Genomic DNA, 53609 nt, shown 5'->3' with positions numbered 1-53609 from the left:
TCGCCGGCGGCGAACCGCTCGTCGGTCGGCGGGCCGTCGGCGCCGTCGCCCTCGGCGGTCCAGTCGAAGGTGACGAGGGACCCGCCGGACCGGATCGTCCGGGCGAGCTCCGCGATCGCCGCGTCGCTCGCGAACTCGTGGTACGTCATCGTCGAGAAGGCGGCGTCGAGCTCGCCGTCCGCGAACGGGAGGTCCGCCACGTCGCTCGCGACGAGCTCGACGTTCTCCGGCACGCCCTTCTCGCGGTAGAGGTCGTGCATCTCCGTCTGGACGTCGACGCCGTAAACCGTCTCGGCGTGCGGCGCGACGTCGTCGGTGTAGAACCCGGTGCCGCTGCCGAGGTCGGCGACGACCTCGGCGTCGGCGGCCGCGAGGGGGCCGATCAGCTCCTCGGCGGACACCCAGCGGTAGCGGACCTCGGGCCGCTCAAGCTCCGCCGCCCGGTCGGCGTCGAACGTGTGGAAACCCATGGGCGATATTCGACGCGAACCGTCAAAACGCGTCCGGTCGACGAGGGTCGCGGCGGGGCGGGCGAAGCAGGCGAAGCGGGACGGAGCGGGCGAAGCGGGACGGGACGAGGCGGCGGCTCCCCTCACCACTCCGCGGCGAGCGCGTCGACCAGCCGGTCGACCTCGGACTCGGTCGAGACGGCGTGAATCGAGGCGCGGATCGCGTTGGGATACGGCAGCGCGCGGACGACGATGTCCCGCTCCGCGAGGCGCTCGACGGTCGCCTCGGGGTCGTCGACGTCGACCGTGACGAGCCCGCTCTCGAACTCGCGGGGGCTCAGGAGCCGTTCCTCGGGGACGCCCGCCTTGAACCGGTCGGTGAGCGTCTCGATCCGGGACTCGATCGCGTCGAGGCCGACCGCCTCGATCGCGTCGAGCGCCTCGACGAGGCCGACGTGGGCGGCCGCGGTCGTCGTCCCGACCTCCAGCCGCGGCGCGCCCTCCTTGTACTCGATCTCGGACGCGCTCGGGTCCTCCACGCCGCGGTAGCCGACGGCGCGGGGCGCCAGCTCGGCGGCGGCCTCGCGGTCGACGTAGAGGAAGCCGGCGCCCCAGGGGCCGAGGACCCACTTGTGACCCGCGGCGGCGACCGCGTCGGCGCCCCACGCCGACACGTCGAGCGGGACTTGGCCGGGCGACTGGACGGCGTCGACGAGGGTGAACGCACCGGCGTCGTTCGCGACCTCGACGAGGTCGGCGACCGGGAGCCGCGTCCCGTGGGTCCACGTGATCGCGCTGAAGCAGACGAGCCGCGCGTCGGCGACCGCCTCGGCGTACTCGTCGCGATCGACGCGGCCGTCCTCGGTCTCGAGGGCGCGGACCTCGATGCCCTCGCGTTCGAGCCGCTTCCACGGGAGGATCCCGGCCGGGTGCTCCAGGTCGGTCCGGACGACGACGTCGCCGGGCTCCCAGTCGATCGCGCCGGCGATCCGGGTGATCCCGTCGGTCGTGCTCTCGGTGAGGGCGATCTCGTCGGCGTCGGCGCCGACGAACGCGGCGATCCGCTCGCGGACCGACTCGTACGTCTCGAAGGCGTACCCGTAGGGGTCGGTCGTCGCCGAGCCGTACTCGTGGTCGGCGACGAACTCGCCGGCGGCCTCGACGACGTACTCGGGGCTCGGCCCGTGCGCGCCGAAGTTGAAGTACGCCGCCTCGCCGAGCGCCGGCACGTCCGCGCGCAGCTCTCGGGGCGTCATCGCGTCACCGGAGGTCGCCGCGTCTCGGAACGCCGCGGCGTCGCCGTCGCGGTCGGCCATTCAGGCGCCGTGCTCCGCGACGGCGTCCGTCAGGGCGTCCTCGCTCTGCGCGCCGACCCTTCGGTCGACGAGCTCGCCGCCGGCGAACACCAGCAGCGTCGGGATGCTCTGGACGCCGTACTCGGCCGCGAGCGACTGGTGGACGTCGACGTCGACCTTCACGACGGCGGCGTCGGTCTCCGCGGCGACCGCCTCCACGGCGGGCTCCATCATCTGACACGGGCCGCACCAGTCGGCGTGGAAGTCGACGAGGACCACGTCGTGGGCGGCGACGAGATCGTCGAAGTCGTCGGGGTCGGACAGCTGGATCGGTTCCGCGGGAACGGATTCGGGTGAACTCATACCGCTCTCTACGCCCCCTGCGCTGATAATAGTTTTGGGCAAATCACACAATACCGTGTGGGCGAGTGTCACTGGCGCGCCGGGGGCCTCCTCGGCGGTCGCGCTCGCACGGGAGGCCTGCCGCTCGGGGCCAGCGCGCCCGCCGACAGGCATTAGTCGCCGAGGCGTCCCCGTTGAAACCGATGACCGACGCGACGCCGACCGACGCGACGTCGACCGACGCGACGCCACCGGCCGCCCGCTACCGAGCTCGTTCGAGCCGGGCGCGGCTGCTCGCGACGCTGCGCGTCCAGTACCCGGACGCGCTCGCCGACCGCGGCTACCGCCTCCTCCACCCGGAGACGGGAGACCACTACACCGACGACCGCCGACACCTGGTCGCGACCTGCCGCTCGGTCGCCAACTTCGCGCTCGGCGCCCTCGCGGACGGCCCGGACTGGTGTCGCCCCGCCGCGGAACACGGACTGACGTTCCTCCGCGAGGCGCATCGGAGCGAGGACGGCGGCTACCGGCTCGTCGTCGCGGCCGACGGCACGCCGGTCGACCGCACCCGGTCGGCGTACGGTCACGCGTTCGTCCTGCTGGCGTACGCCCGCGCCGCGGACGCCGGGATCGACGGCGCCCGCGAGGACCTCGCGGCGACCCACGCGCTGATCGAGGACCGGCTCCGCGACGACGCCGGGCTGCTCCGGAGCGACTGCGACGCGGAGTGGACCGAGCTGGAGCCGTATCGCGGCCAGAACGCGAACATGCACGCCTGCGAGGCGTACCTCGCCGCCCACGAGGCGACGGGCGAGGGCCGCTATCTCGACCGGGCGCGCCACGTCGCCGAGGCGGTCGCGGTCGACCTCGCGGCCGAGACGGACGGCCTCCTCTGGGAGCATTACACGGCCGAGTGGGAGCACGACTTCGGGTACAACGCCGACGAGCCCCGCCATCAGTTCCGCCCGCCGGGGTACCAGCCGGGCCATCACGTCGAGTGGGCGAAGCTCCTCGCGCTCCTCGATCGGTACGACGCGGACGGGCCGGAGGGATCCTCCACCGGTTCCGAGGTCAGCTGGTACGAGCGCGCCGCCGAGCTGTTCGACGCCGCCGTCGACCGCGGCTGGGCGGAGAACGGGTTCGTCTACACCCACGCGGCCGACGGGACCCCGCTCGTCGAGGACCGCTACGGCTGGGCGCTCGCGGAGGGGCTCGGGGCGGCGGCGGCGCTCGCGGAGCGGGCGGCCGCGCGCGGCGACGCGGACGCCGCGGCGCGGTTCCGGCGGTGGCACCGCCGCTTTCTGGTCCGGACCGACCTGTTCCGCGGACCCGCCGGCGTCTGGTACGAGAAGCGGCTCCCGGCCGACGCCGACGGCGACCTCGTCGCGCCGGAGCCGCCGGGCGTCGAGCCCGACTACCACCCGGCCGGCGCGTACTTCGAGAGCCGCCGCTCGGCGCTCGCGGAGGTCGAGGAAGGGGCCGGGACCGAGGGCGGTGCGGACTGAGCTCGCCGAGCCGCTACTCGCAGGGACCCTCGTCGGCGTACCGGTCCGGCAGGTACGGGGTCAGCGCCGCCGGCACCAGTGGAATGACGAGGGCGGCGAGCTCCGCGAGGTGCCGGCGGAGGACCGTGTACACGGCGGCGACGAGCAGCGTCCCGAGCACAGCCAGCCTGAGGTGGCCGTCGAGCAGGTAGATGAGCGGGAGCGACAGCCCGACGGAGAGGGCGAGGTCCTCGGCCGCGCCGTCGTACCTGACGCCGGAGCGCGGCGCGATCCAGCGTCCCCGGTAGTGGTCGTACACCGCGCGGTCGGAGTTCCCCTCCCACGGTCGCAGCTCCAGCCCGCCGCCGTACATGTCCGAGACGCTGTGGAGCGCCGCCCCGAGGAGGAACAGGGTCGCGGCGACGGTGACCGCCGAGGGGGCCGCCAGGGCGACGACGAGGGCGACGGCGCCGGCCGCCGAGTAGTAGACGGGGTAGTGGAGCGTCTTCCGGTGGCCGACGTACATGTCGAGGTCGGGGAACAGGCCACCGAGGAAGCCCGCGGCGAACCCCACGGCCGCCAGCTCCGGCGCCAGGCGCACGAGCGGCGCGGCGAGCAGCATCCCGGCGAGCACGTGGGTCGGGAGCATCATCGTGGCGGAACGAAAGCGACAGAAATATTTGAACGTGTCGGGCGGGTAGGTAACTGTTACCATCGTTGTCGGCCGAATCACTCAGACGGATGCGTATCGCGCCTGAGTGGCCTCGATTCAGATGTCTCGACGCTCGAACAGCGCCTGCGAGAGGATGAGCAGGCCGACGAACGCGACGAGGAGGATGACCGAGTCGATCGGTTCGAACGACCCGTCTATCAGGATCGGCGTCGGCTCGTAGTACTGCGTCGGGCTCAGGTACTGTATCCAGTCGTACGCGTCGGCGCCCCCGACGACGGACTCGACGAGGTAGAGGACGAACACGGTGCCGACGGCGGCCCGCTCGGCGATCGCCGCGCGGTCGACGGCGACCGAGAACGCGAGGCCGACCCCCGCACAGACGAGGAGGTACGGGATCGAGAGCAGGTGGGCGAGAAACAGGTGATCGAGGGGGACCGTCTCTCCGACGGCGACGACGAACAGGTAGATGATCGGGCCGCCGAGGGCGTTGACGGCGACCATGGGGACGAGCAGGGCCGCGAACTTTTCGACGAGGAGCCGGGAGCGCGTGACGGGGAACGACAGGAGGAGGTCCATCCGTTCCGTCTCGACGTCGCCCGCGACGGTGCCGCCGGCGACGTACGCGAAGTACAGCCCCAGGCCGAGCAGCCAGACGAAATTGAACACCTGCGCGCCGAGGAACCCCTCGACGGTCGACAGGCTCTCGATGCCGAACGCCTCCAGCATCGCCGGCGGCAGGTCCTCGAAGACGTCCTCGTAGTCGACGCCTTCCAGCACGGTGAAATACCAGACGATGAACCCGGAGTACGCCCCGACGCCGGCCGTGAGAACCGCGGCGCCGCGGAGCCGTCGTCTCCCCTCGTACCGAGCCGTCTCAAGCATTCGTCGCCTCCGCGCCGTCGCTCCCGTCGGCCTCGTTCTCGTCGGCCTCGCTCCCGCCCGCCCCCTCCTCGGACCCGTAGTAGTGCGAGAACACGTCCTCGATCGGCGGTTCGCCGATCTCCACGTCGCGGACGTCGTGGCCCGCGAGCTCGCGGAGGAGCGCGTTGACGTCGCCGGCGTAGACGAACTGGACGCCTTCGGCGAACCGATCGGTGTCGAGGACGCCGTCGAGGTCGGTTATCGTCGCGACCGCCGCCTCGCTCGCGTGAACGCGCACGTGCTTTCCGCTCCGGTGGAGCAGGGCTTCGACGTCCTCGAGCTCGACGAGGGACCCGCCGCGGAGGATGCCGACGCGGTCGCAGACGCGTCGCACCTCGCTCAGCACGTGCGAGGAGAAGAACACGGTCGTGCCGCGGTCGCGCTCGCCCCGGACGAACTCGTTGAACGCCTCCTGTTTGAGCGGGTCGAGGCCGGCGGTGGGCTCGTCCATGATCACGAGGTCGGGGTCGTGCATGAACGCCTGCACCAGTCCGAGCATCCGCTTGTTCCCGGTCGAGTACTCCCGTATCGGTCGCTCGGTGGGCGGGGTGAAAAGCTCCAACAGCTCCTCGCGACGGGGCTCGCCTTTCATCGCGCCGTGGTAGTCGAGCACCGCCTCGCCGGTCGCCTCCTCGTCGAACCCGAGGTGCGCCGGGAGGTAGCCGATCCGGCGTTTGGCCTCGGTCAGCGCGGCCTCGTCGCGGACGTCGGCGCCGAGCACCCTCGCCGTGCCCGACGTGGGCTTCAACAGCCCCAGCAGCAGTCGTATCGTCGTCGACTTCCCCGCACCGTTGGGCCCGAGGAAGCCGAACACCTCCCCCTCGTTCACGGCGAACGACACGTTGTCGTTCGCGACCACGCTTCCGAACTCCTTCGTGAGCCCCTCGACGACGAGGGGGTGGTCGGCCCCGTCGGAGCGAGGCGCGTCACCGGACATAGAACCACCACGCGCCGGCGGCGACGAGGAGCAGGAGGATAATCAGCACGCCGACCTCGATGGGGACCTCGCCGCCGGACGACTCGACGACCGAGGCGGTGACCGTCGCGGTGTCGCCGGTGACGCGACTCCCCTCGGGGTCGGTGTAGCCGATCTCGACGTCCGCCGGGTACCGGCTCGTCGGCGCGTCGCCGTCGACCGCGAGGTCGAACGCGACCCGTCCCGTCTCCCCGGGCGCCAGCGACGGGATCACGGTCGTCCGAAACTCGCTCTCCAGCGGCGCGTCGACGGCGAGGCGCAGTTCGACGTCCCGGAGCTCCACGTCGCGTCGGTTCGTCACGTCGAGCCGCAACACGCCCTCCTCACCGGCCGCGAACCGCGGGTCGACCGCGGACACCGTCACCGCGTCCCGTCGCTCGGCGACGGGAACGCGCACCGCCTCCCGGACCGTCCGTTCGGTGTCGGCGGCGCTCCGGTAGCTCGTCGAGAGGACCAGCTGCTGGGGGACCGAGTCCGCGCCCGCCGGGACCGCGCCGCGGAATCGGAAGGCGGCGCTCTCGCCGGCGTCGAGGTCGCCGACGGCGTACCGCGGACTGCGGGGGACGAACGCCCCGTCGCCGACCGCGAGGACGACGCCTCGAACGTCGGCCGGCCCGTCGTTTCGGATCGTCCCGTCGACGGTCCCGTTCTCGCCGACCCGGAGCGTGGAGTCGTCGACCTCGACCGAGAAGGACTGCTCGGCGCGCGGTCGGAGCCCGACCGGGATCCCCTCGTGGGCGTCGCGGAGGCCGTCAACGCCGGTGTACCGCACGGTGCCGGTGAGGCCGAGCGACTCCGCGGCCGCGTCCGCGCGGACGCCCGCCGGGAACCTGACCGTCGCGTTCTCTCCGGGGGCGAGCCGATCGATCCGGGCGGCGTTCCGGTCCGTCTCGCCGAGCGCGAGATCGGGGCCGTTCGCGGCGAGATCGACCGAGAGGTCGCGCGCGGGCTCGCCGCCGACGTTGGTCACGTTCACCGCGAGCGTTCCGGAGCCGCCGACCTGGACGTCCGTGCCGACCGTCCGCATCGCGAACCGGGGCGCGTCGTCGACGGTCACCGATATCGACTCGGTCCGCGTCCGCGTCCGGTCCTGGACGACCCCGCTCCGCGGCGCCGAGAGGAACGTGTGCGAGTACCGGAGCCGCACGTCGAGCGAGTACCGCCCCGGCTCCGCGTCGGCCGGGACCCTGACCGAGACCGGCACCTCCCGGACCTCTCCCTCGCCTATCGATCCGACGGCGAAACGGCCCGTCTCGACGACGAGGGGCGAGCCGTCGTTCCGGACCTCGACCACGACGGCGCGCGCGGTCGTGACGGTGGCCCTCCGGGCGTCCGACCCGGCGTCGACCTCGCCGTCGTTCGCGATCTGCACCGTGAGATCCGTCGCCGTTCCCGGCGTCACCGTCGAGTCGGGGACGTACACGTCCAGCTCGGGCTCGCCGCGGACGAACGGCGGCTCCTCCTGCGCGACGGCGAGTCCGCCGAACGCCCCGACGAGGAGCGCGACGACGGCGACGACGGCGAGGGCCGGGAGGGCTCGTCGGGACACTCAGCTCACCGACCCGGCGGCTGCGGTGCGTCTCTCGGCCGAACGAACCCGGCCCGGTCGCGAGCGGAGGCCACGTGTCATACGTCCAACTCCGCCCGCCGGTCATATATGGTTACGCGTGGTGACGGACCGTCCCGATGGCGGCCGGTACGAGGCGCTTATTCCGCTGGAACCGAGTGTCGAGGTATGCTCATGACGCCGGGACCGACCGCGGTCCCCGACCCCGTCCGCGAGGCGATGAGCCGCGAGCTGATCAACCCCGACGTGGACCCCGAGTTTCGGCGGATCTACGACCGGCTCACCGACCGGCTGGCGACGGTGTACGGCGTCGGGTCGGGCGAGGGCGGCGAGGGCGGCGGCCCGGCCCGCGACGTCGTCGTCCCCGGCGGGGAGGGAATCTTAGGTCTGGAGGCCGCGATCGCCTCGCTCGTCGAGCCCGGGACGGAGGTGTTGTGTCTCTCGAACGGGCTCTACGGCGACGGGTTCGCCGACTTCGTCGAGTCGTACGGGGGCGAGGCGACGCTGGTCTCGGCCGACTACGACGAGGCGCTCCCGCTCGCGGCGCTGGAGTCGGAGCTCGCGGACGGGGACACCGAATTCGACGTCGCGACCATGGTCCACTGCGAGACGCCCACGGGAACCCTCAACGACCTCGGGCCCGCGCTGGACCTGTTGGCGGGGACCGACGGCGAGACCCTCACCGTCGTCGACGCGGTCTCCTCGCTCGGCGGGGTGCAGGTGCCGACCGAGCGGATCGACGTCTGTCTGGGCGCCTCCCAGAAGTGCTTCAGCGCGCCGCCGGGGCTCACCACGGCCGCGATCAGCGACCGCGCGTGGGCCGCGATGGAAGAGCGGGAGCCGCACTCGCTGTACACGAACTTCCTGCCGTGGCGCGACACCTCCGAGGGGTTCCCGTACACCCACCTCACGACCGAGGTCGTCGCGCTCGACGCGGCGCTCGGGCTGTGGCTGGAGGAGGGGCTCGACGCGGTCCGGGAGCGGCATACGGAGGCCGCGGCGCGGTGTCGCGAGCGCGGCGCGGAGTTGGGACTGGAGCCGTATCCGGAGCCCGAGCGCAGTTCGCCGACGGTGACGGCCTTCGAGGTCCCCGGACGGGCCGAGGAACTGCAGAGCCGGCTGCGCGAGGAACGAGACGTGCTCGTCGCGACCGGGCTCGGAGAGCTGGCGGACGACATCCTACGGATTGGCCACATGGGCCACAACGCGCGGGTCGAGCGCGTGGACGAGACGATGGACGCGCTGGGGGACGTTTTATAACTCGGAAGCGGAGTAGTCGGGAGATTTCCGAGGTTCTGGTGAGCCGATTTCGCCGAAATCGGTAGCGGGTGCAACACTCTGCTCCGGTCACCACAAAGGGTCGACGGAGCGATTAGGCCTCCGAAACGTCGATGATCAATTCGTATGTCTCGTCTCCGAGCGTGAGCGGATTCCCGGTCCGCTGTATCGAATAGCTTCCCGGAGGGGCGGCAAACTCATAGGTTTCAGACCGAGAGCCTCCGGGAGAGAGCGTGACGCTGATCCCGATGTCTTCCCCGCCGGTTATCCGGCGCCCCTCCGTCTCCACGTACTGACTCTCGACGTATCTGTCAGTCCACAAGATCGCGTTGGGCGAATCGGGGTCGTAGAGCGCTCCGAACGGTTCCGGAGCGCCGGTCACGTACTCGATATCACTCTTCGTTTCGTTTCTCGCCGTCAGTTTGACGACTGCCGGAGAACCCTCACTGATTTCGGAGTGGTGAACGTCGCAACCGAAGTCGATCGCTCCGTCGCCGGCCACGCGCGTGATAGACACCGCGATCGAACGCTCGTCACCCGACCCTGGCTCTCCGGCCGTTCCGTCCATACCGACGCTGTCTAAACATCCCGAAAGGGGAAGAGCAGACAGTCCGACCACGGCGAGGGCACGTCTCCGCTTCATGTCTCCGACTGGTGTCCAGTTATGAATAATTTTGTTGATAACACAAACGGTAGTATGAGACTCCGTTTGCAGGCCTCAGAGACCGACCGTTTCAGACGGGAAACCGTCTGCCGAACGGATTTCAACAGGGCCGGTGAGTCGTCTGTGAGTATCGACGACGACGCGGCGGTGAACGCCTCCAAAGGGGCAGGCGCGAGGCGGTCGCACGCTCGCTGTGGTCCTCGCTCAGTCGCTGGCGCTCCTTCGCTGCGGTCCTTGCTTCCCCTGCGACCGCCTCGCGCCTGCCCCTTTGAGTCCCGCCCCGCACAGCGACCGCACCTCACCCCTCCCCAGCCTCGCGGTTCGCGCTCTTCGAGCGCTCACCGCGTCCAGCGAGGGACCTTCGGTCCCTCTGGCAGCCGGCGCGAAGCGCCGGCGACCTCGCGCGTGCGACTCGCGCCCTCCGGGCGCTCGTCGGCACGCGCCACCGCAATCTGCTTATAAATATTTCCCGCCCGTCGTTCGGTTGCTTCTCGCGGTTCCGCCTCCGGAACGCCCTTGCCGCCGCCCCGATCAGGTGGGAGTGAACATGAACCACCGGGAACTCGGCGACGTCGGCGCGGTCAGCGAGGTCGGCTACGGTTCGTGGCAGATCGGGAGCGACTGGGGCGACGTGAGCGAGGCCGAAGCCGTGGAGGCCGTCGAGGCCGCCCGCGACGCCGGGATCGACTTCTTCGACACCGCCGACGTGTACGGCGACGGGCGCTCGGAGCAGATCCTCGGCGACGTGCTCGAAGACGACATCGCGCGCGGCGACGTGACGGTCGCGACGAAGGCCGGCCGCCGGCTCGACCCCCACGTCGCCGACGGCTACGCCGAGGCGAACCTCCGGCGGTTCGTGGACCGGTCGCGCGAGAACCTCGACGTGGAGACGCTGGATCTGGTCCAGCTCCACTGCCCGCCGACGGACGTCTACTACCGACCGGAGACGTTCGACGCGCTCGCGACGCTCGCCGACGAGGGGCGGATCGCGGACTACGGCGTCAGCGTCGAGCGCGTCGAGGAGGGGCTCAAGGCGGTCGAGTACCCCGGCGTCGAGTCGGTCCAGATCATCTTCAACCCGTTCCGCCAGCGCCCGGCCGAACTGTTTCTCGACCGGGCCGCCGAGCGCGACGTGGGCGTGATCTGCCGAGTGCCACTCGCCTCCGGCCTGCTGACCGGCGCGCTCTCGCGGGACGCCGAGTTCCCGGCGGACGACCACCGCAACTACAACCGCGACGGCGACGCCTTCGACGTGGGCGAGACGTTCGCGGGGATCCCCTACGAGACCGGTCTCGACGCGGCCGACGCCCTCGCGGACCGCGTCGACGCGGTCGCCGCCGACCCGACCGACGCGAGCGGCGACGGCCTCTCGCTCGCGCAGCTCTCGCTCCGGTGGATCCTCGATCACGACGCCGTCTCGACGGTCATCCCGGGGTCGACGACGCCCGCGCATATCCGCGCGAACGCGGCCGTCAGCGATATTCTCCCGCTCGACGAGGCCGCCCACGAGACGGTCCGCGAGGTGTACGACGAGCTCGTCCGCGAACACGTCCACCACCGCTGGTAGCGGGCGGGTCGGCGACGGAACGAGTCGCTTTTCTCCCGAGCCGAATCAGGTCAGATAGATCGATCCGTGGTCGACGGAGCCGGCCCCGACGCCGACGACAGCCCTCCGGGCGAGCCCGCGAGCGACGGCGATACCGATTCCATCCCCGACGACGAGCGCGAGGCGCTCGTGACGATCGCTCACGGCGCGGTGGTCACCTCCGGCGGCGTCTCCGGGCAGCGGGCGCTGACGGCGGCGACCGAGTTCGTCCTCGCGCGGGGGCTCGGCCCGACGGCGTACGGCGTCTACGCGCTGGCGTGGCGGATCGCCCAGCTCCTGTCGCGGCTCGTCACCTTCGGGAGCGTGCCGGCGCTCCAGCGGTACCTCCCCGAGTACGCCGACGACCCGCCGCGGCGGGGCGTCGTCGCCGGGCTCGCGTACGCGACGACGCTGGGCTTCGGCGCCGCCATCGCCGCCGGGGTCTGGGTGGCCGCCCCGCGGATCAACGAGCTCACCGTCGGAGAAGCGGCCTTCCCGGGCGCGATGCGGGCGTTCGGGCTGCTCGTCGGGCTTCTCGGCGTCGTGATGGTCGCGTCGGCGATCTTCAGGGCGGTCGGCTCCGCCCGGGGCGAGATCGCCTTCAACAAGCTGCTCCGACCGGGAGTTCGCCTCGTCGCCGCGGTCGCGGCGCTCGCCGCGGGCTACTCGATCGGCGGTGTCGCCGTCGGCATCGTCGCCGCGACCGCGCTGCTCGCCGCGGTCGCCGTCCCGCTCGCCGCGCGGGTGACCGGGGTCGTCCCGTCGCTGCGCGGCGCCCGGCGGGAGGCGCGGCGCTTCTACGACCACGCGGCGCCGGTCGCGATGAGCAGCCTCGGCAAGGTGTTCCAGAACCGGGTCGACGTGCTGCTCGTCGGCGCGCTCCTGACCGCGACGGCGGCCGGGGTGTACAACGTCGTGCTCGTGCTGATCGCGATCGCGTGGATTCCGCTCATGTCCTTCAACCAGCTCCTCCCGCCGGTCGCCTCGGAGCTGTACGGGAACGACCGGACGGCGACGCTGAACGCGGTGTACGGCTCCGTGACCCGGCAGATCGTCACGGCGGTCGTCCCGATCCTCGCCGTCCTCGCGGTGTACGGCCGGGAGCTGCTCGGGCTGTTCGGCGACCCGTACGTCGCGGGCTACCTCCCCCTCGTCGTCTACCTCGGCGGGGTGTTCGTCGGCAGCGCCGTCGGCGCGACCGGCTGGCTCCTGATGATGACCGACCACCAGTACGCCCGGATGGCGCTCGACTGGCTCCTCGCGGTCCTCAACGTCGGGTTGACGTACGCGTTCGTCGTCCGCTTCGGGCTCGTCGGCGCCGCGCTCGGCACGTCGCTCGCGATCGCCGCCCAGAACGCGATCCAGGTGCTGCTGCTCCGGCGGTTCGAGGGGTTGTGGCCGTTCGACCGCACCTTCCTCACTCCGCTGGCGGCCGGGGGCGTGGCCCTCCTCGCGATGCGGGGGATCCGCGCGCTCGTCCCGGGTCGAGCCGCGGTCGTCTTCGGCGCCGCGGTCGGGCTCGCGGCGTACGCGGCGACGCTCCGTTACCTCGGCGTCGACCCGCGGGATCGTCTCGTCGCCCGGCGGCTTGCGGGACGGTACCGAGGAGCGATCGCGCGGCGGTTCCGCCGGTAAGCCGCCGTCGACCGGCCGAAGTCGCGCGTCCGAAGGTCGACCCTTTATATTCCGACCGACGCGTACGATGTCCCATGGAAACGTTCGAGCGCGGGTCGGCCGGCTCCGCCCGCGTCGCGATCGTCGGCGGGATCCACGGCGACGAGCCCGCCGGCGAGCGGATAGTCAGACGGCTCGCCGACGAGCTCGACGAGACGGGCGCGGGGAGCGGCTGCGTCCGACTGATCGTCGCCAACGAGCCGGCGCTGGCGGCCGGGACGCGGTACACGGACGCCGACCTGAACCGGGTCTTCCCGGGCGACCCCGACAGCGACGAGTACGAGCGGGCGCTCGCGCCGCGGCTCGCGGCCGAGCTGGAGGGGATGGACGCGGTGCTCGCGCTCCACACCTCCCACAGCGCGCCGCCGCCGTTCGCGATCTACAGCGACCCGACCGAGTCGGTGCGCCGGAGCGTGACCGGGATGCCCGTGGAGTTCGTCGTCGACTCCGGCGGCCTGCGGTCGACGACGCTCGATTCCGTCGTCCCCCACACCGTCTCGATAGAGGTCGGGCGACAGGGGAGCGAGGAGGCGGTCGCGTTCGGCTACGAGGCGTGTCTGGCGTTCCTCCGGGCGCACGGCGCGCTCGACGACGAGCCGCCGACGTTTACCGAGACGACGGTCGTCGCGGGCGACGAGGAGGTGCCGAAGGGCGGCGGAGAGCCGCGCGTCCACTTCGCGAACTTCGAGGCGATCCCGCCGGGGGCGGTGTTCGCCGAGGACGACGTGTACACCCACCGCGTCGAGAAGGAGGGGGTCGTCCCGATCCTCGCGAGCGAACACGGGTACGAGGAGATATTCGGGATCTACGGCCGCGTGACGGGGACCATGGAGCCGCCGGCGTCGGCCGCGGACGAACCGGACGCGGGAGGCGACTCGGCGGAAGAGACGGCGGAGTAGCCGGTACTCACTTCGCGGTCGGCGTGACGTCGCCGACGGCGTCCATCACCTGCATCGCGGCGCTGGCGGCCAGCCCGCGGGCGACTTCGTCGGTGTCGGCGTCGGCGATCCCGGCCTCCAGCTCGTCGGGGTCCGGCGTGAAGCCGGCCGAGACGGGGTGGCCGGCGGGCGGGTTGACCGCGACGGTCGCCTGCGGTCCGTTCGCGCCGACCGACAGCTCGGAGCCGACGGCGTAGCTGTTCGGCAGATACGATTCGGTTCGCGAGACGATCCCGGCGACCGCGCGCCGGAGGCGCCGTTCCTGGTCGGGGGAGAGGTCGACGGCCGCGGGCTCGCCCGCGTTCGTCACGCCCGGTGCCCCGGCGTACGGGTTGTTGCCGTTCATCGAAGACACACTCGGTACGCGGAGCCGGGTCAAAAAGGCGTCGGCGGGGGCGATCCGAGCGGCGGGCGGTCGACGGGGGCGATCCGAGCGGCGGGCGGTCGACGGGGGCGATCCGAGCGGCGGGCGGGCGGCGGTCCGCGGGGCGCCCCTCGCCGCGCCGCTCGCTCAGCCGTGAATCCGCTCGGTCGCGATCGCGGCGCCCTCGTCGAGGGCCGCCAGCTTCGCCCACGCGATCTCGGAGTCGACCATGCCGATCCCGGCCTGCGTGCCGAAGCCGCAGTCGGGCGCGGCGACCAGCGGCGTCCCGTCGGGGACCGCGTCGGCGACGCGCTCCAGCCGGTCCGCGATCGTCTCGGGGTGGTCGATGATGTTCGTCTTCACGTCGACGACGCCCGGGATCAGCGTCCAACCGTCGGGGACCGGGTGCTCGGCGAACGCGCGGTACTCGTGCTGGTGGCGGGGGTTCGCCTGCTCGACGCTGAGCCCGGAGATGTCGGCCTCGTAGATCTCCGGGAGCATGTCCGACAGGTCCGTGTCGAGGTGGTGCGGCCCCTCGTAGCTCCCCCAGCAGGTGTGGAGCCGGACCCGTTCCTCGGGGATCCCGGAGAGCGCCTCGTTGATCGCCTGCACGTGGAGCCGCGTGGCACCCTTCACTTCCTCGAGGGGCTCGTCGGCGTACGCCGCCGTGTGGCCGACGGTGAGAAGCTCCGGCGCGTCGATCTGGAGGGTGAAGCCGGCGTCGGCGACGGTCTCGTACTCCTCGGCCATCGCGTCGGCGACGGCGAAGAGGTACTCCTCGTAGTCGCCGTAGTGGTCGTCGACGTGGGTCGCGGTGACGACGCTCGGCGACGCCGCCGTGACGAACGTCTCCTCGAAGTCGGCGTCGGCGGCGTCGAGCGCGTCGCGGAACTCGGCCAGCTCCGCCTCCGCCTCTTCGCGACCGGTGTACTCGACGGGACCGGTCACGACGGGGTGTTTCGAGAGGTCGATGACGTCCGTCTTGAACGTCTCCTCGGCGTAGCTCGGGAACGCCTGGAGGTCGGCCCACAGCTCCTGCTCGCGCGTTCCTTCGATGCCGCTGAGGCGGTCCGCGACGTACCAGTTGAACGAGACGCGCGACTGCTCGCCGTTGTTGGCGACGTCGATCCCCGCCTCGGCCTGTCGCTCGACCACGTCGCGCGTGGCCGCGGCGACGGTCTCGTCCCACTCCTCGTCGTCGACGGGTTCGCCCTCCTGGCGGCGCGTGAGGAGGTCGAGGAGCTCGGGCGGTCGCGGGAGGCTGCCGATGTGCGTGGTCCGGATCCGGTCGTCGTTCGCCGTCATGTGTACCCGTTGATCCCGGTTCGCGCCGCCTAAAGTCCGCGGAACCCGCAATCCCGTTCGGCGTCGCTCCCTACGCGTCCGACGGCGACAGGATCGGCTCCGACTCGCCGTACGCCGCGATGACGACCGCGGTCGTGTACCGCCCGGGCGCCGAGGCCGCCGTCTCCACGCGCACCTCCCGGTCCGGGAGCGCCCAGTCGCGCAGTTCACCGCCGGCGTCCAACCCGGCCTCGATGCGCTCGCGGACGTCTTCGGGGTCCTCGCCGGTCACCTCGTAGAAGAGGCCGGGGCCGGGGCCGGTCGCCCAGCCGAGCCCGGCGGCCACGTCCGGGCGGCGGCGGGGGGCGCGCTTCGACTCGGCGTCCTCCGCGCCGGCGCGGCCGCCCTCGCGGAAGTCCACCTCGTCGTCCGGGCCGACCGTCCGGCGAGCTTCGACCACGGTGAGCCGGTTGCCGGCGGGGCCGAGGTCGGGCGCCGCCTCGACCGCCTCGACGGTCGCCTCCGCGGGGACCACGGAGGAGACCGCCACGAGGTTGTAGTTGTGGAGGTTCGCGTCCGCGAGCGCGGCGTCGTAGGAGGCCATCGCCGTGTCGGCGACGCCGACGCCGCCGGCGACGTGGATGGTGTTCATCGGCGGGAAATCGACAGCGCGGGAGGTAAGAGGTTACGAAGCGGTCGCGACGTCAACAACGGAGTGTAAACGACTTCTCGCCCGAAAGCGACCGCCTCAGTACTGGTAGTTGATGACCTGCTCTTCGGTCTGTTCCGCGTCTTGGAGCTTCTCGCGGGCCGCCTCGAAGTCGGCCTGCGTCACCTCGGTCCGGCCGTCGCGGATCGCGAACATGCCGGCCTCGGTCGCCAGCGAGGCGATGTCGGCCCCGCTGTACCCCTCCAGGTCCGCGGCGACCTCGGAGACGTCCGTCCCCTCGGCGACGTTCATGTCCTGCGTGTGGATCTCGAGGATGCGGGCGCGGCCCTCGGCGTCGGGCTCGGGCACCTCGATGAGGCGGTCGAACCGGCCCGGGCGCAGAATGGCCTCGTCGAGCATGTCGAAGCGGTTCGTCGCGGCCATGATCCGCACCTCGCCGCGATCGTCGAAGCCGTCCATCTCGGAGAGCAGCTGCATCATCGTGCGCTGGACCTCGGCGTCGCCCGAGGTCTTCGAGTCCGTCCGCTTCGAGGCGACGGCGTCGATCTCGTCGATGAAGATGACGGCGGGCTCGCGCTCGGCGGCCAGCTCGAACAGGTCGCGGACGAGCCGCGATCCCTCGCCGATGAACTTCCGGACGAGCTCGGAGCCGGCCATCTTGATGAACGTCGCGTCCGACTCGTTGGCGACGGCCTTCGCGAGCATCGTCTTCCCCGTGCCCGGCGGGCCGTGGAGCAGGACGCCGCTGGGCGGCTCGACGCCGACGGCCTCGAACTGCCCGGGGTTCTCCAAGGGGTCCTCGACGGCCTCGCGGACCTCCCGGATCTGCTCGTCGATGCCGCCGATGTCGTCGTACTCGACGTCCGGCGACTCGGTGACCTCCATCGCCTGCGCGCGGGAGTCGGTCTCGTCGTCGAGCACCTGCTGGACCGCGAACGAGTCGTTGATCGCGACGCGGTCGCCGGGGCGGAGGTCCTCGTCGAGTCGGGTGGCCGCCTGCGTCAGCACCTCCTGGTTGTTGCCGTGCTGTTTGATGACGACGCCGTCGTCGGTGATCTCCTCGACCGACGCGATGTACAGCGAAGAGGTCTTCAGCACCTCGTTCTCGCGTTTCAGCTCGTCGACGTCGGCCTTCAGCTCGCCGCGGCGGCCCTGCGCGTCGTCCAGCCGCTGCTCAAGCTCTTCGTTCACCTGCAGGATCCGCCGGTAGTGCTGGCGGATCGCTTCGAGCCGCTCCGTCTCGCTCATCTCCGGATCGAGCTCGAGACGGGGGCGGTCGGGCAGTGAGGGGCTATGAGACATTCGTTGGATGCCGATACGGAGCGCGCGTAAATGTGCCTTTGGGTCACGGTGGTTCCCCGTCCGACCGCGGGGATCAAACCCCCTCACGCTCGGGGCGGGTCGACGACGCCCGAATGGGGACGCTCGCTCGCTGAAGTATCAGCGGCGATAACCACGGGTCAACGCTTTAACATGCTGCGCGCGTAGCTCACTGCATGAGCGACGAGACGACGGCGACGGTCCTCGCGGTCGACGACGAGCCCGACCTCGCCGAGCTGTACCGGGTGTACCTCGACTCGGCGTACGACGTCCGGATCGCGACCGGCGGCGAGGCGGCGATGGCGGAGATGGACGACTCGGTCGACGTCGTCCTCCTCGACCGGCGGATGCCCGACATGTCCGGCCACGAGGTGCTCTCGGCCATGCGCGAGGCGGGCTACGACGCCCGGGTCGCGATGCTGACCGCGGTCGAGCCCGACGTCGACATCGTCGACATGCCGTTCGACGACTACAAGACGAAGCCGGTGACGAAGGAGGACCTGCTGACGCTCGTGGAGGTGCTGCTCCACCGCGCGGAGTACGACGAGCACAGCCAGGAGTTCTTCGCGCTGGCCTCGAAGAAGGCCGCGCTGGAGGCCGCCGGCACGACGGGCACCGACGAGTACGAGGAGCTCGTCGAGCGGATGGAGTCGGTCCGCGACCGCGTCGACGACACGCTCGATCACCTCTCCGCGCGCGACGCGTTCGTCGAGGTCCCGGGCAACGTCCCGTAGACCGGGGCCGCCTCGGCCGTTTACTCGATCGCCAACCCGCTACTCGATCTCCAACTCCCCGCCGGAGCCGCCGGTCTCGCCGTCCTCGTCCCACTCCAGCTCGAACTCGACGCTCAGCTCGCCGGGGCCGTCGGCCGGCCCCTCGCGCTCCACCTTCACCTCGAACGTCGGCCGGGCCGGTGGGTCCATCGTCACCGACTCCTCGCCGCGCGTGAACGTGATCCCGCTGCCGGACTCCAGCGACTCGACCACGGTCCGGAGGTACGCGGCGATCTCCTCGCGGCTCCGGCGGCTCTCCGACTCGAAGAGGACTTCTTCAGGCATGGCCGAACGTACGTCACACCGAGGTATAAACCCGCACGCCGAAGCGGGGCTCCCTGCAAGTCCCGGTTGACCGTCGGTCCTCTCAGAACCCGTCCTCGAACACGAACGTCCCAGTCGCACCTTTTTCCCGGCCTCGCTCCGCTCGGCCGGCAAAAATCTGCACCAAAAAAACCGCTTCTCCGAGGACGGTCGTCGACTCGTCTTGCGGCCGATCTCTGAGCGCCCTCAGAACCCGTCCTCGAACACGAACGTCCCGTCGCGCTGGACGACCTCGCCATCGACCTCGATGACGGAGTCCTCGCTCATGTCGACGATCATGTCGACGTGCTCGGCCGACTCGTTGACCTCGTTCTCCTCGCCGACGGTCTCCGGGTACGCGGATCCGACCGCCATGTGGACCGTGTCGCCCATCTTCTCGTCGAACAGCATGTTGTAGGTGAACCGGTCGATCTGGCGGTTCATCCCGATGCCCAGCTCGCCGAGTCGTCGGGAGCCCTCGTCGGTGTCGAGGATCCCCGTCAACAGGTCCTCGTTGCGCTCGGCCGAGTGCGAGACGACCTCCCCGTCCTCGAACCGGAGGCGGACCCCGTCGATCTCGCGGCCGTAGCGGTACAGCGGGAGGTCGAAGTGGACCTCGCCGTCGACGCCGTCGCGGACGGGCGCCGTGAACACCTCGCCGCCGGGGAGGTTCGCCTCGCCGTAGTCGTTGAGCGTCTCGCTGCCGGAGACGTCCAGCGTGAGGTCAGTCTCCTCGCCCGAGCGGATCCGGACCTCCTCGGCGTCGTCGAGGATCGCGACCATCTCCTCCTGGAACGCGCGCTGTTCGTCCCAGTCGAGGGAGACGGCGTCCCAGACGAAGTCCTCGTACGCCTCGGTGCTCATCCCGGCGAGCTGGGCGTGGCTCGCGGTCGGGTACTGCGTGAGACACCACGTCTTCGAGAGGCGCGTGCGCTTGACGTCCTCCATCGCGCGGTTGTAGGCGGCGTTCGCCTCGGGGTCGACGTCGGCGTCCTCGGTGGCGTTCGAGCCGCCGCGCGCGATGACGAAGACGTCGGCCTCCCGATACAGCGCGAGCCGGTGGTCCGGTTCCGTGAACTCGCCCGAGTTGCGCTTGAACGCTCGCTGGGCGCGCTTCGAGTAGTTGAGGTAGACGGGGTTGGCGCCGCGGTCCCCGCAGATCTCGTGGAGAGCCACCGCGAGGTCCTCGGCCTCGGCGGGGAGCTGGATGACGACGTCGTCCCCGGACTCGATGCCGGTCGAGTGGTCGGCGATGATCTCGGCGTGCTCGCGGATGCGTGCGTCCATACGACACCCTCTCGCCGCGGGGAATTACGGGTTTTGGAAGCGGTCGTCGGCGCGGGAGCGCTACTCGCCCGCGGCGCTACTCTCCCGCGCTTCCGCGGGGAGCGAGCGCGTCGGCCAGCGCCTCGGTGTCGGGAACGGTGAGGTCCGGCTCGTGGATCCACCCCCCGTACGGGTTCTCGTGCCTGTTGAGGAACGCGCCGCGCATGCCCACCGCCTTCGCGCCGACGAGGTCGAACGTGTGCGCGGTCACGAAGACGACCTCGTGGGGGGCGACGTCGAGCGCCTCGCAGGTCAGGTCGTACGACGCCCGGTGGGGCTTGTACGCACCCGCCTCGGCGACCGACACGACGCCGTCCAGTTCGGTCTCGAAGTTGGGACGGACCGCGTCGAGCATGTCGGGGTCGCCGTTCGAGAGGCCGACCAGCTTGTAGTCCTCGCTCAGTCGGTCCAGCGCCGCGTCGACGTCCGGGTACGGCTGGAGGGTCTTCCACTGGCGGATGACGTCGCGGACCGCCTCGTCGGGGACGTCGAGGCCGATCTGTTCGAGCCGGTACGCGAGCGCGCGACGGCTGATCTCCTTGAACGGCGTGTGAGGCCCCGGAATCAGCGAGTCGATCATCGAGTCCCGGAAGTGCATCGCCAGGTACCGCCGGAGCAGGATCTCGGGGTCGTAGTCGCTCCCGTGGTCGTCGAGCAGCGCGCTCAGCGCGGGGACCAGCGTCGACTCGCGGTCGAGCAGCGTGTCCCAGAGGTCGAACGCGAGCACTTCGGTCTCCTCGCGGAGCGTCTCCGTTGCAATTTTGGACATTTATCAACTAATACGCCGATGCGTAGGGTAATTAAATTACTGTATGCGGAATTATTCTGTAATATTCTACAATGCCGGACGGTAATCGGTTTGCCGTCGTTTCGTTCGCCGACGCCGAATGCGCGCGGTCGTCGATTTGCCCTCGGAGCCACCGCTCGCGCGGCGTCGGTGCCGGGAAGCGCGCTCGCGGGGGGCGTTCCCCATCGGTGAACGCGTCGGTGCGCCTCGGTGCGCGTCAGTCACGTCGCGTCCGCCGCCGTCGAACAGAGGCCGCGGATCAGAGGTATTTGAGGTTGAGCGCGACGTCCTCGACCGCGCCGATCAGTTCGTCGCGATACCGCTCCCGGATCTCGCCGTTCGACGAGATCCGGTGTGCCGGTCCGGAGACGCTGATGGAACCGATCACTCGCCCGTCGGCCGAGCGGATCGGTGCGCCGACCGCGGTCAACCCGTCGACGGTCTCGCCATCGTTCGTCGCGACGCCCTCGTCCCTGATCGCGTCCAGTTCCGCGAAGAGGGTTTCCTCGTCCGTGATCGTCCGCGCCGTCTGTACCGGAAGCCCCCAGCGGTCGACGATCTCGGTCACTCGTTCCCGCGGCAGGTGCGCGAGGATCGCCTTGCCGGACGCGCACATGTGGAGGTACCGGGGCTTCCCGAGCGACGTGTCGTTCGGCGCGCCGCGTTCGCCCTCCGCCCGCTCGACGTATATCCCGCGCCCGTGCTCTTCGATCATGAACTGCGCGCTCTCGCCGGTTTCATCGGCTAGCCGCCTGACGTTGGCCCTGATCACGTCTAACCCTTCGATCCGGCTCTGGGCGTGTCTCGCGAACTGGAGGAAGCGGTTCGAAACGGCGTACTCCCCGTCGACCGTGACGAGGTAGCCGAGGTCGTGAAGGGTGGCGAGGTGCGCGTGAACCGTGCTCGGCGAGTAGTCGAGCGCCCGAGCGAGTTCGTTCACTCCTCCTTCGTCCTCGTTCACGATGCGTTCGAGTATGCGGACGGACCGCTCGACCGATCTGATACGCTTGCCGTCCCCGGAGCTCATACCTGCCCCACACCGCGGAGACGGATAAGTTGCCGAATCGAGCCGATCCGATCGAAAACCCGCGATCCGAAGGCCGTCGAGAGATCGGGTACTGATTCCTTATTTAACTGAACTTCGTCTTCGAGCGCGGTCTGTAACCGCGCTTGACCCGTCCGATCGGCGTCGGCGGTTACCCGGTCAGCGCCCACGCGCCGATCAGGAGCAGGATCCCGCCCGCGATCCGGTCCAGCCAGCGGCCGGTCCGCTCGGACCGGAGCACGTCCGCGGCCCCGTCGGCGGCGACGGCCACGACACCGAGGTAGAGTGCGGTGAGAACGGCGTAGGTGGCGCCGAGGACCGCGATCGACGTGCCGCCGTCGGCGCCCCCGCCGGCGCCGCCGGCGCCGCCCGCCGCGAACCCGGGGAGGAACGCGAGGAAGAACAGCGCGACCTGCGGGTTGAGCGCGTTGATGAGGAACCCCTCCCGCACGCCGCCGCCCGTCGGCGACGACCGGTCGCTCTCGGCCGACCGCAGCGTGTCGACGCCGAGGTAGAGGAGGAAGAGCCCGCCGAGGACCTGAACGGCTCGCTCGGCGCCTGGAACGGTCCGATAGAGCGCCGCGACGCCGACCGCGACGAGCGCGGTGTGGAACAGGATCCCCGTCGTGACGCCGAGCGCGGCGTGCAGGCCGGCCGTCCGGTCCTCTATCCCGCGGGAGAGCACGTACAGCGTGTCAGGCCCCGGTGTCACGACGAGCGTCGCCGCCGCCAGCACGAACAGGGCGTACGTGGGAGGGTCGACGGCGACGATGGTCATTACCTCGGAGAGCGGGTCCCGCGGAGAAAAATCGACCGGCCTGGCCGTGGGCGACGGACCCTCCGCTACGCTCGCGGTTGCGATGTCGACGAAAATGGGTTGGGGCGGATTTGAACCGCCGGCCTCCTCCATGTCAAGGAGGTGTCATAACCGGACTAGACTACCAACCCGAGGGGGCTTACTGACGCGTTTCGTCGTATCCGGGGGACGTAATTGAACCTTTCGTTTCGAACGGCGACGGCGTGGCGCGGTCCCCCGATCCGGCGCCGCTCGCGTGCGGCGGTCGGAGCCGCGGTGACGCGATCTCCGGGCCGCACCGACGCCATCCGCGACCGGCTTTCGACCGCTTTTACTGGATCGGCGAGAGTCGGTCGGTATGGTCGACCTCGCCGCCCGCACCGACAGGCTCGACGCGTACCTCGACGAGCGCGGGCTCGAAGCGGTCTGGTTCGCCAAGCCGAACGGGTTCGCGTGGCTCACCGGCGGCGACAACGTCGTCGACGCCGACGCCGACGTCGGAATCGCGGCCGCCGGCTACGACGGCGCGCTCCGCGTGATCACGGACAACATCGAGGCGGAGCGACTCGCCGACGAGGAGGTCCCCGACGCGGTCGCCGTCGAGTCGTTCCCGTGGCACGCCGACTCGCTGGCCGCGGCCGTCGCCGAGCGCTCGCCCGCCCCCGCCGCCGCTGACTTCGACGTGCCGGGATTCGAGCGGGTGGAGGGGAGCCGGCTGCACCAGCCGCTCACCGACGACGACGTCGAGCGATACCGGGAGCTGGGTCGCGAGGCCGCCGCGGCCGTCGAGACCGTCTGCCGCAACCTCGAGCCCGAGGACCCGGAGTACGAGGTCGCCGCCGGGATCGACATCTCGCTCGCCTCCCGCGACGTCGACACCCCCGTCGTGCTCGTCGGCGGCGCGGAGCGCGCGCAGGCGTACCGACACTACACCCCGAGCGACGCGGCGCTCGGCGACTACGCGCTCGTCTCCGTCACCGCCGAGCGGGCCGGGCTCTACGCCTCCCTGACCCGAACGGTCGCCTTCGACGCCCCCGACTGGCTGGAGGAGCGCCACCGCGCCGCGGCCCGAGTCGAGGCGACCGCGCTCGCGGCGACGGAGGCCGCGGCCGCGGGCGACCTCACGGACGGCGGCGACGGCGCGGACGCCGCGGACGCCGCAGACGACGCCCCCGACACCGCCGGCGACGTCTTCGACGCGATCCGCGAGGCGTACGACGCCGTCGGCTTCGCCGACGAGTGGCGGGAACACCACCAGGGCGGCGCCGCGGGGTTCGCCGGCCGCGAGTGGTTCGCCGCGCCCGGGAGCGACGAGCCGGTCCGACGGCCGATGGGCTACGCGTGGAATCCGACCGTGCAGGGAGCGAAAAGCGAGGACACCCACCTCGTCGCGCCCGACTTCACCGAGCGGCTGACGAAGACGGGTCAGTGGCCGACTCACGAGGTCGAACCGGTCGACGTCGACGGAATCTCGACGGAACCGCGGGAGCTGTCGGCCCCCGTCATTCGCTGAGGCGCCCTCCTTCGACGCGCGGTCCTCAGTAGACGTACTCGCTCTCGTCGATGCCGACGTAGTCCTTCCTGACGCGCCGCTTGTTCCACCGGTAGCCGAGCAGGAGCTTCACCGACTCCCAGCCCGAGCGGTACGGCTGCGCGAGCAGGCCGTCGCCCGCCTCGGCCGCTAACATGGCGTCGGCGGCCCCGATGATCCGGTTCCAGTCGTCCGGCTCGTAGTCGGCGACCATATCGGCCATCGTCACGTTGCGGACGATCTCGTCGCCGATCGCCTCCTTCCAGCGCCGGTTGTAGGGGGCCATGTCGCCCGCGGCGGCCAGCTCGCCGGCGATGGCGCCGGTCCGGACCGCGACGTGGTCGCCGCCCTCGTGGAAGGCGGAGGTCGTCCCCATCGCGCCGCCGACGACCGCGACCCCCGCGTCCGTCGGCGAGTCGATGGGACGCGTCGAGGAGATGGGGTACGTCTCCGTCCCGTTCCGCTTGCCCGCGTCCTCGACGAGCGGGAAGTCCTCCTCGACGTCGTACTCGTCGCCGTACTGCCACTCCAAGAGACGCCGGACGTACTCGCCGCCCTGCGGGATCGACTCGTCGTCGGGCTCCAACAGGGCGTAGGCGTCCCGGTCGAACTCGTCGACGTCGAGGCCGATCGGCATCGTCAGCCCGATCCGACAGACGCGGTCGGCGTTCGGGAAGATCCACGGGTACGCCGTCTCGCCGGGCATCACGCCCCACCAGAAGACGAGCGCGTCGTTCACCTCCTCGTACACCGCCTCGGGGACGCGCCGGTACTCCTGGTAGGCGATGTGGTTCGCCGTCCGGGAGGCGAGCCGCTCTGAGGCGGCCGCGTCCGCCGGGAGGTACTCGTCGAGCACGCGGTTGGTGACGGTGCGCTGAGGACCGTCGGCGAGCACGATGAAGTCGGCGCCGACCGACTCGCCCGAGGCGAGTTCGACGACGTGGCGGGGGTCGTCGTCGTCGCTCGGATCCACCGAGAGGTCGGTGTCGACGCCGCGCACCGACTCGCCGACCCGGTACTCCGCTCCGGCGTCCTCGGCGCGGTCGCGGAGCCAGTCGTCGAAGCGGGCGCGGTGGAAGGTGTAGCCGAACTTGTCGTACGACGAGTCGATACCGGTGGAGGTGAGCGTCGCCGCCTCGCTCGGCCCGCGGAACTCCGCGCGGGTCAGCTCCCGCTGGACGACGCCGTCGTCGAACTCGTCGGGGTGGATCCCCATGATGTCGACCCAGTAGTCCAAGATCCCCGCGGCGTCCGTCGAGTCGGGGCCGAGCCGGTCGCGGTCGGCCCGCGGCACCCCCTTCTCTAAGACGAGGACGTCGGCGCCGCCGGTCGCGGCCGCGTGCGCCGCGGACGCGCCGGCCGGACCGCCTCCCACGATAGCGACGTCTACGCGTTCCATACCCCGTGAGGTAACCCTCCGGCTATTAAATTCACGGTCCCCGACCGGACGAACCGAACGCCCCGGCCTCGGTGGCGGGTCGGACGAGGCCGACGGTCCGGCTGATTGCGACGCGATCGTTCACGGACGTTAATACGAGTATCAGCGCCGGAGAGACACGTTTTTAGCCCGCAACGGAATTCCTCCGATACCAATGGCACGAGAGACGTGGGCGACGCGGGCGGGCTTTATCCTCGCCGCGGTCGGCAGCGCCGTCGGGCTCGGGAACATCTGGCGGTTCCCGTTCATCACCGGCCAGTACGGCGGATCGTCGTTTCTGATCACGTATCTGGCGTTCGTCGCGCTGATTGGGTTCCCGGCGATCCTCGTCGAGTTCGTGATCGGCCGTCGGACCGACCGGAACCCAGTCGGTGCGCTCCGGGAACTCGGTAGCGGCGCGTGGTCGTACGCCGGCTGGCTGTTCGTCGTCACCGGCTTCATCATCCTGTCGTACTACAGCGTCGTCGCCGGCTGGTTCCTCCGGTACACTCTCATCGGACTCACCGACGGGTTCACCATCACCGACCCGGCCGAGGCGGAGGCGCTGTTCGGAACGGTCTCGACCGGCCTCGACACGCTCCTCTTTCACGCCGTGTTCATGGCGCTCGTCATCGGCATCATCGCCGCCGGCGTCAGGCGCGGCATCGAGCTGAGCGTGAAGGTCATGGTCCCCGCGATCCTGGTGTTGCTGCTGGGGCTGGCCGCCTACGGGTTCACTCTCGACGGCGCGAGCGCGGCGTACGGCTACTACCTCTCGCCGGACTTCGGAACGATCGCGGCGAACTGGACCGAGATCCTGCCCGCCGCCGCCGGACAGGCCTTCTTCACCCTCTCGCTCGGGATGGGCGTGATGATCACCTACGCCTCCTACCTCGGCGAGGACCGGAATCTGGCGGCAGATGCCGGCATTATCGCCGCTCTCGACACGCTCGTCGCCGTCCTCGTCGGGTTCGTCGTCTTCCCCGTCCTTTTCACGGTCGGGATCGAGCCAGGCACGGGCGGCCCCGGTGCGATCTTCGTGAGCCTCACCTCGGCGTTCGCCGGGATCCCCGGCGGCCGAGCCATCGGCGTCGTCTTCTTCGCGATGGTCGGGATCGCGGCGCTCTCCTCGGCGATCAGCATCCTCGAGGTGCTCGTCTCCTACCTGATCGACGAACTCGGCGTCGCTCGGCTCCCGGCGTCGGTCGCGCTCGGCGTCGCCGTCTTCCTGCTCGGCGTCCCGGTGACGGTCGACCTGATATTCCTCGACCTGTACGACCTGCTCGCCGACGGGATACTGCTCGTCCTCGGCTCGCTGCTGCTCGCGCTGTTCGTCGGCTGGGTCGTTCCGGACATCGCCCGCGAGGAACTTCGCAAGGGGATCGCTGACATCGGCGGCCTCGGCGACGCGTGGATCTGGGCGGTCCGGATCCCGATCGTGATCGTCGTGATCGTCTCGCTGTACCTGGGGATCGTCGACTACGTCGGGTTCCTCACTGGCGACTTCGCCGAGTGGCTGGCGGCGCGCTGAGCGGGCCCCGACGCACGGCCGCCCCGGTTTTTCTGCTCTCTCGTTGAGAGCGACCCCCTCAGTCGCGCAGCAGCGTCGAGTAGTCCGCGATTATCCCGTCGACGCCGGCCGCGGCGAGCCGGTCGGCCTGATACCACGTCTCGACGGTCCAGGCGTTCACCGCGCGGCCCTCGTCGTGTGCGGCCGTGAGGAGGTCCGGCGCTCCGTTCTCGGCGGATTCGCCGAACCGCTCGGCGTCGAAGAACGGCGTCCCCCGGATCGCGTCGATCGGCGGGTGAATCGCGGCCGCGTCGTGCTCGCGAGCGATCGCGAGCCCGTCCGCGATCGACTCGGACACCAGCGGAGCGACCGGCAGCGACGACGCCTCCCGGACCGCCGCGAGCGCGCCCTCGCAGAACGACGAGAACAGGAGGTCGTTCTCACGCTTCTCGGCGACGCCGAGCACGCACTCGACGAACGGCCGCCAGACCGCCGTCCGGTCCGCGAGCGCCTCGGCGTCGAGCTTCTCGTCGGGGCGGAGGTCCCACCGACCGGGGTTCTTGAGCTCGACGTTCACGCCGACTCCGGGGGGAACCGCGTCGAGGGCGTCGATGAGGAGGGGGACGGTCTCGCCGCTGTCGAGCACCTCGGCGCCGGTGACGGTCGCGGTGTCCGTCTCCCAGACGACACCGGTCGCGTCGGTGAGCCCCCGGTCGCCGTCGGCACCGGTCCCGTCGCCCTCGCCGCGGCCGGAGAGCTCCGCGTCGTGAACGACGACCACGTCGCCGTCGGCGGTGGGCATGACGTCGACCTCGATCCAGTCGGCCCGGCGGCCGGCGGGGGCGCCTGGCTCGCCGGGGCCGCCCGACCTCCCTCTCCCCGCGGCCCGCTCGACCGCCGCCACGGTGTTCTCGGGGTTCTCGCCGGCGAACCCGCGGTGAGCGATCAGTGTCGGGACCGAGCGTTCGGGGTCAGTCATATCGCGTCGAGCACGGCGTCGACGACGACGCCGACCGCCTCGCGCACGGAGGTTTTGACCCGCCCGAGCGTGCCGGTCGATCTCGCGTCGTCGCGGTCGTCGGTCGATTCGTCGCTGTCGCCGATAGACTCGTCGCCCGTCGGCCCGGCGCCATCTGCGCCGTCGCCCGTCTCGCCGCGGTCCGCCATCGTTGAACCGCCGTCAGACGTGCTCCTCGTACGGCTGGACGACGACGAACCCGCCGGGGTCGTCGAAGCGCATCTGGTACCGCTCGCCGGACTCCTGTCCGATCATGTCCGAGAGGCTGCGGTTGACCTCGACGCTCGGGGAGGTACCGCCCCAGGCGACGGTCGCGCTGGGGTCCGTCGCGACCGGCGTCTCCAGGACGATCGGGTCGCCGTGGGTGGTGAGCGCGACGTAGCCCGGTCCCTCGAGGTAGACGTTGCTGAAGCCGCCGGCGAGCGAGCCGGCGAGGCTGTCGATGGCGCTGATCTCGTAGGAGAGGTCCTCCTCGAAGGTGAGCACGTCCTCGCCGTTGACCGTGATCGACTCCTCGGCGTCGAGCTCGACGACCTGCACCTTCTTTCCGTCGTCGGCGAAGTAGACGTGCCCCTGGCCCTCGACGGCCATGATCGGCGTCCCCTCGCCGGTGGCCGCCTCTTTGAGGAAGCCGGTGATCCCGCCCTCGGCGGAGGCCTTCCCGGTGAACGAGACGTCGCCGGTGTACGCGATCATCGAGCCGGCCTTCGCCATCACGGTCCCGTCGACGTCGACGTCGAGGGTGTAGCTGTTCTCGCGCTGGAACGGTTCCGCGCTCTCGGTCGGCGCGTTCTCGGCCGTGAACTGGTCTAGATTCATGTGCGGGGACCGAACCGTCCGGTTCGGCACCCGTAGCGTACTCCGGCATCGGACATGAATGTCGGGGTCGGCCTCGGACCCGACCGACCACGGTAGACGACGTACCTCAGTAGACGACCGACCTCAGTGGACGACGGACCTCAGTAGACGACGAGCGCGAGGTACAGCTGGCCGATCCCGGCGGCGACCATCACGGCGCCGGCGACCCGCTTCAGGGCGCCCGCGTGGGCCATCACGCGGTTGGCGTTGCCGATCAGCCCCACGCCCGTCGCGACGGTCGTCGCGGCCATCAGGACGGCGACCGTGCCGGCGTACACGGAGAGGATCAGGGCGGCGGCGTCGCCGGGGAGCGCGATGGCCCGCGCGACCACGCCGAGGAACACGGGCGCGACGCAGCCCGCGCCGGCCAGCGCGTACCCCGCGCCGAACAGCCCGAACCCGAGGACGCTCGATCGTCGCTTCGGCAGCGGGAGCGACAGCGACGGCCCCCGGCCGGCGACGACGAGCAGCCCGAACGCGACGAGCAGCACGCCGACGAGCGTCTCGAAGACGGTGATGTTCGACAGCGTCGAGTACCCGACCCGCACCGTCGCGCCCGCGAGCAGCGCGAACGTCGCGAGGACGCCGAGCGCGGCCGCGATCCCGCGCGCTCCCGCCCCGGCGACGGAGGCGCTCTCGGTGTCGACGGAGTTCACGTAGAAGCCGACGTACCCCGGCAACAGCGGGTACGCGCACGGCGAGAAGAACGTCGCCACGCCCGCGGTCACCGCGAAGGGGACGTTGGTCGCGAGCGAGACATCGGTCATCCGTCGGCCCGCCCCGTCATCGGTCGAGCGCTCGCTCGATGCCGGCGACGAACTCCGCCGCGGTGTGGGTGCCGGAGGTCGACCAGCGCACGCGTCCCGAGGCGTCGACGGCGCGCGCGCTCGGATAGCCGCCGACGCCGAGCCGAGCCGCGAGCTCGGCGGTCACGTCCGCGGCGACGAGCCAGTCGCCGTCGTGCTCGCGCCACCAGTCGGCGACCGTCTCCTCGCTGACCGCGCCGCCGACGTCCTCCGTCGTCACCGAGACGAACGACACCTCGTCGCCGATCCGGTCGTGGGCCTCCGCGAGGGCCGGCATCTGCTCGGCGCACGGCGGACACCACGTTCCGAAGAAGTCGACGAACGTCGGGCGGTCGGGCGCCGGGAGCGTCACCTCGCCGTCGCGGCTGCCCGGGGCGTCGATCGTCGTCAGCGTCGTCGGCTCGACCGATTCGGGCGCGTCCCCGCTCCCGAGCACCGCGGGCGCGCTCCCGGACGCGACGACGCCGGCCCCGCCCAGCGCGCCAGCGCTGGCGAGCCCGGCGAGGAGGTGGCGGCGCCTCACGCGGTGACCACCCGCTCGAAGTCGCTCACGAGCCGCTCGATGTCCGTCTGCGGGCCCCGCGGGTACGCCCGCTCGACGATCCCCCGCTTATTGGCGAGGATGATCAGCCCGTAGTGGGGGAACTGGTACTCCAGGTTCTCGTACTGGTCGGCGTCCGCCTTCTCGATCACGAGCCCGAAGTTCTCGTCCATCAGCTCCTGCCCGCGCTCGTAGCTCTCCGGGCGGAGGAAGTGCCAGTTGCCCGCGTCGAGGTCGACGCCCTGCTGGCCGGCGTACTCGCGGAGCACCTCGGGGGTGTCGCGCTCGGGGTCGAACGTGAGCGCGAGGAAGGCGGACTCGTCGCCGTACCCCTCTTCCGCGGCGACCGCCTGCGCGCGCCGGAGCCGGAGGATGAGCGCCGGACAGACGCCGTCCGGGCAGTTCGTGTAGAAGGAGGTCCAGAGGACGGCGCGCTCGCCCTCGAAGTCGGCGACCGACACCTCCTCGCCCGTGAGCGGGTCCGGGACGGTGAACTCCGGCATCTCGTCGCCGTAGCTCGGGTGAGACGCCTCGCTCAGGTCGCGCTCCGGCGGGCCGAGAACCGTGCCCTCGGCTCCCGAGTCTCCGAGGACGCCGAGACAGCCGGCGGTCCCGACGGCCGTGCCGACGCCGGTCCCGGCCGCGAGCGACCGCAGATAGGTGCGACGATCCATGTGTATACCCGGGGCTACGGTCTCGCTCGTAAATGAACCCCGCGACTGGTCGCACCGCGCGGTGACGGTCGCGGAAGCGCCGAAACCGCCGTCTTTCGAGGGCTCATTCGGCGCGAACGCTGCCGACGAGCCTCGGGACGGTCGTGGTACCACGACCCTCGCAAGCGTTATCCCCCAAACGCCTGTACGTTTGGTTGCAATGGCAAACGGTAAGGTTGACTTCTTCAACGACACTGGCGGCTACGGTTTCATTTCGACTGACGACGGCGATCTCGACGACGACGAGGACGTGTTCTTCCACATGGAAGACGTCGGCGGCCCGGACCTCGAGGAGGGCCAGGAGGTCGAGTTCGACATCGAGTCCTCGCCCAAGGGACCCCGCGCGACGAACCTGACGCGCAACTAACGACTCTACCGCGGACGCCGCGTCCGCACGCACTACCGGACCCCGTCGCCGGTCACCGCGACCGGCGACCGTCCCGCTTTTCGCGCTTATTTCGCCCCGACGAGCGGGACGCTCGGCTACTCGTCTACGCTCGCTGGCGCCGCGATCGACCGTTTAAATACGAGCGCGAGCAACGCGTCTCGTAGTGAGCGATCCGATCCCGACCGGCTGTCGACCGGTCGACGACCTGTTGGGCGGCGGCTTCGAGCGCGGGGTCGTCACGCAGCTGTACGGCCCGCCCGCGGCCGGAAAGACGAACCTCGCGCTGGCCGCGGCGGTCGAGGTCGCCGCCGCCGGCGACCGCGCGCTCTACATCGACACCGAGGGGCTCTCCATCGACCGCTTCGAGCAGCTGGCTGCGGGCCGCGCCGACGACCCCGACGTCGACGACACGGTCGAGGAGATCGCGTCGCGGCTGGTGATCTCGGAGGCGTACGACTTCGACGACCAGCGGGAGGCGGTCCGCGACGCCGAGGAGCTCGCCGAGGAGATCGAGCTCATCGTGTTGGACTCCGCGACGGGGTTCTACCGGCTGGAGCGCGCCGGCGACACGGAGGGCGGCGAGTCCCTCCGCAAGGTCGCCAAGCAGGTGACGCACCTCCTCTCGCTGGCCCGCCGCCACGACGTCGCCGTCGTGATCACCAACCAGGTGTTCACCGACCCGGACTCCGACCGCGACCGCGCGCTCGGCGGCAACACCCTCAACCACTGGACCGGCGCGATCCTCCGCGTCGACCGCTTCCGCGGCGGGAACCGCCGGGCCACGCTAGAGAAACACCGCTCGAAGCCCGCCGGCGACTCGGTCACCTTCCGGATCGTCGCCGACGGGCTCGCCGAGGGCGCGGACGCCTGACCGTCGCGCCGAGCGTGGGAATTAAGCCCTTCCTACCGACCTAATACGTAATGGATAACCGGGCGGATCGACTCGGACGAGCGACCGTCCTGCTCGTCGTCGCGTGCGTCCTCGTCGCCGCCCTCGCGCCCGCGGCGGTGGCCGGCGGCCTCGGCGCAGCGGCCGTCGACCGCCCGGCGGTCGGCGGCGACGCGTCCTCCGCATCTCCCGCTCCGTCGACGTCGACAGTGCCCGCGACGCCTACTTCGTCCGGGGTGTCGGCGTCGTCCGGAGCGGCGTCGTCCGACGCCGTGGGCCCCGGACTGCGGTCGGCGAACGGTACCGTCGAGGTCGTCGTGCGCTTCGAGGGCGACGCCGGGCCCGGAGCGAGCCGCGCCGGCGACGGCGGCCGGATCGGGACCGACGAGCTCAAGACGAGAGCCGCGAACGCGCAGGGCGACTTCGAGCGGTTCGCAGAGCAGAAGCCCGGCGTCACGGTCGAGCGGAGTTCCTGGCTCGCGAACGCGATGCTCGTCACGGTCGACACCGAGAGCGTCGCGGTCGAGCGCCTCCTCGACGTGCGCGGCGTCGAGCGCGTTCACGAGAACTTCGAGATGGAACTCGACTCGGCTTCGGCCGCAGGTGGCGGAGCAGCGACCGGCGGCCCCGGATCCGTCGAGGGCCCTACTTCGGGGTCCGTCTCCGCAAGCTCGACCTCGACGAACGCGACGTACGGCGTCGACATGGTGCGCGCCCCCGAGGTGTGGGAGGCGTTCGACGCGAGGGGAGCGGGCGCGACCGTTGCCGTGATCGACACGGGAATCGACCCGAACCATCCGGATCTCACGGTGAGCGGATGGGCGGAGTACGACACGGACGGGAGTCTCGTGAGCGACGACCTCAGCGACGCGTCGGACGGGAACGGTCACGGTACCCACGTCGCCGGGACGGTCGCCGGCGGAAACGAGAGCGGGACGGCGATCGGTGTGGCCCCCGAGGCGACGCTCCACGGTATCAAAGTGTTCGACGACGACGGCGGAAACGCGACGTTCATGCGGGTCGTCGCCGGCATGGAACACGCGTCGCAGGACCCCGAAGTCGACGTGTTGCAAATGAGTTTGGGTGCGGACGGGTACGCCACCGAGCTGATCGAACCGGTCCGGAACGCGCGGGACGCCGGGAAAGTCGTCGTCGCATCGTCCGGAAATCGAGACTTTGAGCCATCGAGCTCGCCGGGTAATATATACGACTCCCTCGGCGTCGGGGCCGTCGACTCCAATCGCGAGGTTCCCTCCTTTTCAGGCGGTGAAAACGTGTCCACCGACGAGGCGTGGGGTAACGACGCGCCGGCCGACTGGCCGGCCGAGTACGTGGTTCCGGACGTGTCGGCTCCGGGCGTGTCGGTGAACTCGACAGCAGCGGGCGGTGGATACCAAAATCTCACGGGTACCTCCATGGCCGCACCTCACGTCTCGGGCGTCGCGGCGCTGATGATCTCGGCGACGTCGCGGAACGTCACGGACGAGGAGCTGTACGACACGCTTCGAGACACCGCGAATCACCCGGACGGCGCGACGGATCCCGACACGAGATACGGCGCGGGAATCGTCGACGGGTACGCGGCCGTCTCGTCGGTCACGAGCCCCGAATTCTCCGTCACCGAGTTCGACGCCCCGACCGAAACCGTCCCCGGCTCGACAGTCGACGTCTCCGCGACGGTCACCAACACCGGCGGCGCGCCGGGTACCGGTAGCGTCGAGTATCGATTCAACGGAACCGTCGGTAACGACACGACAGTTACTCTCGATCCCGGCGAGGCGACGACCGTCTCGTTCGGTTACACCGTGCCCGACGGGACCGATCCGGGCGAGTACGCACACGGCATTCACACCGCGGATTCGAATCGAACCTCGACGGTCACCGTTCTCGAACCGCCCGCATACGCGATCGCGAACCTCGCTGCTCCCGGGATCGTCGAACGCGGCGGCCCGCTCGACACCACGGTGAACGTGACGAACCGCGGCGAGGCGGCCGGCGACGACCGCACCGTCGAACTCCGCCTGACCGATCCGGCGAACGAGAGCGACGCGCGGGTGCTCAACGCGACGAACGTCTCGGTCGGCGCCGGAAACACCGCAACCGTTTCACTCGACGGTACCGTCCCGAGCGACTTCGGGACCGGCGAAGCGACGGTCGAAGTCGCGTCGGCCGAGGACAACGCCACCGCGGCGACCCGGGTCGCAGACGCGGTCGGCACGGTGAACGGCACCGTGACGGACGCGGAGACGAACGCGACGCTGCCCGCGGTCGACGTGGTCGTCCGAAACGACGCCGAGACGGTCGCCGAGACGACGACCGACGAGAACGGGAGCTACCGCGTCGACGTGCCGGCGACCGGTCTCACTGTCACCGCGAGCAACGCGACGTACGCGCCCGCGAACGAGACTGTCGAACTGAACGGCTCCGGCGACGCCGCCACCGCGAACCTCTCGCTCGCGCTCCGAAACGGGACGCTCGCCGGGGTCGTGAACGCGAGCGACGACCTCGATCGTCCGTCGAACCCGACGGTGACGGTCAGGAACGAGACGAACGCGACCGTCGCCGCCGTCGACGCGGCGGACGACGGGTCGTACGCGGTGGATCTTCGGCCCGGGTCGTACGACGTCACCGCGGTGGCGCCGGACTTCCGCCCGGACGCGCGAACCGACCTGACGATCGATCCGAACGCGACCGCGGATCCGAGGCTCGCGCTCGATCCGAGAGCGGCGACGCTCTCCGGAACGGTGACGGACGAACGCAGCGGCGACCCGGTCGCCGGCGCGACCGTGGCCACCGGGTCGGCGTCCACCGACACCGGAACCGCCGGGAACTACTCGCTCGCGGTCGACCGCGGGGAGCGGACGGTGACGGTCTCGGCCGCCGGGTACGCCGAGTCGTCGCGGACGCTCGCGCTCGCGGCGAACGAGTCGCGCGAGGAGAGCGTCTCGCTGAGCCCGACGGCGGTGTTCGAGGTCACCTCGATCTCCGGGCCGGACGAGATCGAACGGGGGTCGAGCGGCGAGTTCTCGATCGACGTCCGAAACGCGGGCCGAGCGGCCGGGAACGTCACCGTGAGCGCGTCCGCCTCGCCGAGCGGGACGGCCGACCCGGCGTCGCGGTCGTTCTCGGATGTCGAGATCGACGCGACGCGATCGACGACGACCGCGGTCTCGATCGACGAGGGCGCGTCGACCGGTCGGTACGACGTCACCGCATCGACGGGGAACGACACCCGAACGAAGTCGTTCGACGTGGTCAGCGGCGAGGGCGACGACGGCGAGAGCACAGATAGCGGTGATGGAGGCGGCGGGGGCGGCGGGGGTGGCGGCGGAGTCAGCGGGGGTGGCGGCGGGGGCGGCGGAGGCGGTGGATCCACTGCACCCGCTGACGAGGAGGAGACGAGTGAGACCGACAAAATCGCGAACGAGACGGCGGAATCGACGAACGAGACGGCGGAACCGACGAACGAAACGAACCGTCTGACCAACAAATCCGACGTCCCTCCGAACGAGACGACCGAACCGACCGACGAACGGGAGCCCGTCGACGACGGGCCGTCGGACGACGGCGACGGGGGAGACGGGACGGCCGCGGGCGGCGGCACGGACGAGTCCGACGGCGACGACGGAGCGGGGGCCGACGAAGCCGGCGCGTCGGGCGACACCTCCGACGACGAAGCGCCCGGTTTCGGGCCTGTCACCGGGATCGCTGCGCTGCTCGCGGCGACGCTGTTCGGGAGACTTCGCGCCGGGAACGGCTGAGGATCGGCCTCGGGAATCCGTCGTCGAGGCGGAAAACGAGAAGACGCGCGAAAAAAGCGCCGGAACCGCCGAGCGCCGCCGGCCGCCCTACCGGCTCACAGCTCGCCGAGCTTGCGGAGCAGCTGGCCGCGGTACTCCTCGTCGGCGTTGACGCCCTTGATCTCCAAGACGTTGCGCTCCAGCTTGTCGAGCGCGACGTGGAAGGCGTGTTCGGCGCCGTACCCCTCGCCGGAGCCGCCGACCTGGCCCTCGTTGGTCCGGAGGCGGATCTGACACTGGATGAGGGGCGTGCCGCGGAGCTTCTCCTTGTGCGCGTGGAGGCGGACGTGCGCGTGGATGACGTGCATCGCGGCGTACTTGTCGGCGACCTGCTCGATCGACTCGACGATGTGCTCGCGGGTGGTCGTGTCCAGCAGGTCCACGTTGGTGATCTGGACGTCCATCGAGTCCTGCTCGGTGAACGTGAGCGCGCGGAGCACGTCGGTCTTCGTCACCATCCCGGCGACGGTGTCGGCGCCGTCCGGAGTCACGACGAGTCCGGAGACCTCGTTGTCGAACATGCGCTCGACGACGGCCTGCGCGGTCTCGTCGGCGGTCGCGGTGACGACGGGGCTCGACATGATGTCGTAGACGGGGATGTCGAGCATCCGGTCGATGTCGCCGGCGCGGTCGCCGCTGCCCTGTCGCTCCTGGTCGCGGACGACGAACTCGACGATGTCGTTGGTGGTGACGACGCCGACAAGTCGGCCGTCCTCGTCGAGGGCCGGGAGCCGAGAGATCCCGTTCTCGCGGAGGCGGTTGATCGCGCGGCCGACGCTGTCCTTCTCGTTTATCCCGATGACGTCCTCCGTCGCGACCTGCGCGACGGTGATCGCGTCGAGGCTGTCGAGGACGGCCTCGAGGATCTGGTCGACCGTGACGATCCCGTAGAGCTTCTCGCCCTCGTAGACGGGCGCGATCTTCACGTCGCCCTCGACGAGGAGGCGGGCCGTCTCCCGCACGTCCTCGTGGCGGTCGACGGAGGGCGCGGGCTTCATCACGGCCGACACCTTCGTGTCGTCCTCCATGCGCGAGCGCATGAGCTGCTTCTCCCCGACCACGCCGACGTACTCGCCGTCCTCGGTGACGACGATCCCCTTCGGGTTCTCGCGCTCGAAGATGGACCGGACCTTGGCGAGTCGCGTGTCGACGTCGATCTCGACGTATTCCGGCACCGCGATATCAACGATATTCATATCCAAGTCGAGGGTTGGTCGCGCCGGGTATTGAAAGTGCGGGAGGCGTGCTCGCCGGTGAGAGCGCCGCCCCCTTCGGTGGTGTCAATCCCGATTCATTTCCGCCCGGACAGCGAAGGAAAATATCGGCGATCCGCGGCGACCGGAACCGGTGAAAGCTTTTTGCCGGTTACTCACGGAAGGAGGGTCGTGTACGACGCCGTCGTCCTCGACAAGGACGGGGTGCTCGTCGGACGGACCTCGTTCGACACGCTCCGGGAGGCCGCCTGGGACGCGTTCGTGAGCCTCGGCGTCGAGGACCCCGACCTGGCCCACGTCGACGACGTCGCCGTCGGCGTCGACCCCGCGACGCTGACCGACATCTGCGAGCGGTACGGGATGGAGCCGGCGAAGTTCTGGCGCGTCCGCGACGAGACGGCCTCGGCCGCCCAGATCGACGCCGCCCGGAAGGGGCGGAAGACGCCGTACGAGGACGTCGACGCGCTCCGCTTCCTCGACGTCCCGCTCGGCGTGGTCTCCTCGAACCAGCAGGCGACCGTCGACGCCGTCCTCGACCACTTCGGCCTCGCCGGGCGGTTCGAGGTCGCCTACGGGCGCGAGCCGTCGATCGCCAGCCTCTCGCGCAAGAAGCCCTCGCCGTACTACCTGGAACGCGCCCTGGAGGACCTCGGCGCCGAGACGGCGCTGTTCGTCGGCGACAACGAGTCGGACGTGCGCGCCGCCGACAACGCCGGCATCGACTCCGCGTTCGTCCGGCGTCCGCACCGCCGCTCCGCGGAGCTCTCCTGCCAGCCGACGTACGAGATCGACGACCTCCACGATCTCGTGAGCATCTGCGGGCGGGCGCCCGTGCGCTCCGACGCGGAGACCGACGAATCGGCCTGAATCCCGTCCGCCGCGCGAAGCCGGACGCCTTTTGTCTCGGTCGGACCCAGCGTGGTACATGGACCTCCCGCCCGTCGGCCTCGGCACGATGGGGATAGACGACCCCGACCCGGTCGCGACCGCGCTCTCGGTCGGCTACCGCCACCTCGACACCGCACGGATCTACGGCAACGAGGGCGTCGTCGGCGAGGGGCTCGCCGCGGGGCTGGCCGACGGCGACCTCGACCGCGAGGACGTGACCGTCGCGACGAAGCTGTGGATCGATGACCTCGCCGCCGACGAGGTCGGCCCGGCCGCCCGCGAGAGCGCCGACCGGCTCGGCGTCGAGGCGCTCGACCTGCTGTACGTCCACCGGCCGCGGGGCGACTACGACCCGGAAGCGACGCTCCCGGCGCTCGACCGCCTGGTCGACGAGGGGCTCGTCCGGAACGTCGGCGTCTCGAACTTCGAGCCCGATCAGCTGGACCGCGCTCTCGACGTCCTCGACGCGCCGCTCGCGGCCCACCAGACAGAGCTGCACCCGCTGTTCTACAGGCCCGAGTTGCTGGAGCACGCCCGCGAGCACGGCTACGACGTGGTCGCCTACTCGCCGTTGGCCGGCGGCCGGGTGCGCGAGGTCGACGCCGTCCGATCGGTCGCGGCGGCGCACGACGCGACGCCCGAGGCGGTCGCGATCGCGTGGGCGACCGCCAAGGAGCCGGTCGCCGCGATCCCGAAGGCGTCGAGCGAGCGCCACCTCCACGCGAACCTCGCGGCCGCCGACCTCGACCTCGCCCCGGACGAGGTCGCCGCGATCGACGCGGTCGAGCGCGAGGAGGAGCTGTTCCCGGAGTAGCTCGCGGCACCGCGTATTGCAGATTCATGTATAGGATCGTCTCTCGAGACGCTGAGATCGACACGATCCCGCGTCACTTTTGTATCGCCTCGCTCTCGGTTCCGGTATGACCGAGAACACGGACGGCGACGCGGTCGACGGCGACGAGGCCGCCGGCGACGCGGACGCGACGACGATCATCGACGGCGAGGCCGTCGCGGCCGACGTGCGCGCGGACGTGACCGCGCACGTCGAGACGCTGGAAGACGCCGGCGTGACGCCCGGGCTCGCCACCGTCCTGATGAGCGACGACCCCGCGAGCGAGACGTACGTCTCGATGAAGCAGCGCGACTGCGAGGAGGTCGGCATCGAGAGCGTCCACGTCGAGATCGACGCCGACGCGCCCGCCGAGGAGCTGTACGACACGATCGACGACCTCAACGAGCGCGACGACGTCCACGGCATCCTGGTCCAGCTACCCGTTCCCGACCACGTCGACAAACGGAGCGTCCTCCGGCGGATCGCCCCCGAGAAGGACGTGGACGGCTTCCACCCGGAGAACGTCGGGCGGCTCGTCGCCGGCGACGCCCGGTTCAAGCCCTGCACCCCCCACGGCGTGCAGAAGCTGCTGGCGGCGTACGACGTGGAGACCGAGGGCGCCGACGCGGTCGTCGTCGGCCGGTCCGACATCGTCGGGAAGCCGATGGCGAACCTCCTGATCCAGAAGTCGCCGACCGGCAACGCGACCACGACGGTGTGTCACTCCCGGACCGAGGACTTGGAGGGGAAGCTCGCGGACGCCGACATCGTGATCGCCGCCGCCGGCATCCCGGAGTTCGTCGACGGCTCGATGCTCAAGCCGGGCGCGACCGTGATCGACGTGGGGATCAACCGGATCGACGCCGAGACGGAGAAGGGGTACGAGCTCGTCGGCGACGTCGACTACGAGTCGGCGAGGGAGGTGGCGGGCGCGATCACCCCGGTCCCCGGCGGCGTCGGGCCGATGACGCGCGCGATGTTGCTTTACAACACGGTGAAGGCGGCCGGACTGCAGCACGACGTCGCGATCGACCTGGACTGACCGGCACGGGGCCGGGTCACGGTCCGCGCTCCGACTTCTGCCCGCTCAGTCGTCGTCGCCGGCGGCGCGGTTCCGGATCTCGATCCGCCCTTCTATCTCGGGGTCGATCCCGTGCTCGCGGGCGTAGGCGGCGAGCACCTCGTACTGGATGTCGGCCTCGTCGATCCGGTGCCGCTGCCCGAGCGTCGGGTACTCGTGCTCGGAGTGGAGGAGGTACTCCGAGACCGCGACGGTGTAGCGCGCCTCCGGGTCGATCGGCTCGCCGCCGACGGCCGCCTCCATAATCAGCTCCGCGTCGGCGTCCCAGACGACGCGGGCGTTCGAGACGTGTCCGTGCCACCAGTCGTCCTCGCCGAAGTCGACGTCGGGGGCGGCCATCTCGCGGAGTATCTCGAGGAGCTCCGCGCCCGTGACCGACGCGAGCGTCACGGGCTCCTCGAACGGGATCAGGCTGATCAGGTCGGCCTTCGTCACCTCGCCCGCCCACGGGTCGCCCTGTCGGAGCCCGCCGGCGTTCGAGAGCCCCACGTCGGCGTCGTGGGCCCACCGGAACGCGTCCGCGACGAAGTTGCCGACGCGGCACTCGCCGCCGTGGACCACGTCGCCCGTGCGCTCGATGGGGTTTTCGACGACGTCGACGGTCTCGTCGAGGTCGGCCGCGGCCATCCGCTCCGCGAGGGCGGCTTCGAGCCCGGGCGCGGGGTCGGCGCCGTCGGGCTCGTGGAGGGTCGCGTCCGGGACGGACGGCCCCAGGTCGACCTCGGCGACCGCCTCGCCGTTGACGCCGGGGCGGACGATCCGGGTGCCCGCGACGACCTCGTTGCGTCGGCTGTGGACGTGGCCGCCGAGGATCGCGTCGACGTCGAGCTCCCGGGCGAGCTCGTCGTCGCCGGCGCCGAGATGGGAGAGGACCACGGCGTGATCGAGCGCGGCCGCGCCCTCCCCGCTCCCGCGCTCGGCGACCGCGGTCCGCATCTCGGCGAGCGCGTCGCGCGCGGCGGCGACCGGGTCGTCGAACGAGAGCTCGGCGGCCATCGGATTCAGCGAGTCGGTGGCGGGGTCGGTGACGCCGACGAACCCGACCGCGGCCCCGTCGACCTCGCGGGTCGCCCACGGGACGACGCCCGCCTCGCGGCCGAAAGGCTCGCCCGCCTCGTCGCGGACGTTCGCGGAGACGAACGTCGCCGGGGCGTCGGCGACGAGCCCGCGGAGCGCGTCGGGCCCGTAGTCGAACTCGTGGTTGCCGAACGTGTCGAGGACGGTGTCGGTGGCCGCGTAGAAGTCGACGACCTGCCGCCCGCTCGCGACCAGCGAGAGGACGCCCGGCGCGGTCGTGTCGCCGGTGGCGACGACCGCGGCGTCGGGGCCCGAGAGCGCCCGGATCCGGCCGGCGAGGCGGGCCGCCCGCTCGGGGGCGTCGAAGACGTTCTCGATGTCGGAGTAGTGAACGAGACGGACCATTAGACGTCCGACCGGAGGAGCGAGCGACGCTTAAGAAACGCGGAGTCCGACGGGACCGGCGCTCCGGGGTCGCCGAGGGCGCTCCTTCGGGCCCGAGGAGCTGCTTTCCGACCCGTGACTCCCGCTCGCACACGCGAGGGACATTGAAAGCGCTTTTATGGACGTCCGGACTACGTCGGGTCACAGCCTCTGTGGGGTTGATGATGTGCCGTTCCGTTAGGGACCGGCCACGGGACGGACACGCGAGCCCGCACGGAGGACAGGTGAACAACATATGCCCGTTTACGTAGACTACGAAACCCCAGCCGACCTCGCCGAGCGATCGCTCGAGGCGCTCGAGGTCGCTCGAGACACAGGTACCGTGAAGAAAGGAACCAACGAGACCACCAAGGCCGTCGAGCGCGGCAACGCCGACCTCGTCATCGTCGCGGAGGACGTCTCCCCCGAGGAGATCGTCATGCACCTCCCCGAGCTCGCCGACGAGAAGGGGATCCCGGTCGTCTTCGTCGACACGCAGGACGAAGTCGGTCACGCCGCGGGCCTCGAGGTCGGCTCGGCCGCCGCCGCCGTCGTGGACGCCGGCGACGCCGAGGACGACGTCGAGGACATCGGCGAGAAGGTCGCGGAGCTCCGATAACTACCCATGAGCGCAGAAGAGGGCACCGGCGACTCGACCACCGCCGAGGTGATCGAGGTCGTCGGCAAGACCGGGATGCACGGCGAGGCCATGCAGGTCAAATGCCGCATCCAGGAGGGATCGAACCAGGGCCGGATCATCACCCGGAACGTCCTGGGCCCCGTCCGCATGGGCGACGTGCTCCAGCTCCGGGAGACCCAGCGCGACGCCGACTCGATCGGAGGGCGATAACCGATGGTTGAGACACGCACCTGCGACTACACCGGCGAGGAGATCGAGCCCGGCACGGGCACGATGTACGTCAAGAAGGACGGACAGATCCTCCACTTCGTCGACTCGAAGGCGGAGAAGAACTACTTCCTCGGCCGCGAGGCGCGCGACCTCGAGTGGACCGAGGAAGGGCGCGACCACGGTGGCGAGTAGATGAGCCACCACGACGAGCGCACCTTCGTGATGGTGAAGCCCGACGGCGTCCAGCGCGGCCTCATCGGCGAGATCGTCTCCCGCTTCGAGGAGCGCGGCCTGAAGCTCGTCGGCGGCAAGTTCATGCGGATCGACGAGGAGCTCGCCCACGACCACTACGGTGAACACGAGGGCAAGCCGTTCTTCGACGGCCTCGTCGAGTTCATCACCTCCGGCCCCGTCTTCGCGATGGTGTGGGAGGGCGCCGACGCGACCCGGCAGGTCCGCGCGATGGTCGGCGAGACCGACCCCGCCGAGTCCGCCCCGGGCACGATCCGCGGCGACTTCGGCTTAGACCTCGGCCACAACGTGATCCACGCGTCGGACCACGAGGACGAGGGCGCCAACGAGCGCGAGATCGACCTCTTCTTCGACGAGGACGAGCTCGTCGACTACGGCCTCGACACCGCCGCGTGGGTGTACGAGGACGAGCAGCACTGAGGACGCGCCTCCCGCGTTCCCGCTTTTTCACGCCCGCGAGAGCCGGGAGCGGCGGCTCCGTCGACACACCGCGTTTCCGATGAACGACCGTCAACGTTCCCGCGGAGTCGTGCGGTTCTCCTGTCAGCGAAGTATATAAACTGTCGCGGCGACCGGATGGCAGTCGAACCGACGATCGGGCGTCGAGCGCCGGCTCAGTCGTCGAACGCAACGATGCGGCCGTCCTCGGTGACGACGAGCACCTCGTCGGTCCCGTCGCCGGTCACGTCGGCGAACAGCGGCCCCGCGTACACCACCGCGGCGCCGACGTTCCCCTGGGCGATCACCTCGCCGTTGGCGTTCATCGCGAGCACCTCGCCCCCGCGGTTCATCGCGACCGGGCCGGGCTCGCCGGTCCCGGCGACGTCGGCGACGCCCGGGGCGTTCACGCGAGTGTCCCCGCCGTACTGCTGTTTCCAGGCGATGTCGCCGTCGCGGAGGTCGACCGCCCAGACGCTTCCCGCCCCGCCGACGTGGATCCGGCCGGGGGAGGCGTCGCCGACGGCGATCGGGAGGTCCTGGAGCCCGACCTCGAACCGGCCGGAGCCGTCGGCGAGCGCTATCGTCTGGAGGTTGCCGTTCGTGCCGCCGAGCGCGAGCACCGGTCCGTCGGGCGTGTCCGCCGCGGTCCACGTCAGCGGCGTGACGGCCGGCGTCGCGGTCCACCGCGGGTCGCCGTTCGCGTCGAGCAGGCGGACGGTCGCTCCTTCGTCTCCGACGGTCGCGATCGCCACGCCTCGGGCCGCCTCGCCTCCGTCCTCTGCCTCGAAGTCGGCGATCAGCGGCCGCCGGTCGACCGACGCGTCGAGGGTCGTCTCGAACACGGTGTCCCCCGCTCCGTCGACGGCGACGACGCGACCGTCGGCCGTGGCCGCGGCGACTTCGGCCCGCCCGTCGCCGGTGAGATCGCCGATCGCCGGGCGCAGCCCGCCCGGGTCGCCGAGGTCGACGGTGAACCGTGTCGCGCCGTCCGCCGCGTCGAGGACGACGAGCGACCCGGACTCCGTCGTGAACGCGACGACGGGGTCGCCGTCGAGCGTCCCAGAGGCGAGATCGCTCACGTCGGGCGGGTCGCCGTCGGACGCACCGCCGTCGGCCGCGTCCCCGCCGGTCGCGCCGGGAGGCCCGACGGCGGAGAGGGGCGTTCGCCACTCGACGTCTCCGCCGACGGCGGTCGCGCGGACGGCCCGCTCGCCGTCCTCGACCGTCGACTGGAGGACCAGCGAGTCGCCGTCCATGGTGGCGACGACCGCGCCGCTCCCGTCGTCGCCGGCGACGGGCTCCGTCTCCCACACGACCTCCGACTCCACCGCGGCGTCGTCGATGCCGACGAACGCGAACAGGGCGACCCCGACGCCGGTCGCGCCGCCGGCGAGGAGGATCAGGCTCGCGAACAGAACGCGACGGTCCATTGCCACTGAGTTCGGTCGTCCCGGTGATACGACTGTCGGATGCGGCGGGCGGGAGCGGGTGGCGAACAAGGGGGCGGGAGGAGGACTACAGCAGGGTGACGACGTTGTCCGCGTGGCCCGGGCCGACGAGCCCTCGGAGGGCGTCCGGGTCGCGCTCGCCGTTTGCGTTGACGAGGTAGGTAGCGCCGTCGCGGTCGCCGTACGCCCCGTGGAAGTCGTACACGAAGCCGTACACGTCGGCGTCGGCGGCGGTCTCGGTCCCGCGGGCGACCGCGACCTGCTCGTGGACGTTGTACTCGACGAGGCGGTTGCGGAGGCTCCCGCCGCCGTCGTTCGCGGCCGCGTTCCCGTCGTCGTTCGCGGCCGCGTTCCCGTCGCCGACCGCCGCGAGCCCCGACTCCACGATCGGCGCGAGCTCCGCCACGTCCGCCCGGACGCCCGGCTCCTCGGGGACGGCGGCGTCGCGGACCGCGGCGAGGGCGGCGCCGACCGCGCCGCACCCGGTGTGGCCGACGACGGCGAGCACGCCCGTGTCCGCGTGAGCGAGCGGGTAGGCGACGCTCCCCGAGAGCACGCGCTCGCCGTCGACGACGTCGCTCACGCGGTTCCCGATGTTGCCCGCGGTGAAGAGGAACCCCGGCCGGTCGACCGACCACATCCCCTCCTGTGACACGCGAGAGTCCGAACAGCAGACGGAGACGACGGGCGGTCGCTGCCCGTCGCGCCGGGCGGCGAGCTCGCCGGCGGCGGCGGAACCGACGTGATCGTCGTTCCCGTCGAGGAGCTCGGCGAGGAGTTCGCGGGTCATACGCCGAAACTCCGCGCGTGCGTTCAAAAAGGGGCCGGACCGGAGGGGGACCGACTGGACAGGGTCGGACCGAGATGAGCCGGTCGGCTCAGATCACGAGCCCGACGATCTGAACCAGGAATCCGAGGACGAACACCGCGAGCAGCGCGATCGTCGCGACCACGACGGCCGGGGCGAGGGCCTCCTCGTTCTGGTCGAGGACGACGCTTTCCATGTCTCTCATACGAACCGCGTCGTCGCCGCGGGGTTTGAACGCTTCGCTCGCGTCCCGAGACGGAGGGCTCCGCCGCCGCCCGGGCCGCTGTCGGATCGGCATCGGATCGGCATCGGATCGGCATCGGATCGACGCCACGGCGGACCTCCCCTCGCCGAAGAGAACTTTCTTTTACCTCTCGCCGGACCGTCCGAGTGGATGAACACGGAGGGCGACGACTCGCCGGACGGAGCGGAGGTGTCGATGTCGAACCGTGACGCGGTCGACGGCGCGGATACCGCCGGCGCGTTCGCGGGCCGGGACGGCGACCGGTCGGTGGACGCCGAGGCCGGCGCCATCGCGGTCGTCTGCGGGCTGCCCGGCGTCGGCAAGACGACGGTCGCCCGGCGGGTCGCCGCCCACGTCGACGGCGAGGTCCTCCGGACGGACGTGATCCGCAAGGAGCTGTTCGGGGACCCGGAGTACACCGACGCGGAGACCGAGGCGGTGTACGCGGAGCTGATCGACCGGGCCCGCGAGCGCGCCGCCGCCGGCGACGCCGTCGTCCTCGACGCCACGTTCGCCGACGCCCGCTTCCGCGCCGACGCCCGGGAGGCGGGCGAGCGGGCGGCCGGATCGTTCGACCTCGTGGAGGTCGAGTGCGACGAGACGGTCGTCGAGCGCCGGATCGAGCGCCGCGACGGGATCAGCGACGCCGACTTCGACGTCTACCTCCACTTCAGGGACGCCTTCGATCGGATCGAGGCGGACCACGTGACCGTCGACAATTCGGGCGACGAGGCGGAGACGTTCGCACAGGTCGACGCGGCGTTCGGCGGCCCGCCCGGTCGCGACTGATGAGCGACGGAGGCGCCGATCGACCCCCGGCTCGCGACGCCCGCCACCTCGACTCGTGCTACCGATTCGCACGGCGAACGCGCACACGCGTCTCCCATCACTTATACCGGCGAGTGCACTACGGACTGTATGAGCGAAGAATCCGGGCGTCGGAACCTCCGAATGCCCTCGGACGACGAAGTGTTCGCCGTAGTGACCGAGCACCTCGGCGGGAACCACGTCCGCCTGCGCTGCGTCGACGGCGAGACGCGACTGGGTCGGATCCCCGGCCGCATGAAGTACCGGACGTGGATCAGCGAGGGCGACGTCGTGCTCGCGGAGCCGTGGTCGTGGCAGGACGAGAAGGCGAACGTCGAGTGGCGGTACAGCGACGAGGACGCGGACCAGCTGCGGCGCGAAGGCCACATCCAGTAGTCGTTTTCGACGCGGTGTGCGGTGCCGTTCTCCGAACTCTCCGACCCGTAGCGGCCCGCACGGACCGATCTGACGTCTCAGCGGCGCCGTCGCGTTGCGGAGAGCGAAACCCTATGTAGCTCCCCCGTGGCGTTCGACCATGTTCGCCGGCGCGTCGACCGGGACGCTCGTGGTGTTCGGGCTGATAGCCGCCGCGCTGGTGCTGTTCGTCACGGAGGCGATACCCAACGACGTCACCGCGATCGGGATCGTCGTCGCGCTGGCGGCGCTGGAGCCGTGGACGGGGGTGAGCTCTCGGGGCGCGATCTCCGGGTTCGCCAACACCGCGACGGTCACGATCGTCGCGATGTACATGCTGAGCGCCGGGATCAACGCCACGGGGCTGGTAGAGCGGCTCGGGGTTCGACTGGCGGCGGCGACCCGCGGCAGCGAGACGCGCGCGCTCGCCGCGACCGTGCTGACCACGGGGCCGATCGCGGGGTTCGTCAACAACACGCCGGTCGTCGCCGTCTTCATCCCGATGATCACCGACCTCGCCGACGAGAGCGGGGTGTCGCCGTCGAAGCTGCTCATGCCGCTGTCGTACGCCGCGATCCTCGGCGGGACGCTCACCCTCATCGGCACGTCGACCAACCTCTTGGCGAGCGAGTTCGCGGCCACCCTGCTCCCCCGCGGCCCGATCGGGATGTTCGAGTTCTCCGCGCTCGGGGTCGTCGTCCTCGCCGTCGGAACGGCTTACCTGCTGACGGTCGGCCGGCGGCTCACCCCGGCGCGCATCCCCGCGGACGCCGACCTCGTCGAGGAGTTCGACCTCGACGAGTTCCTGACACACGTCCGCGTCCCGCCCGGGAGCGACTCGCTCGGGACCCCCGTGTCCGACCTCGCCGAGCGGACCGCGGCCGGCGCGACCGTCCTCCAGCTCCGGCGGGACGGGACGGGCTCGCTCGCGGTCGGCTCCGACCGTCGACTCCGCTCCGGCGACGTGCTCGTCGTACACGGGACGCCCGAGTCGGTCGAGTCCCTCCGTGCGGAGCGCGACCTCCGAACGCTCGGCGACCGAGAGGTGACGGACGAGACGCTCGCGAACGCGACGACCGACGGCGTCCTCGACAAGGCGCTCGTCCCCGAGACCTCGACGTTCGTCGGCGAGACGCTCGCGGAGACCCGTCTCCGAGAGGTGTACGATACGAGGGTGCTCGCGATCCGGCGGGAGGGAGAGCTGCTCCGCACCGGGCTCGACGACGTCGAGCTCGCGGTCGGCGACCTCCTGCTCGTCCGGACGACTCCGGAGTCCGCGGCCCACTTCGCGGAGTCCGGCGACCTCGTCAGCGTCGACGCGGAGGGGCTGGACCGCCTGCTCGACGCGGACGTCGAGACGGTCGCGCCGCTGTCGCCGCGGACCCCCGTCGCGGTCGGGATCATGGTCGGCGTCGTGATGGCGGCCGCCCTCGGCGTCCTCCCGGTGGTCATCGCCGCGCTCGCCGGCGTGTTCCTGATGGTCGTCACCGGCTGTCTCACGCCGTCGGACGCCTACGGGGCGGTCTCGTGGAACGTGATCTTCCTGCTCGCCGGCGTGATCCCCCTCGGACTGGCGATGGAGCGGACCGGCGGGGCGGCCCTGATCGCGGAGGGGCTGGTGGCGACCGGCGCGGTCCTCCCGACCGTCGCGGTGTTGCTGCTGTTCTCGCTGGTGACGGGCGTCCTCGCGAACGTCATCACGCCGGTGGCGACGGTCGTGTTGATGATCCCGATCGCCGTGGACGCGGCCGCGAGACTCGGCACGAACGGGTTCGCGTTCCTGCTCGTCGTGACGTTCGCGTCGGCGACCTCCTTCTCGACGCCGGTGGGGTATCAGACGAACCTGATGGTGTACGGCCCCGGCGGCTACGAGTTCGCCGACTTCGTCCGGGTCGGGGGACCGCTGCAGCTCCTCCTGGCGGTCGTGACCACCGCCGGCGTGACGCTGCTGTGGGGCGTGTAGCCGCGGTCGCGACCGACCGAGTCGATCAGGCGAACAACAGGAGGATCACGGCGACGAACAGCAGCTCGCCGCCGACGAGGAGGACCGCGACGAGCCAGTAACGGTAGGTCCAGAGCCACTCGGCCGCCCGGTTCCACCGCCCCGAGAGTCGGTCCGTCTCGGCGGCGTCGCTCTCGGCCCCGCCGCGCTCACCGACGTACGCCTCGTCGAGGCGCCACCCCTCCTCCGGGTCGTACGTCGCGGGGACTCGCGTCCCGACCACCTCGTCGACGTCGAGCGGCGAGACGCCCGCGGCGCCGAGGAACGCGAGGAACGCCTCCGACTCCGAGAGCGACCCGTCCCGCGGCGCCGGGAAGCGCTCGACGTGGGTCGTTCCCCCGTGGGGCGGTCGGAGTTCGACGACGACGCGTCTCCCCGCCGACCGCACCGCGGTCACGACGAGGACGCTCTCCTCGTCGTTGAGATACGCCTCTCGGAGGCGGCGCTGCACCTCGTCGTCGACGGCGCCCGTCGGCGGACTCGGCGAGTCGTCGACCGTCGCGTCCGGCGCGTCGTCGAGCGGTTCCGTCACCTCGCCGTCCGGGTCGATCGCTCCGTCCGCGTCGACCGACGTCTCGGCGGCGCGCCCGTCCTCGGCGGGGTCGTCGGGCATTCGATCGGCGATTGGCGACGCGCGCTCATAAGCCCGCGGCAGCCGCGAGGGGAAGCGGCTTCGCGAGGCCCCGTCGCGATCCCGCGCGGCCGCGAAATCGTCCGGAAACCGTTTGAACGTCGGCGCCCACTCTGGGGTATGCGCGAAGTGACCCTCCGGATCCGCCACCGCGGCGGGCCGGAGTCCGAGGTGAGCGCTCGCCACCCGGAGGTGACGATGCGGTCCGTCTCGTCGATGACCGGTCGGGGGAGCGAGCGGAAGCGGATCGTGGAGCTCCGTGGGCCGACCGCGGAGATCGAGTCGTTCGTCGACGAGTTCCGCGCGGCCGACGACGTCGTCGAGGCGGAGCCGCTGTCGCCGGTCACCGGCGACCACGCGTACGTCGCGGTGGTGATCGACGGCGACGGGTGGGACGGGATCCGCGAGCGGTTCTCGGAGATGGGGATCCACTACCGGACCGGGACGACCATCGCCGGCGGAATCGAGCGGTGGACGGTGTACATCGAGGCCGACGACGACCTCGCGGCGGTGCTCCGCGAGCTGGAGCGCGGCGGCAACGACGTCGAGCTCGCGCGCAACGTCGAGCTAGCGTCGATCGAGCGCCCCCCGGGACTGCCGGCGTCGGGCATCCTCGACGGGCTCACGCCGAGACAGCGAGAGGTCCTCGCGACGGCGATCGCGGTCGGCTACTACGACCACGGGGGTGGCGTGGGGGTCGAGGACGTCGCCGACGAGCTCGGGCTCGGGTCGACGACGGTGTGGGAGCACCTCTCCCGGGCGGAGTCGACGGTGATGAACGCCCTCTTCGATCGGTTCGAAGGGCGGACCGATCAGACCCGTCGCGAGAGCGGCGCGACGGCGGAAGGCGAACGAAGCGCGGAAGGCGAGTGAAGCGGCGGAAGGCGAACGAAGCGCGGAAGACGAGAGAACCGAACGACGGCGCCCCCCGAGCAACGCTTTTGTAGCTACGGCGACCAGCGACGGATATGACCGAGGGTTCGGTGTCCGTTCCGACCGAGCAGTACGAGCGGCTCGCGGCGCTCGCGGCCGCCCGCGGCGTGACGCCCGAGACCCAGCTCTCCCGCCTCATCGACGACGCCTACGAGGGGCTCGACGGCGACGCGGAGCCGCCGGAGTCGCTCCCGCTCGGCGTCTCCGCGCCCGACGACGAGGAGTGAGGCCGCCTCGGCGGCTCGGGGCGCGCCCGCAGGGGGATCACTTCCACTCCTCGGCGTCCTCCGCGGCCTGGAGTTCGCCCTTCGCCCGCCTCGGGGCCCGGCGCAGCGTCAACGCCAGCACGGCGAGGTAGAACCCGCCGACGATCGCGAGCACGAACGCGCCCGGGACCGCGCCGATCGCCGCGGTCGCGACGACGCCGCTCCCGGACGGCGTGAACACCGTGAGCCGGACGACCCACGCGGCGATGAGGACGGTGAGGAGCGGGGCGTACACCCGGTAGAGGCGCCGGGACATCGCCTCGACGGTCGGGGTCTTGATCGTCGGCTCGCGGAGGTCCTCGCTCAGGAGCGTCCGCCAGTTCGACTGCTCGACGCCCTCCGGATCGAGCGCGTTCGCGAACACGTTCTCCTCCAACAGCCGGACGCGGGACCGCCAGACGTCGAACATGCGGTAGCGGCGGGTCTCGATCCCGAGGAAGACGCTGAGCATCACGAGTCCGATGAGCAGCACGTAGTGGGGGCGCGACTCGCTGGAGAAGGTCCACGTGAGCAGCGAGGCCGTCACCACGACCGCCCAGTTCGTCGTCCGGTCGATGCGGGTCCGCCACGAGCTCGTCCGCCCGAGCTCGCCGCGGTAGGTGTGGGCCATGAGCGAGAGGAGGTCGGAGCGGTCGCCGGCGGCCTCCGCGGCGACTTCGCGCTCCTCCCGCGACCCGGGATCGAAGTCCTCCGGTGGCTCGGACATACGTCCCCGTACCGGGTCCGAACGGGTAAACCCCGATGCGAGAGCGCGGTGCGAGATCCGGCGCGGCGACGCCTCAGGCGGGGCCCGCCTTCGTCGCCTCGACCTCGACGTCTTCGGGGTCGACGCCGATCCGGGCGAACTGCGTACGGACGTGCTCCTCGGCCGCGTCGAGCGCGGCCGACTTGGTGTCGAACCCGCGGGGCATCGGCTCCTCGAAGGCGACGCGGATCTCCTCGCCGTCGACGGTGAGCGCCGAGCCGCCGCTCTCGACCTGGTAGAAGGAGTCGCACACCCAGACGTAGGGGGCGTCCTCGTCGGGCGCGCCCTTGTACGTCGGCGGGTCCTCGCCGCGCTCGAACACCGTCCCGGTGAGTTCGGTGCCCCCGCCGCTGCCGCGAACCAGTATCATACCACCGGTAGGGCCCCGACGCGGAAAAGGGGCCCGCGACGGGCGCGAGCCGCCCGAGACGCCGGCGGCGCCCGACGCGACGCGGAGGGGGAAACGCTTTCGGCGTGGCGGTCGGTGATTCGTCCATGACGCTGGAGGATTTCACCGAGTTCACCGACGACGAGGGCGACGGCGGGGGAGACGCCACCGGCTCGCCCGAGGACGCCGGCTCGCCGGACGCCGCCGCCGGCGACACCGACGACGCGCCCGGAGCGGAGGGGACGGCCCCGGGAGGCGCGGCGACCGGTGACGGCGGTCGCGCGGTGGCCGCGGGGAGCGAGGGCGACGACGGGAGCGAGGGCGACGAGGCAGACGACGCCGGGTTCGCCGCGTACGACGTGGAGCCGGCGGGCGAGGACGTCGGCCTCGGTGTCGTCTCCGTCTCGCAGGGGCTCCGCGTCGCCGAGGAGGACGACGAGACGACGCTGAAGGCGTTCGTCACGACGGGGAACCGCGAGGCGGTCCGGCTCGGGAAGTACCTCCTCGTCCCGTACCCGGACGGCGAGCGGCTGTTCTGCCGGATCACGGGGCTGGAGTACGCCCAGGAGTTCCGCTCGGACGACGCCACCGAGATCCACGCGCGCCGGCAGATGCGCCGGGACGACTTCGCAGAGCGCGACTACAAGTTCATGGCCGAGCTGGAGCCGATGTCGGTCGTGTACGGCGAGGGCGACGAGATGAAACGGCGGATGACCGACCGGGTTCCGAAGCCGGGCGCGGTCGTCGAGGAGGCCTCCGACGACGCCGAGATCAAGACCGGGCTGAAGATCCCCGAGGACGGCGTCTTCCTCGGTCACCTCTCCGTCGGGGGCGAGAAGGTCCGGACGGCGGCCGAGCCGCCCACCGTCGATTACCGGGTGAAGGACGACTACGCCGACGGCGACCCGCTCGCGTTCCGGCACACCCTCGTCGCCGGCGGGACCGGGTCGGGGAAGACCCACGCCTCCAAGAACGTCCTCCGGCAGTACCTCGACTCGGACCGCACCTACCCGACCGGCGACGGCCGGGAGTCGCGGATGGCCGTCGTCCAGTTCGACCCGCAGGACGAGTACGCGCAGATGCACGACGACAACCCCGACCTCGACGCCGACTTCGCTCGACGGCTGGACCGAGAAGGGATCGCACACGGGGGCCACGACGACACCGTCGCGCTGGTGCCGCGGGTCGCGAACGCGACGTACCCCGGCGAGGGCCACCGCGCCGAGCGCGTCGAGTTCACCATCCCGTTCTCGCTCGCGCGGGACATGCCGTGGCTCGTCGCGGGGTCCGGGCTCAACGACAACCAGTACCCCGCGCTGTTGACCCTCCTCAACCGCTTTTTCAGCGACTACGGCGACTCCGGCACGTACAGCCAGTTCCTCTCGTACCTCGACGACCCGGCGCTGAAAGAGGAGCTCGACGAGAGCGGCCGGGTCCACGAGGCGACGTTCGACGCCGTGAAACGGCGGGTACGGGCGGTCCCCGGCGGCGTGTTCGACCAGGACGCGAAGCCGATCACGGAGCTCGACCACACCCTCGTCCGCCCGGGCGGGCTCTCCGTGGTGCCCACCTATCACCTGCCGACCTCCCGACAGAAGGAGATCGTCGTGCTCGCGGTCGCGGGGCTGCTCGTCGACGACAAGCTGTCGAACGACCCCGACAGCGACCGGATCGAGGAGACGCCCCTGCTGATCGGGATGGACGAGGCGCACAACTTCCTCGCGGACGCCGACAACGTGCAGGCCCGAAAGGTCGTCCAGAAGTTCACGGAGGCCGCCAAGCAGGGGCGGAAAGAGCGGCTCGGCCTCTTCCTGATCACGCAGGACCCCCAGGACGTCGCGGAGTCGGTGTTCAAACAGGTGAACACGAAGGTCGTCCTCAACCTCGGCGACGAGGACGCCATCAGCAGCGTCAACATCCCCTCGAACCTCGCCGGC

56 protein-coding genes and 1 tRNA gene (2 of these 57 running past the window's edge) are annotated in these 53609 nt (G+C 70.9%); 24 read left to right on the top strand and 33 right to left on the bottom strand.

The genetic code is table 11. The features are described 5' to 3' along the window. The 3 genes from FGM06_RS04350 to trxA all read right to left on the bottom strand — a co-directional run. Window positions 1–470 carry the 5' portion of a class I SAM-dependent methyltransferase gene (locus tag FGM06_RS04350; protein ID WP_144797904.1) on the bottom strand. 91 nt of this gene lie to the left of the window's left edge, so 470 of the gene's 561 nt are visible here — the first part of the coding sequence; it begins with the start codon at window positions 468–470; its stop codon lies off the left edge, out of view. A gap of 122 nt (window positions 471–592) precedes the next feature. After that, window positions 593–1765, bottom strand: coding sequence for an aminotransferase class V-fold PLP-dependent enzyme (locus tag FGM06_RS04345; protein WP_394348606.1), 1173 nt, complete (start codon window positions 1763–1765; stop codon window positions 593–595). Then, complete coding sequence (trxA, locus tag FGM06_RS04340; RefSeq protein WP_144797902.1) at window positions 1766–2107, bottom strand: thioredoxin; 342 nt, start codon at window positions 2105–2107, stop codon at window positions 1766–1768. A gap of 182 nt (window positions 2108–2289) precedes the next feature. Here trxA and FGM06_RS04335 point away from each other — a divergent pair, with 182 nt between their 5' ends. After that, complete coding sequence (locus FGM06_RS04335; RefSeq protein ID WP_144797900.1) at window positions 2290–3594, top strand: AGE family epimerase/isomerase; 1305 nt, start codon at window positions 2290–2292, stop codon at window positions 3592–3594. 13 nt (window positions 3595–3607) lie between these two features. On the opposite strand, the gene FGM06_RS04330 is transcribed toward FGM06_RS04335, so the two are convergent. From FGM06_RS04330 to FGM06_RS04315, 4 genes are all read right to left on the bottom strand, one after another. Then, window positions 3608–4225 carry a metal-dependent hydrolase gene (locus tag FGM06_RS04330; protein WP_144797898.1) on the bottom strand — a complete coding sequence of 206 codons (618 nt, stop codon included), beginning with the start codon at window positions 4223–4225 and terminating at the stop codon, window positions 3608–3610. Between the two features lie 117 nt (window positions 4226–4342). Continuing rightward, window positions 4343–5128 carry an ABC transporter permease gene (locus tag FGM06_RS04325; RefSeq protein WP_144797896.1) on the bottom strand — a complete coding sequence of 262 codons (786 nt, stop codon included), beginning with the start codon at window positions 5126–5128 and terminating at the stop codon, window positions 4343–4345. Then, complete coding sequence (locus FGM06_RS04320; protein WP_144797894.1) at window positions 5121–6104, bottom strand: ABC transporter ATP-binding protein; 984 nt, start codon at window positions 6102–6104, stop codon at window positions 5121–5123. Before FGM06_RS04320 ends, FGM06_RS04325 begins: the two co-directional genes overlap by 8 nt. Continuing rightward, the gene (locus FGM06_RS04315; protein ID WP_144797892.1) at window positions 6094–7692 is read right to left on the bottom strand and encodes a COG1361 S-layer family protein; all 1599 of its coding nucleotides are present in this window, start codon (window positions 7690–7692) and stop codon (window positions 6094–6096) included. The genes FGM06_RS04320 and FGM06_RS04315 overlap by 11 nt, the downstream gene beginning before the upstream one ends. Window positions 7693–7878: 186 nt before the next feature. Between FGM06_RS04315 and FGM06_RS04310 the strand changes: the two genes are divergently transcribed. Further along, complete coding sequence (locus tag FGM06_RS04310) at window positions 7879–8970, top strand: pyridoxal-phosphate-dependent aminotransferase family protein (RefSeq protein WP_144797890.1); 1092 nt, start codon at window positions 7879–7881, stop codon at window positions 8968–8970. A 112-nt stretch (window positions 8971–9082) separates the two neighbouring features. On the opposite strand, the gene FGM06_RS04305 is transcribed toward FGM06_RS04310, so the two are convergent. Next, window positions 9083–9631 carry a hypothetical protein gene (locus FGM06_RS04305; protein ID WP_144797888.1) on the bottom strand — a complete coding sequence of 183 codons (549 nt, stop codon included), beginning with the start codon at window positions 9629–9631 and terminating at the stop codon, window positions 9083–9085. Between the two features lie 568 nt (window positions 9632–10199). On the opposite strand from FGM06_RS04305, the gene FGM06_RS04300 reads away from it, so the two are divergent. From FGM06_RS04300 to FGM06_RS04290, 3 genes are all read left to right on the top strand, one after another. Beyond that, window positions 10200–11219: an aldo/keto reductase gene (locus tag FGM06_RS04300; protein WP_144797886.1), complete on the top strand. Its 1020-nt coding sequence runs from the start codon at window positions 10200–10202 to the stop codon at window positions 11217–11219. Window positions 11220–11285: 66 nt separating this feature from the next. Next, the gene (locus FGM06_RS04295; protein WP_186310963.1) at window positions 11286–12872 is read left to right on the top strand and encodes a lipopolysaccharide biosynthesis protein; all 1587 of its coding nucleotides are present in this window, start codon (window positions 11286–11288) and stop codon (window positions 12870–12872) included. Between the two features lie 74 nt (window positions 12873–12946). Continuing rightward, window positions 12947–13810, top strand: a complete 864-nt coding sequence (locus FGM06_RS04290) for a M14 family metallopeptidase (protein WP_144797882.1) — start codon at window positions 12947–12949, stop codon at window positions 13808–13810. Between the two features lie 7 nt (window positions 13811–13817). Here the strand turns inward: FGM06_RS04290 and FGM06_RS04285 are convergent, their stop codons facing one another. From FGM06_RS04285 to pan2, 4 genes are all read right to left on the bottom strand, one after another. Further along, entirely contained in the window at window positions 13818–14195 is a 378-nt protein-coding gene (locus FGM06_RS04285) for a DUF5811 family protein (protein WP_008007407.1), read from the bottom strand. Between the two features lie 165 nt (window positions 14196–14360). Next, complete coding sequence (locus tag FGM06_RS04280; RefSeq protein WP_144797880.1) at window positions 14361–15518, bottom strand: cobalamin-independent methionine synthase II family protein; 1158 nt, start codon at window positions 15516–15518, stop codon at window positions 14361–14363. Window positions 15519–15588: 70 nt separating this feature from the next. After that, window positions 15589–16149: a pyruvoyl-dependent arginine decarboxylase gene (locus FGM06_RS04275; RefSeq protein ID WP_144797878.1), complete on the bottom strand. Its 561-nt coding sequence runs from the start codon at window positions 16147–16149 to the stop codon at window positions 15589–15591. Window positions 16150–16245: 96 nt separating this feature from the next. After that, window positions 16246–17469 (bottom strand): proteasome-activating nucleotidase Pan2, encoded by a 1224-nt coding sequence (gene pan2, locus FGM06_RS04270; protein WP_144797876.1) that lies wholly within the window; start codon window positions 17467–17469, stop codon window positions 16246–16248. Between the two features lie 194 nt (window positions 17470–17663). Between pan2 and FGM06_RS04265 the strand changes: the two genes are divergently transcribed. After that, a complete protein-coding gene (locus FGM06_RS04265; protein WP_144797874.1) occupies window positions 17664–18221 on the top strand; it encodes a response regulator in 558 nt (185 codons plus the stop codon). A gap of 39 nt (window positions 18222–18260) precedes the next feature. Here the strand turns inward: FGM06_RS04265 and FGM06_RS04260 are convergent, their stop codons facing one another. From FGM06_RS04260 to FGM06_RS04235, 6 genes are all read right to left on the bottom strand, one after another. Continuing rightward, window positions 18261–18545, bottom strand: coding sequence for an amphi-Trp domain-containing protein (locus tag FGM06_RS04260; RefSeq protein WP_144797872.1), 285 nt, complete (start codon window positions 18543–18545; stop codon window positions 18261–18263). Between the two features lie 225 nt (window positions 18546–18770). Then, window positions 18771–19850 (bottom strand): aminopeptidase, encoded by a 1080-nt coding sequence (locus FGM06_RS04255; protein WP_144797870.1) that lies wholly within the window; start codon window positions 19848–19850, stop codon window positions 18771–18773. 76 nt (window positions 19851–19926) lie between these two features. Further along, window positions 19927–20658: a haloacid dehalogenase type II gene (locus tag FGM06_RS04250; protein ID WP_144797868.1), complete on the bottom strand. Its 732-nt coding sequence runs from the start codon at window positions 20656–20658 to the stop codon at window positions 19927–19929. A 277-nt stretch (window positions 20659–20935) separates the two neighbouring features. Continuing rightward, window positions 20936–21703, bottom strand: coding sequence for an IclR family transcriptional regulator (locus tag FGM06_RS04245; RefSeq protein WP_144797866.1), 768 nt, complete (start codon window positions 21701–21703; stop codon window positions 20936–20938). A 169-nt stretch (window positions 21704–21872) separates the two neighbouring features. Continuing rightward, window positions 21873–22499 (bottom strand): LysE family translocator, encoded by a 627-nt coding sequence (locus tag FGM06_RS04240; RefSeq protein WP_144797864.1) that lies wholly within the window; start codon window positions 22497–22499, stop codon window positions 21873–21875. A gap of 95 nt (window positions 22500–22594) precedes the next feature. Continuing rightward, window positions 22595–22669, bottom strand: a tRNA-Val gene (locus tag FGM06_RS04235). Between the two features lie 206 nt (window positions 22670–22875). On the opposite strand from FGM06_RS04235, the gene FGM06_RS04230 reads away from it, so the two are divergent. Then, on the top strand, window positions 22876–24030 hold the full coding sequence (locus FGM06_RS04230; protein ID WP_144797862.1) for a M24 family metallopeptidase: 1155 nt from the start codon (window positions 22876–22878) through the stop codon (window positions 24028–24030). Window positions 24031–24055: 25 nt separating this feature from the next. Here the strand turns inward: FGM06_RS04230 and FGM06_RS04225 are convergent, their stop codons facing one another. Further along, window positions 24056–25447 carry an NAD(P)/FAD-dependent oxidoreductase gene (locus FGM06_RS04225; protein WP_144797860.1) on the bottom strand — a complete coding sequence of 464 codons (1392 nt, stop codon included), beginning with the start codon at window positions 25445–25447 and terminating at the stop codon, window positions 24056–24058. A gap of 193 nt (window positions 25448–25640) precedes the next feature. On the opposite strand from FGM06_RS04225, the gene FGM06_RS04220 reads away from it, so the two are divergent. Then, window positions 25641–26996 (top strand): sodium-dependent transporter, encoded by a 1356-nt coding sequence (locus tag FGM06_RS04220; RefSeq protein WP_144797858.1) that lies wholly within the window; start codon window positions 25641–25643, stop codon window positions 26994–26996. Window positions 26997–27054: 58 nt separating this feature from the next. On the opposite strand, the gene FGM06_RS04215 is transcribed toward FGM06_RS04220, so the two are convergent. The 6 genes from FGM06_RS04215 to FGM06_RS04190 form a co-directional block, all read right to left on the bottom strand. Then, on the bottom strand, window positions 27055–27954 hold the full coding sequence (locus FGM06_RS04215; protein WP_144797856.1) for a glycerophosphodiester phosphodiesterase: 900 nt from the start codon (window positions 27952–27954) through the stop codon (window positions 27055–27057). Further along, a complete protein-coding gene (locus FGM06_RS04210) occupies window positions 27951–28142 on the bottom strand; it encodes a hypothetical protein (protein WP_144797854.1) in 192 nt (63 codons plus the stop codon). The genes FGM06_RS04215 and FGM06_RS04210 overlap by 4 nt, the downstream gene beginning before the upstream one ends. A 13-nt stretch (window positions 28143–28155) precedes the next feature. Beyond that, window positions 28156–28812: an AIM24 family protein gene (locus tag FGM06_RS04205; protein WP_144797852.1), complete on the bottom strand. Its 657-nt coding sequence runs from the start codon at window positions 28810–28812 to the stop codon at window positions 28156–28158. Between the two features lie 140 nt (window positions 28813–28952). Further along, window positions 28953–29618: a cytochrome c biogenesis protein CcdA gene (locus FGM06_RS04200; protein ID WP_144797849.1), complete on the bottom strand. Its 666-nt coding sequence runs from the start codon at window positions 29616–29618 to the stop codon at window positions 28953–28955. A gap of 16 nt (window positions 29619–29634) precedes the next feature. Next, window positions 29635–30180, bottom strand: coding sequence for a TlpA family protein disulfide reductase (locus FGM06_RS04195; protein WP_144797846.1), 546 nt, complete (start codon window positions 30178–30180; stop codon window positions 29635–29637). Then, the gene (locus tag FGM06_RS04190; protein WP_144797844.1) at window positions 30177–30872 is read right to left on the bottom strand and encodes an SCO family protein; all 696 of its coding nucleotides are present in this window, start codon (window positions 30870–30872) and stop codon (window positions 30177–30179) included. Before FGM06_RS04190 ends, FGM06_RS04195 begins: the two co-directional genes overlap by 4 nt. A gap of 199 nt (window positions 30873–31071) precedes the next feature. Between FGM06_RS04190 and FGM06_RS04185 the strand changes: the two genes are divergently transcribed. The 3 genes from FGM06_RS04185 to FGM06_RS04175 all read left to right on the top strand — a co-directional run bounded on the left by FGM06_RS04185 (window position 31072) and on the right by FGM06_RS04175 (window position 35949). Beyond that, the gene (locus tag FGM06_RS04185; RefSeq protein ID WP_004046191.1) at window positions 31072–31278 is read left to right on the top strand and encodes a cold-shock protein; all 207 of its coding nucleotides are present in this window, start codon (window positions 31072–31074) and stop codon (window positions 31276–31278) included. A gap of 184 nt (window positions 31279–31462) precedes the next feature. Next, window positions 31463–32170 carry a DNA repair and recombination protein RadB gene (radB, locus tag FGM06_RS04180; RefSeq protein ID WP_144797842.1) on the top strand — a complete coding sequence of 236 codons (708 nt, stop codon included), beginning with the start codon at window positions 31463–31465 and terminating at the stop codon, window positions 32168–32170. A 50-nt stretch (window positions 32171–32220) separates the two neighbouring features. Continuing rightward, entirely contained in the window at window positions 32221–35949 is a 3729-nt protein-coding gene (locus tag FGM06_RS04175; RefSeq protein ID WP_144797840.1) for a S8 family serine peptidase, read from the top strand. Between the two features lie 95 nt (window positions 35950–36044). Here FGM06_RS04175 and FGM06_RS04170 read toward each other — a convergent pair whose 3' ends face one another. After that, entirely contained in the window at window positions 36045–37184 is a 1140-nt protein-coding gene (locus FGM06_RS04170; RefSeq protein ID WP_144797838.1) for a CBS domain-containing protein, read from the bottom strand. Between the two features lie 189 nt (window positions 37185–37373). Here FGM06_RS04170 and FGM06_RS04165 point away from each other — a divergent pair, with 189 nt between their 5' ends. The 3 genes from FGM06_RS04165 to FGM06_RS04155 all read left to right on the top strand — a co-directional run bounded on the left by FGM06_RS04165 (window position 37374) and on the right by FGM06_RS04155 (window position 39964). After that, complete coding sequence (locus tag FGM06_RS04165) at window positions 37374–38069, top strand: HAD family hydrolase (RefSeq protein ID WP_144797836.1); 696 nt, start codon at window positions 37374–37376, stop codon at window positions 38067–38069. 58 nt (window positions 38070–38127) lie between these two features. Beyond that, on the top strand, window positions 38128–38904 hold the full coding sequence (locus FGM06_RS04160; RefSeq protein WP_144797834.1) for an aldo/keto reductase: 777 nt from the start codon (window positions 38128–38130) through the stop codon (window positions 38902–38904). 106 nt (window positions 38905–39010) lie between these two features. Then, a complete protein-coding gene (locus FGM06_RS04155; RefSeq protein WP_241662522.1) occupies window positions 39011–39964 on the top strand; it encodes a tetrahydrofolate dehydrogenase/cyclohydrolase catalytic domain-containing protein in 954 nt (317 codons plus the stop codon). A gap of 45 nt (window positions 39965–40009) precedes the next feature. On the opposite strand, the gene FGM06_RS04150 is transcribed toward FGM06_RS04155, so the two are convergent. Beyond that, window positions 40010–41425 (bottom strand): bifunctional metallophosphatase/5'-nucleotidase, encoded by a 1416-nt coding sequence (locus tag FGM06_RS04150; protein ID WP_144797832.1) that lies wholly within the window; start codon window positions 41423–41425, stop codon window positions 40010–40012. Window positions 41426–41699: 274 nt separating this feature from the next. Here FGM06_RS04150 and rpl7ae point away from each other — a divergent pair, with 274 nt between their 5' ends. The 4 genes from rpl7ae to ndk are packed head-to-tail and all read left to right on the top strand — an operon-like array spanning window position 41700 to window position 42965. Beyond that, window positions 41700–42062 (top strand): 50S ribosomal protein L7Ae, encoded by a 363-nt coding sequence (gene rpl7ae / locus FGM06_RS04145; protein WP_144797830.1) that lies wholly within the window; start codon window positions 41700–41702, stop codon window positions 42060–42062. A gap of 6 nt (window positions 42063–42068) precedes the next feature. Beyond that, the gene (locus FGM06_RS04140) at window positions 42069–42293 is read left to right on the top strand and encodes a 30S ribosomal protein S28e (protein ID WP_004046478.1); all 225 of its coding nucleotides are present in this window, start codon (window positions 42069–42071) and stop codon (window positions 42291–42293) included. A gap of 3 nt (window positions 42294–42296) precedes the next feature. Further along, window positions 42297–42485: a 50S ribosomal protein L24e gene (locus FGM06_RS04135; protein WP_092565766.1), complete on the top strand. Its 189-nt coding sequence runs from the start codon at window positions 42297–42299 to the stop codon at window positions 42483–42485. Then, window positions 42486–42965: a nucleoside-diphosphate kinase gene (gene ndk / locus FGM06_RS04130; protein ID WP_144797828.1), complete on the top strand. Its 480-nt coding sequence runs from the start codon at window positions 42486–42488 to the stop codon at window positions 42963–42965. A 194-nt stretch (window positions 42966–43159) separates the two neighbouring features. Here ndk and FGM06_RS04125 read toward each other — a convergent pair whose 3' ends face one another. The 3 genes from FGM06_RS04125 to FGM06_RS16340 form a co-directional block, all read right to left on the bottom strand. Further along, window positions 43160–44416, bottom strand: a complete 1257-nt coding sequence (locus tag FGM06_RS04125; RefSeq protein ID WP_144797826.1) for an outer membrane protein assembly factor BamB family protein — start codon at window positions 44414–44416, stop codon at window positions 43160–43162. 85 nt (window positions 44417–44501) lie between these two features. Next, entirely contained in the window at window positions 44502–45224 is a 723-nt protein-coding gene (locus FGM06_RS04120) for a carbonic anhydrase (protein WP_144797824.1), read from the bottom strand. Between the two features lie 88 nt (window positions 45225–45312). After that, a complete protein-coding gene (locus FGM06_RS16340; RefSeq protein WP_277752397.1) occupies window positions 45313–45447 on the bottom strand; it encodes a hypothetical protein in 135 nt (44 codons plus the stop codon). 189 nt (window positions 45448–45636) lie between these two features. On the opposite strand from FGM06_RS16340, the gene FGM06_RS04115 reads away from it, so the two are divergent. The 3 genes from FGM06_RS04115 to FGM06_RS04105 all read left to right on the top strand — a co-directional run bounded on the left by FGM06_RS04115 (window position 45637) and on the right by FGM06_RS04105 (window position 48670). After that, complete coding sequence (locus FGM06_RS04115) at window positions 45637–46275, top strand: AAA family ATPase (protein ID WP_144797822.1); 639 nt, start codon at window positions 45637–45639, stop codon at window positions 46273–46275. Between the two features lie 129 nt (window positions 46276–46404). Then, window positions 46405–46689 carry a translation initiation factor eIF-1A gene (locus tag FGM06_RS04110; protein WP_144797820.1) on the top strand — a complete coding sequence of 95 codons (285 nt, stop codon included), beginning with the start codon at window positions 46405–46407 and terminating at the stop codon, window positions 46687–46689. Window positions 46690–46828: 139 nt separating this feature from the next. Further along, window positions 46829–48670, top strand: coding sequence for an SLC13 family permease (locus FGM06_RS04105; RefSeq protein ID WP_144797818.1), 1842 nt, complete (start codon window positions 46829–46831; stop codon window positions 48668–48670). A 25-nt stretch (window positions 48671–48695) separates the two neighbouring features. Here FGM06_RS04105 and FGM06_RS04100 read toward each other — a convergent pair whose 3' ends face one another. Continuing rightward, complete coding sequence (locus FGM06_RS04100; RefSeq protein ID WP_241662521.1) at window positions 48696–49322, bottom strand: MBL fold metallo-hydrolase; 627 nt, start codon at window positions 49320–49322, stop codon at window positions 48696–48698. Window positions 49323–49460: 138 nt separating this feature from the next. Between FGM06_RS04100 and FGM06_RS04095 the strand changes: the two genes are divergently transcribed. Together FGM06_RS04095 and FGM06_RS04090 are read left to right on the top strand one after the other, a co-directional pair. Then, on the top strand, window positions 49461–50213 hold the full coding sequence (locus FGM06_RS04095; protein WP_144797816.1) for a helix-turn-helix domain-containing protein: 753 nt from the start codon (window positions 49461–49463) through the stop codon (window positions 50211–50213). 95 nt (window positions 50214–50308) lie between these two features. Beyond that, entirely contained in the window at window positions 50309–50500 is a 192-nt protein-coding gene (locus FGM06_RS04090) for a hypothetical protein (RefSeq protein ID WP_144797814.1), read from the top strand. 37 nt (window positions 50501–50537) lie between these two features. On the opposite strand, the gene FGM06_RS04085 is transcribed toward FGM06_RS04090, so the two are convergent. Both FGM06_RS04085 and FGM06_RS04080 read right to left on the bottom strand, forming a co-directional pair. Continuing rightward, window positions 50538–51245 carry a DUF2270 domain-containing protein gene (locus tag FGM06_RS04085; protein WP_144797812.1) on the bottom strand — a complete coding sequence of 236 codons (708 nt, stop codon included), beginning with the start codon at window positions 51243–51245 and terminating at the stop codon, window positions 50538–50540. Window positions 51246–51318: 73 nt separating this feature from the next. Continuing rightward, window positions 51319–51654 carry a DUF7113 family protein gene (locus FGM06_RS04080; protein ID WP_144797810.1) on the bottom strand — a complete coding sequence of 112 codons (336 nt, stop codon included), beginning with the start codon at window positions 51652–51654 and terminating at the stop codon, window positions 51319–51321. A 125-nt stretch (window positions 51655–51779) separates the two neighbouring features. Here FGM06_RS04080 and FGM06_RS04075 point away from each other — a divergent pair, with 125 nt between their 5' ends. Further along, a protein-coding gene (locus FGM06_RS04075; protein WP_144797808.1) for an ATP-binding protein crosses the window boundary here: on the top strand, window positions 51780–53609 show its 5' portion. Its footprint extends 108 nt past the window's final position; the window shows 1830 of its 1938 coding nt (coding positions 1–1830); it begins with the start codon at window positions 51780–51782; its stop codon lies beyond the right edge, outside the window.

The organism is Halorubrum depositum (assembly GCF_007671725.1).
In the GTDB taxonomy this organism is placed as follows: Archaea; Halobacteriota; Halobacteria; order Halobacteriales; family Haloferacaceae; genus Halorubrum; species Halorubrum depositum.
This window is presented reverse-complemented; position numbering and strand designations above follow the sequence as displayed.

What these genes read in the sequence shown, in the direction of transcription:
- FGM06_RS04345 (WP_394348606.1), bottom strand. Translation starts at nt 1,765, where the DNA reads ATGGCCGACCGCGACGGCGACGCCGCGGCGTTCCGAGACGCGGCGACC.
- trxA (WP_144797902.1), bottom strand. Translation starts at nt 2,107, where the DNA reads ATGAGTTCACCCGAATCCGTTCCCGCGGAACCGATCCAGCTGTCCGAC.
- FGM06_RS04335 (WP_144797900.1), top strand. Translation starts at nt 2,290, where the DNA reads ATGACCGACGCGACGCCGACCGACGCGACGTCGACCGACGCGACGCCA.
- FGM06_RS04330 (WP_144797898.1), bottom strand. Translation starts at nt 4,225, where the DNA reads ATGATGCTCCCGACCCACGTGCTCGCCGGGATGCTGCTCGCCGCGCCG.
- FGM06_RS04325 (WP_144797896.1), bottom strand. Translation starts at nt 5,128, where the DNA reads ATGCTTGAGACGGCTCGGTACGAGGGGAGACGACGGCTCCGCGGCGCC.
- FGM06_RS04320 (WP_144797894.1), bottom strand. Translation starts at nt 6,104, where the DNA reads ATGTCCGGTGACGCGCCTCGCTCCGACGGGGCCGACCACCCCCTCGTC.
- FGM06_RS04310 (WP_144797890.1), top strand. Translation starts at nt 7,879, where the DNA reads ATGCTCATGACGCCGGGACCGACCGCGGTCCCCGACCCCGTCCGCGAG.
- FGM06_RS04305 (WP_144797888.1), bottom strand. Translation starts at nt 9,631, where the DNA reads ATGAAGCGGAGACGTGCCCTCGCCGTGGTCGGACTGTCTGCTCTTCCC.
- FGM06_RS04300 (WP_144797886.1), top strand. Translation starts at nt 10,200, where the DNA reads ATGAACCACCGGGAACTCGGCGACGTCGGCGCGGTCAGCGAGGTCGGC.
- FGM06_RS04290 (WP_144797882.1), top strand. Translation starts at nt 12,947, where the DNA reads ATGGAAACGTTCGAGCGCGGGTCGGCCGGCTCCGCCCGCGTCGCGATC.
- FGM06_RS04285 (WP_008007407.1), bottom strand. Translation starts at nt 14,195, where the DNA reads ATGAACGGCAACAACCCGTACGCCGGGGCACCGGGCGTGACGAACGCG.
- FGM06_RS04280 (WP_144797880.1), bottom strand. Translation starts at nt 15,518, where the DNA reads ATGACGGCGAACGACGACCGGATCCGGACCACGCACATCGGCAGCCTC.
- FGM06_RS04275 (WP_144797878.1), bottom strand. Translation starts at nt 16,149, where the DNA reads ATGAACACCATCCACGTCGCCGGCGGCGTCGGCGTCGCCGACACGGCG.
- pan2 (WP_144797876.1), bottom strand. Translation starts at nt 17,469, where the DNA reads ATGTCTCATAGCCCCTCACTGCCCGACCGCCCCCGTCTCGAGCTCGAT.
- FGM06_RS04265 (WP_144797874.1), top strand. Translation starts at nt 17,664, where the DNA reads ATGAGCGACGAGACGACGGCGACGGTCCTCGCGGTCGACGACGAGCCC.
- FGM06_RS04260 (WP_144797872.1), bottom strand. Translation starts at nt 18,545, where the DNA reads ATGCCTGAAGAAGTCCTCTTCGAGTCGGAGAGCCGCCGGAGCCGCGAG.
- FGM06_RS04255 (WP_144797870.1), bottom strand. Translation starts at nt 19,850, where the DNA reads ATGGACGCACGCATCCGCGAGCACGCCGAGATCATCGCCGACCACTCG.
- FGM06_RS04250 (WP_144797868.1), bottom strand. Translation starts at nt 20,658, where the DNA reads ATGTCCAAAATTGCAACGGAGACGCTCCGCGAGGAGACCGAAGTGCTC.
- FGM06_RS04245 (WP_144797866.1), bottom strand. Translation starts at nt 21,703, where the DNA reads ATGAGCTCCGGGGACGGCAAGCGTATCAGATCGGTCGAGCGGTCCGTC.
- FGM06_RS04240 (WP_144797864.1), bottom strand. Translation starts at nt 22,499, where the DNA reads ATGACCATCGTCGCCGTCGACCCTCCCACGTACGCCCTGTTCGTGCTG.
- FGM06_RS04230 (WP_144797862.1), top strand. Translation starts at nt 22,876, where the DNA reads ATGGTCGACCTCGCCGCCCGCACCGACAGGCTCGACGCGTACCTCGAC.
- FGM06_RS04225 (WP_144797860.1), bottom strand. Translation starts at nt 25,447, where the DNA reads ATGGAACGCGTAGACGTCGCTATCGTGGGAGGCGGTCCGGCCGGCGCG.
- FGM06_RS04220 (WP_144797858.1), top strand. Translation starts at nt 25,641, where the DNA reads ATGGCACGAGAGACGTGGGCGACGCGGGCGGGCTTTATCCTCGCCGCG.
- FGM06_RS04215 (WP_144797856.1), bottom strand. Translation starts at nt 27,954, where the DNA reads ATGACTGACCCCGAACGCTCGGTCCCGACACTGATCGCTCACCGCGGG.
- FGM06_RS04210 (WP_144797854.1), bottom strand. Translation starts at nt 28,142, where the DNA reads ATGGCGGACCGCGGCGAGACGGGCGACGGCGCAGATGGCGCCGGGCCG.
- FGM06_RS04205 (WP_144797852.1), bottom strand. Translation starts at nt 28,812, where the DNA reads ATGAATCTAGACCAGTTCACGGCCGAGAACGCGCCGACCGAGAGCGCG.
- FGM06_RS04200 (WP_144797849.1), bottom strand. Translation starts at nt 29,618, where the DNA reads ATGACCGATGTCTCGCTCGCGACCAACGTCCCCTTCGCGGTGACCGCG.
- FGM06_RS04190 (WP_144797844.1), bottom strand. Translation starts at nt 30,872, where the DNA reads ATGGATCGTCGCACCTATCTGCGGTCGCTCGCGGCCGGGACCGGCGTC.
- FGM06_RS04185 (WP_004046191.1), top strand. Translation starts at nt 31,072, where the DNA reads ATGGCAAACGGTAAGGTTGACTTCTTCAACGACACTGGCGGCTACGGT.
- FGM06_RS04175 (WP_144797840.1), top strand. Translation starts at nt 32,221, where the DNA reads ATGGATAACCGGGCGGATCGACTCGGACGAGCGACCGTCCTGCTCGTC.
- FGM06_RS04170 (WP_144797838.1), bottom strand. Translation starts at nt 37,184, where the DNA reads ATGAATATCGTTGATATCGCGGTGCCGGAATACGTCGAGATCGACGTC.
- FGM06_RS04160 (WP_144797834.1), top strand. Translation starts at nt 38,128, where the DNA reads ATGGACCTCCCGCCCGTCGGCCTCGGCACGATGGGGATAGACGACCCC.
- FGM06_RS04155 (WP_241662522.1), top strand. Translation starts at nt 39,011, where the DNA reads ATGACCGAGAACACGGACGGCGACGCGGTCGACGGCGACGAGGCCGCC.
- FGM06_RS04150 (WP_144797832.1), bottom strand. Translation starts at nt 41,425, where the DNA reads ATGGTCCGTCTCGTTCACTACTCCGACATCGAGAACGTCTTCGACGCC.
- rpl7ae (WP_144797830.1), top strand. Translation starts at nt 41,700, where the DNA reads ATGCCCGTTTACGTAGACTACGAAACCCCAGCCGACCTCGCCGAGCGA.
- FGM06_RS04140 (WP_004046478.1), top strand. Translation starts at nt 42,069, where the DNA reads ATGAGCGCAGAAGAGGGCACCGGCGACTCGACCACCGCCGAGGTGATC.
- FGM06_RS04135 (WP_092565766.1), top strand. Translation starts at nt 42,297, where the DNA reads ATGGTTGAGACACGCACCTGCGACTACACCGGCGAGGAGATCGAGCCC.
- ndk (WP_144797828.1), top strand. Translation starts at nt 42,486, where the DNA reads ATGAGCCACCACGACGAGCGCACCTTCGTGATGGTGAAGCCCGACGGC.
- FGM06_RS04125 (WP_144797826.1), bottom strand. Translation starts at nt 44,416, where the DNA reads ATGGACCGTCGCGTTCTGTTCGCGAGCCTGATCCTCCTCGCCGGCGGC.
- FGM06_RS04120 (WP_144797824.1), bottom strand. Translation starts at nt 45,224, where the DNA reads ATGACCCGCGAACTCCTCGCCGAGCTCCTCGACGGGAACGACGATCAC.
- FGM06_RS16340 (WP_277752397.1), bottom strand. Translation starts at nt 45,447, where the DNA reads ATGAGAGACATGGAAAGCGTCGTCCTCGACCAGAACGAGGAGGCCCTC.
- FGM06_RS04115 (WP_144797822.1), top strand. Translation starts at nt 45,637, where the DNA reads ATGAACACGGAGGGCGACGACTCGCCGGACGGAGCGGAGGTGTCGATG.
- FGM06_RS04110 (WP_144797820.1), top strand. Translation starts at nt 46,405, where the DNA reads ATGAGCGAAGAATCCGGGCGTCGGAACCTCCGAATGCCCTCGGACGAC.
- FGM06_RS04105 (WP_144797818.1), top strand. Translation starts at nt 46,829, where the DNA reads ATGTTCGCCGGCGCGTCGACCGGGACGCTCGTGGTGTTCGGGCTGATA.
- FGM06_RS04100 (WP_241662521.1), bottom strand. Translation starts at nt 49,322, where the DNA reads ATGCCCGACGACCCCGCCGAGGACGGGCGCGCCGCCGAGACGTCGGTC.
- FGM06_RS04095 (WP_144797816.1), top strand. Translation starts at nt 49,461, where the DNA reads ATGCGCGAAGTGACCCTCCGGATCCGCCACCGCGGCGGGCCGGAGTCC.
- FGM06_RS04090 (WP_144797814.1), top strand. Translation starts at nt 50,309, where the DNA reads ATGACCGAGGGTTCGGTGTCCGTTCCGACCGAGCAGTACGAGCGGCTC.
- FGM06_RS04085 (WP_144797812.1), bottom strand. Translation starts at nt 51,245, where the DNA reads ATGTCCGAGCCACCGGAGGACTTCGATCCCGGGTCGCGGGAGGAGCGC.
- FGM06_RS04080 (WP_144797810.1), bottom strand. Translation starts at nt 51,654, where the DNA reads ATGATACTGGTTCGCGGCAGCGGCGGGGGCACCGAACTCACCGGGACG.